This is a genomic window from Pseudomonas sp. FG1 (assembly GCF_034313875.1).
GTDB lineage: Bacteria > Pseudomonadota > Gammaproteobacteria > Pseudomonadales > Pseudomonadaceae > Aquipseudomonas > Aquipseudomonas veronii.
Genome location: NZ_JAVIWP010000001.1, coordinates 3363588 through 3419855 on the forward strand (window position 1 = coordinate 3363588; position 56268 = coordinate 3419855).

Consider the following 56268-nt stretch of genomic DNA (forward strand, 5'->3'; position numbering starts at 1 on the left):
TGGGTCTTGTTGTTTATTGGCGGTCTGGAAACTTGAAAATGGGGCCGGGTGAAGTCGCTAGGCTGATCCCTAGCTACGGTCAGTTCCGGCTGGGCGAAAGGTGCCAAGAGCAGGATGAGATAGCAGGTAAGGGATATTCGCTTCATGGTGGTGTGCCTTGTTCGAAGGAAACCAGCAACCGTTCGAGTTGCCGGGAAAAACCTGCGCGGTAACGCGCGGCAGGTATACCTCCCGCCGGGCGGTGATAGCGCCCGGCAGCCAATACCCAATCACCAGTGGCGGCGTGATGCTCCTGCAACAGCGCGGCGGTCACCGCGAGATTTCGGTAGGGGTCGAGGGCTTCACAAGGGCTGGAAAAACGTTGCCTGTGATAACCCAGGTTGGTTTGCCCGAGTCCGGCATCGACCCGCTTGGCGTTTTGTCGGGCTAGCGCCTGAAGCAAGGCGTGACAGGCGGCCTGGCGAGTGGCGAAGCGGTAGGGTATTCCGGCGATGTTCAGGGTCCACGGCCAGGGCAGCAGTCGACCCCGGACGCGGGTACCACTCTCCTGCAGGGCAATCGCGAACAGCACCGTCGAAGGGATGTCGGCGTCATGCGCCGCCAGTTGGTAGGCCGGAGGCGGCAGTTCGTCAGCCTGGACGGCGAGTATCGTTAGCAGGAGCGCAATACCGCTCAGTCGAGGCGTTGCCATTGTCCATTCACCTGTTGAAATGTGGCAGGCAATGGCTCCGGGGCACCCAGGCTGAACCAGCGACCACGGTCATGGTTCAGGGTGATCTGCCGGCGTTGCACTTTGGCCGGATCGATGTCCGCTTGCCGAGCCCAACTACGGACGCGCTCATCGTCGTCTTGGCTGCCCACCAGGTAGATATCGAATGCCGTGTCACTGCTTTGCAGACGCTGCGCTTCGGCGGTGCACGCCGGGCAGTGGTCCTCCACAAACAGGGCCAGGCGCGGCACGACCGATGAGTTGGCAGGGGATGCCATGCCCTGGATAGGCAGCAGCCCGGGAAATAGTTTGGCCCAGGCAGCGGTGTAAGCGTTTTGGTAGGCCAATTCGCGCTCGGCGCGTTTGGCTTCCAGCGCTACCTGTAATTCGGCATAGTGCTGGCGCTCTTGGTCGGCCTCGGCCTCGACCCCGAGTGTGGTCAACGGATCGAGGTTCGGGCTCCAGAAACCGCGTGGGCCGGCTTGGATCTGTTCGAAACGCGTCCACTCCTGCTCCGTCAAACCCCAGCTCGCAGCCTGTTCAGAGTGAGAGCGCCCCAGGGGTGCGGACTGCGTGTCCTGGATCCTTGACTGTGTCGTGGCGGGGTTACCCATCGCAGCGCCCGTGGCCAGTAGCGAAACGAGACAGACGACGGCGGGCAGTAGCGCTCTATTCATGATCGCTTCTCAAGGGAGTTGCACGGTCTGGTCTGGCTGAGCGGCTACCGCGAAGATGGCTGAGTTCGGCGCCAGCACTTTCAGGTGCCAGGCTCCGATCTGCTCGCCGCTATGCAGCAACCGAACATCGATAAGAGAGCGACTGTCATGAGGTGCGACCGCCAGAAAGCGCTCACCACCACGGGACTCGACACTCAACACTGAGAACGGTGGCGAGGGTGGCGAGAGCGGGACGGGCTTGGGGCGAGCGGTCTTTTTCGGTTTGGTAGCAGAAGGCGTCGGCGGTGGGAGGAATGGCTTTGTCCTGAGGTCCAGGAGCTGCTGCTCGACCTGCTCAAGGCGTGCGCGCAGCGCTGTCATGTCTGTCTCGGTGGCACGGTCTGCCAGACCATCGTGCAGTTCCTGTATCTCTTGCGCCCACTGATCCAGCTTCGGATCGAGGGTATTGGCCTGTTGCTCACTAGTATCGACCATCTGCTTCAGGTCTTTCAGCGCGTACTGCAGCTTCTCTTGTGCATCCTTGAGGGCGTTTGCATCACGTTGCAGGGTGTCCAGGGTTTGTTGGTATTGCGTGTTCGTGCTCTGCAGTTCGGCCACGCGTTGATACTGGTTATACAAACCACCGCTCAGGCTGGCGACCGCCAGGCAAAGCAGCCCCATGATGAGGGTTTGAAACGTTGAGGCCTTCATGGGCGTGCCTCCGGCTGATGGGGCGAGACGGGTGTGATCAGCGTGACGCTGGCATTAGTTTTCTGCTGTTCGAAGCAGACCGAACGGCCGACTTCATCGGTCGTGAGTTGCCAGGCGGGGCCAGCCAGCACTTGTAGCGCGCTGCGCAACGGGATTGGGCCAAGCCGGTAATGAGCTGCGGGTAGAGGCCGGGTAAACAGCATCTTCACCGACGCAGTAACGGGGCAGAGCGAATAGCCCGAGCGCTGCGAGACGTGCTGCAACGCCTCCTGCACCGAAGGGCTCAGGCTGGACGGGATGCTCACGTCAATGATTTGCGCCAGAAGATCGCGTTGTTCCGTGGTGGGTTCGGTGCTGACCAGCGTATAGCGGCCATAGCGGAGTTCTGCCGGATGATCCGTCGAGAACTGGGTCCGATTGGAGCTACTGTCGATTTCTGGATCGGTCGGCAATGTATTGGGGAATTGCGCGGTGCAGGCACTCAACAAACCCAGCAGGCAGACAGGCGTGAAAAAACGCTCCATGGAAATAACCTCATGTCAGATTCAGTGCAGAACCTGACATGAGGTGAAGGAGCGATTCAGTGAGAAAGGTGATTCAAGGTGGATCGTGTTAGAGCAGCACGCGTTGCTATTCATCGAAAATGGCGAGCCCACCCAAGACGGCAGCGTCGGGGTCGAAGATCAACAATCGCACATCCGCCAATGCCGCCAGATACAGTACGTTGATCAAGGCTTCCGGCGTACCGGCATCGAGTTGCTCTTGCCTCAGCGATGAGTTCAGCTGGGACCGCGCCCAGGTCGTGTTGCTGGTGACGCTGTTCGGTCTGGCGGTGGCGCTGAGCAGCCCGGTCAAAGGCTGGCTGATCGACCGCTGGGGGGCCAGGCGGTTGATGCTCGTAAGCACCGCGTTGCTGGCACCACTGCTGATGGGGTTGGCGATCATCGAAGAAGTCTGGCAGCTACGCGGTTTGTTTTTGCTGCTGGGTATCGTTGCACCGGGGAATATGCCCTACGGCAAGATTTTGGGCGGTTGGTTTGTGCAGCGACGTGGCATGGCCTATGGATTGTTGGGGCTGGGATTTGGCATCGGCGGTCCGTTCGGGTTGTGGGTGGGCCATGTGTGCATCGAGGCATGGGGGTGGCGTACCACTTACTTAGTGTATGGCGTTCTGGAGGGCGGGGTGGCGTTGCCATTGTTATGGTGGTTGTTTCGCGAGCGTGCAGTCCCCGCCGTCCAGCAAGCCGCGCCTGCGGTGGAGCCGGGCATGTCCGAGTTCGAAGCCTGGCGAACGCCAACGTTCTGGTTGCTGCTGATCAACCAAGTGCTGACGGTATTTGTGGTGTCGGGCGTGATGACGCACGGGGTACCAATGCTCATAGAACGTGAACTGACTCGGGGTCAGGCTGCTACGGTGCTGTCGGCGTTGTCGATCGGCATGGTGGTGTCCCAGCCACTGATGGGGGGCTTGATGGACCGCTTCCAGACGCCCAGGGTCGCGCTACCCTTTGCGTTGATCGCCGTACTCGGCATGCTGATATTCGAGTCTGCGAACGGCTTTGCCGGCTTGTGGCTCTCGATATTCTTGATCGGCCTGGGTGGCGGTGGCGAAAGTGGTACGACCAAATACTTCATCGCACGCTACTTCGGTTTGCGTCGTTTCAGTGTGATCTATGGGGCGGTGCAGCCGTTCACGTTTGCCCTTTCGATCAGCCTCGGTGCCTGGCTGATTGGCGCGCTGTATGACCAGACCGGCTCTTATGAGTTGGCTGAGTGGACGTTACTTGGTGCGTTTCTGCTAGCGACATTAATCCTGCTTGGATTCCGACCGTATCCATCGCCATACCTTACAGCCTGCGTGGTCTGAATAGCTCCAACGTGCTGGTGCTGGTCAATGGCAAACGCCGCCACAACAGTGCGGTGGTCAACCTCGACTCCACGGCAGCCTACCGCACCAACCCGGTCGATCTGGACATGATCTCGATCAGCGCCATCGACCATATCGAGGTGCTGCGAGACGGCGCCTCGGCGCAGTACGGTTCGGACTCCATCGCCGGGGTAATTAATATCATCCTCAAGCAGAACGACAATGGCGGCTCGGTCAGCACCTCCTTCGGCGAGTACACGAAAGGTGACGGTGGCACCATCCAGCAGACCCTGAACAAAGGCCTGGCGTTGCCCAACGACGGCTTCTTCAACTTCTCCCTGGATGCCAAGTCACAACAGACCGCCGTGCGCGCCCGCGATGCCACCGGCTCGTTCTACTACCGGCAACCCGACGGCTCCGCCGACCCGCGAGAGGCCACTGCCGACAAGTCCGTGCAGAAAAACGGCCTGCCGAAAATCAAGGCACTGGGGGTGGCCTACAACGCCGAATTGCCCCTGGATGATGTGACCCTCTACTCGTTCTCGACCTTGACCAAACGCGATGCGCGGGGCGGGCAGAATTTTCGTCGGCCCAATTCCACCAACATCATCCCCGAGATCTACCCGGACGGCACGGCGCCGTTCTACACCCTCGAGGAAACCGACTACCAGGTCGCTGGCGGCGCCAAGGGGTTGGTGGCCGACTGGAACTGGGACTTGAGTTCGACCTTTGGCCGCGACAAGGGACAGGCCGATGCCGACGAAACCCTCAATGCCTCCCTGGGGCCTTCGAGCCCGACACACGTCGACAGCTACACCAACTATTTTGACCAGTGGACCAACAACCTCGACCTGACCCGCGCGTTTGAAGTCGGACTGAGTAAACCGCTGCAAGTGTCCGCAGGTCTTGAGCATCGGCATGAACGCTACAAGACCGAGTCCGATGATCCGTTGTCGTTTATCAACGGCGGCTACATCTACCCCAGTGGTCCGTTGCGCGGCCAGCCCGCGGTGGTCGGCGCTCAGGGTGCCATCACACTTACGCCGGAAGATGCCGGCCAGGCCAGCCGCAACAGCTACGCGACGTATGTGGATGTCGGGCTCAACCCGACCGAGAAGTTCTATGTCTGCCTGGCCGGGCGCTTCGAGAGTTACGACGACAGCGCTGGCAACACCACCAGCGGCAAGTTGTCGCTGCGCTATGACTTCACGCCTGAGTTCGCCATTCGCGGTACCTTGAGCAACGGTTTCCGCGCACCGTCGTTGTCGCAATCGGTGTATGCCCAAACGGCCAACCAATACACTACCGTCAATAGCGTCCCGCAGTTCGTTGAAGCCAAATCAGTGCGTGTCGACTCACCGTTGGCCAAGGCACTGGGCGCTGAAGACCCGCGATTTAGGTCCCGGACGGCGCGCAGGCCACCGACCTCAGCTAGGCAATCAACCATCAGGACCGTCTTGAGCGTGCGCTGCGCCAGCAGATCGTGCGTTAGCGCCGTTCGCTGGAAACCGGGCTGGCGATCCTTGCCAGTATCGGCAGCACCTCGCCCTTCATCGGCCTGTTCGGCACGGTGTGGGGGATCATGTCGGCGTTGAGAGGCATCAGCGCGGCCGGTTCGGCCAGCCTGGAAATCGTGGCCGGGCCAATCGGTGCGGCGCTGGTCGCCACCGGCGTGGGCATCGCCGTCGCGGTGCCGGCGGTGCTGGTTTACATCTACTTCCTGCGACGCCTGAAACTGACCTCCGCCGACCTAGACGACTTCGCCCACTACTTCTACAGCCTGGCGCAGAAACATTCGTTCCGTGTGCTGCTGCACCCGGCGCAGAAAAAAATCCGGCGCCACCGCGACCGGGCAGAAAGTGAAGGAGGCGTCCTGAGATGGCCTTTTCCACACAAGACAGCGATGAAGTGCTGAGCGAGATCAACGTCACGCCACTGGTGGACGTGATGCTGGTGCTGCTGGTGGTGTTCATCGTCACCGCGCCACTGCTGACCAATGCGATCCCGATCAACCTGCCGAAGACCGAATCGGTGGCGCCGGTGGAGCAGAAAGATCCGCTGGTGGTGAGCATCGACGACAAGGGCAAGGTGTTCATCAACAAGGATGAAATTCAGGCGGACCTGCTCGAATTCAAGCTGCAGGCGGCCAGGGCGAAAAATCCTGATGTGCGCGTGCAACTGCAGGCCGACAACTGGGTGAATTATGGGGAAGTGGCGCGGGCGATGGCCTCTGTCGAGCGGGCAGGGATTACCAAGTTGTCGGTGATCACGGCGAAGTAAGAAGCTTTAGAGTCGTGCCCGACGGGGGGGCATTAAGATCAGAGGCGCAAGATAGTGTACATCGGCGGCGTCCTGAGGATGTTCTACTCAAGGGGGCGCTCGATTATTCGTGCGAGCCAAGGAGTGCCGATGTCCCTGGAAACCTCGGCGGTGTCGTTTCTCGCCCCTACAGTCTAGCGACAGGTTACCTGCTGACGGCCGCCACTTTGCTGGTCTCGAGGTTCGGAGTGGGCGGGACGTTGCTACAATTTCCGATCGGCTGGATGGCTGACAGGAGCTCCTACAAAGCCGGGCAGTTAGTGTGTTGCCTGGTGTTGCTGGTGGGCACAGTGGCCATTCCGTTGAGCCAACCTTTTCCATGGTTGGCCACGCTGATGGTCTTTCTCCGGGGCGGCGCGATTGGCGGAATGAACACACTGGCGGTGATTGAGGCCGGAGATCGGGTCACCACGCATCAGGTGTCCACGGCCATGACAGCCATTGCCATGTTTTACACTTTGGGTAGTGTGTTGGGACCGGTGGCTACGGGAGTGACCATCTCCTTTGTCAGTGCCCATGGCATGATGATTGCGTAGGAGGCGTAGGTACTCTCTTCATTGCGCTGTTGGTTCTGAGAAAAAATCAAAGCGATTGAATCGAGGTCCGGCATACACCTTCGCATATTTCTCAACCATGTCTACGACCTTGCTTCGCGTGCGTCTGGTGCGGAGCGGATCTTCTTCCTGTACTGCTTTTGGCGGCTCTGTCAGCTAGCGGCGCCTGCTGCTCATCCTCTCACCAGGCTGCGCTTGATCCATTCATAAAGGTTGATGCCCTCTGTCGAAAGTTCACTGTTGGAGCGACGGCACAGGTAGTACTGACGGCCGTCATCGACCTCCAGATCAAACAGTTTCACCAGCTCGCCATTGGCAACGTGGGGCGCCACCAAGGGTTCGCGCAGCAGTGAGCAACCGAGGCCGGTGAGCGTTGCGGTCAGCGCCAGTTGACCGTCTTCGAGTAACAAACCATTGAGCGCAGTGGCGTGCCGAACTTCGGCGGCCTGGAACCATTGGCCCCAGGTGCCGCGTTCTTCGTCGTGCAGCAGTGGTAGTTCTCTCAGTGCCTGGGGAGAGTCGATAGGGCCATGCTGTTGAAGAAAGGCTCGACCGCAATACGGCGTGACCGCCCCTGAGATCAATGGCTCGCTGTGATAACCCGGCCAGTGCCCGGTGCCGAAACGGATCGACAGGTCTGCGGCATCGCTGGGGTAACTGCGGTGGTTGGCGTACGTGACATTGATGTCCAGCTCCGGATGGTCGCGCAGAAACTCCGCCAGGCGTGGAATGAACAGGTTGATCCCGAACAGCGGAATCAGGCTGATGGTGACCTGGCGCGTCGCGCTTTTCTCTCGCACATGCTCGGTGGCACTGCGCAGCACGGCGAAGGCCGAACGGATGGCGCGGTAATACTCGCGGCCTTCTTCGGTGAGGATCAGGTTGCGCCCCTGACGCACGGTCAAGGGTTGCTGAAGGAAACTTTCCAGCAGGTGCAACTGATGGCTTACCGCGGAGGGCGAAACATCCAGCTCGCGGGCGGCGGCATTCACCCCGCCGTGGCGGGCAAAAGCTTCAAAGGTGCGCACGGCACGCAGGGGAGGGTCATTAGCTAACTGTTCTATATAATTCATGTGTTGAATTAAATACTAATGTTGTTGGCAAATAAAGAGCTATAAATGCCGTATTAATGGCGTGTATGGCACTTTGTTGGTTTCGAATATGCATATGAATTTCTGATATTTGATAAAAATAGAATAAAGCCATAGTGTGCCGCGTTCTTGCTTTCCGGTCGGCGCACAGTGCAGTCCGACCCCTTATGTATGGGGTTGATGGTTTTCATGGATGCTTTTATCCAGCAACTGCTCAATGGCTTGATGTCGGGCAGTCTCTACGCGCTAGTGGCCTTGGGTTACACCATGGTCTACGGCATTTTGCGGATCATCAATTTTGCCCATGGCGATGTATTGATGATCGGCGCCATGGTCGGCCTGTCGGTTATTCGTCTGTTGCAGGCGACCTGGCCAGCGCTGCCCGCGGTTCTGGTGCTGGTGTTGGCAACCTTGATCGCCATGGCTTTTTGCGCCTTGCTGGCGGTGTTGATCGAGCGTGTCGCCTATCGACGTCTGCGCCATGCACCGCGTCTTGCACCGCTGATCAGTGGCATTGGAGTATCGCTGCTGCTGCAAACCGCCGCGATGCTGGTATGGACGCGTAATCCGCAGATGTTCCCGCAACTCCTCCCGCTGGAGCCGATCGAGGTCCTTCCCGGTGATTCTGGCCACGCGGCAGTCACTCACGCTACCGCGTTGACCACCATTGCCGTAGCGCTGGTTGTGATGCTGGCGCTGCTGGTGTTGGTGGAGCGCACCCGCTTTGGCCGGGCCATGCGCGCCGTTGCCGAGAATCCCCAGGTGGCCAGCCTGATGGGTATCAATCCAAACCGCATCATCGTGCTGACCTTCGCCATTGGCGGGGGGCTCGCCGCGCTGGCCGGCATCATGATGGCCAGCAACTACGGCAGCGCACATTTCTACATGGGTTTTTTGCCAGGCATCAAAGCCTTTACGGCCGCAGTACTGGGGGGGATCGGTAACCTCAAGGGCGCCATGCTCGGAGGCCTGCTATTGGGGCTGATCGAGGCTCTGGGTACCGGCTACCTGGGCACGGCCACAGGTGGTGTCTTCGGCAGCAACTATCAGGACGTGTTCGCCTTTATCGTGTTGATTGCGGTGTTGGTGTTCCGTCCTTCGGGGATTCTGGGCGAACGACTGGCGATCCGCGCATGACGCTCTCTACTGCGGTTGCGACCCCCTCCAGCAAGCGTGCCCACTTTGGTCTGCTGCTGTTCACCCTGGCTCTGGTGCTGGCGCCGTGGATTGTCGGCCACGCGGGCGGCAACACCTGGGTCAGAACCCTGGATTTCGCTTTGCTGTACATCATGCTGGCCTTGGGGCTGAACATAGTCGTCGGGTATGCCGGCCTGTTGGACATGGGCTTTATCGCCTTCTATGCCGTGGGTGCTTACCTGGCGGCGTTGCTGTCCTCGCCGCATCTGTTGCTGCAGTTCCCGGCCCTGGCTGCGCTGCTGCCCGTAGGAATGCACACGTCCATCTGGATGATCCTGCCTTTGGCGGCACTGCTGGCGGCCGGCTGCGGCGTGGTGCTGGGAGCGCCGACCTTGCGCTTGCGCGGCGACTACCTTGCCATCGTCACCCTGGGCTTTGGCGAAATCATCCGCATCCTGCTGCGCAACCTCGACCGGCCGGTCAACCTCACCAACGGTCCTAAAGGCATTGCTCAGGTGGATCCGGTGCAAGTGCTGGGGGTCAACCTGGCCCGTACCCAGGAGTTGTTCGGGCTGCGGCTGCCCTCGGTCTATCTGTATTACTACCTGTTTGCGGCGTTGGTGTTGCTGATCCTGTTCGCCTGTATTCGCCTTGAGCGTTCGCGGATCGGTCGCGCCTGGATGGCAATTCGTGAAGACGAGGAGGCCGCCCAAGCCATGGGCCTCAATACCCGGCGTCTGAAGCTTCTGGCGTTTGCCATAGGTGCCGCGTTTGGTGGTGTGAGCGGCGCGTTGTTCGCCTCGTTCCAGGGCTTTGTCTCTCCGGAGTCCTTCTCGCTCAATGAGTCCATTGCCGTGCTGGCCATGGTAGTACTCGGTGGCATGGGCCATATCCCCGGAGTGATTCTTGGCTGTGTGCTGCTAGCGGCCCTGCCCGAAGCGTTGCGAGCCAGCATGGGCCCGTTGCAACAGGCGCTGTTCGGTCAGGTGCTGATAGACCCGGAAATCATCCGGCAGTTGTTTTACGGGCTGGCGCTGATCCTGGCGATGCTCTATCGACCCGCCGGCTTGTGGCCTGCGCAGTCCGGAGGTGCCCGATGAGCGGCCCTTTGTTGCAGATCAATCAAGTGAACAAACACTTTGGTGGTGTTGCCGCGCTGAGTGATGTCAGCCTGAGCATCCAGCCTGGCGAAATCTATGGGTTGATCGGCCCGAATGGCGCGGGCAAGACCACCTTTTTCAATGTTATGACCGGGTTCTACACGCCGGACTCCGGCCGCTTCCAGCTGGACGGCAAGACCTACCGGCCAACTTCGGTGTTCCAGGTAGCCCAGGCCGGCATCGCCCGGACCTTTCAGAACATTCGCCTGTTCAACACCATGAGCGCCTTGGAGAACGTGATGGTCGGGCGCCATGTGCGCACCCGAAACGGTCTTTGGGCGGCCTTGAGCCGTCATCGTCGGGCCCGCGAGGAAGAAGCGCAGACCCGTGAGTGGGCCTATCACCTGTTGGATTACGTGGGCATGGCCGGCTTCGCCGATTACCGCGCCGACTCCTTGTCCTACGGCCATCAACGACGCCTGGAAATTGCCCGGGCCCTGGCCACCGAGCCGCGTTTGTTGGCCCTCGACGAGCCGGCGGCGGGGATGAACGCCAGCGAGAAAGTTCAGTTGCGCAGTCTGCTGGAAAAAATTCGCGACGACGGCCACACCCTGTTGCTGATCGAGCATGACGTCAAACTGGTGATGGGCGTCTGCGACCGCATCAGCGTGCTGGATTACGGCCGGGTGATCGCCCAAGGCGCGCCGGACGAAGTGCGGCGTCACCCGGCGGTTATTCAAGCCTACCTGGGAGCCAGCGCGGATGTCTGAGCCACTGTTGAACATCGACGGTTTGAAGGTGCGTTACGGCGCCATCGAGGCGGTCAAGTCCGTGGACCTGCAGATCGCCGAGGGTGAGCGCGTGACGCTGATCGGCGCTAACGGCGCGGGCAAGACGTCCAGCCTCAAGGCCCTGACCGGGCTGTTGCCGGCCGCGGCGGGGCAGATCCACTTTGCCGGACGTTCGATCCTTGGCCTGGCGCCCAATGAACTTCTACGCCGGGGCATTGCGATGGTCCCGGAAGGGCGCGGCATCTTCGCCCGCATGAGTGTGCTGGAGAACCTTCAGGCGGGGGCCTTCCTGCGTCGTGATCAGCAGCAGGTGAACCGCGAGATCCGCCAGTTGTTCGAGCACTTTCCACGGTTGGAAGAACGCTTGCAGCAGTCCGCCGGATTGCTGTCCGGCGGCGAGCAGCAAATGCTCGCCCTGGCCCGCGCGTTGCTATCCCGGCCGCGCCTGCTGGTGCTGGACGAACCCTCCATGGGGCTGGCACCGATCATGGTGGAGAAACTGTTTCAGGTGATCGATGACGTCTGCCGCCAGGGTATGACCCTGCTGCTGGTGGAGCAGAACGCCCGACTGGCGCTGCAGGTCACCGACCGTGCCTACGTGATGGATACCGGACGCATCAGCCTGAGCGGTGCCTCGCGCGACTTGCTCGACGATCCTGAGGTGCGCGCCGCTTACCTCGGGGAATGAATTAACCACTGACGCTACCGGACGCCCGGCGTGTTCCGACAAGCCCGTTCAGGCCATTTAGGCCTGTGAGATACAGGAAATACCGATGAAAACTTCTGCCCCCTTCAAACGCGTCGTGCTGCTCGGCTTGGCGCTTGGCAGCCTGGCCAGTGCAGTGGCTCAGGCCGACCAACAAATCCTGATCGGCCTCGCTGGCCCCCTGACCGGCCCTTCGGCGCGGATCGGCAAGGACCTGGAAAACGGCGCGCAACTGGCCATCGACAAGGCCAACGCCCAGCACCCGAAAATCCATGGCGAAGCGGTGAGCTTCAAACTTGTCTCCGAAGACGATCAGTCCGATCCACGCACCGCGGTCTCGGTTGCCCAGCGTCTGGTGGATGCAGGCGTGGTCGGCGTCGTCGGTCACTGGAACACCGGCACCAGCATTCCGGCGGCGCGGGTCTACCACGACGCAGGGATTGCTCAGGTAGCACCGGTCGCCACTGGCCATGCCTACACTCAGCAGGGTTTTGACACCAGCTTCCGGATCATGGGGCACGACGATGACGGTGGTCAGGTTGCGGGCGACTACGCGCTGAAAACCCTCAAGGCCCGCCGCATCGCCGTGATCGATGACCGCACCGCATTCGGTCAGGGGCTGGCGGACCAGTTCGTCAAGTCCATCGAGGCCGGAGGTGCCAAGGTCGTGGCCCGTGAGTACGTGGACGACAAGACCATCGATTTCAGCGCGGTACTGACCAATATCCGCAGTCAGAATCCTGACCTGATTTTCTTCGGTGGCGTCGATTCTCAGGCCGCGCCTCTTGCCCGGCGGATCAAGCAGTTGGGGATCAAGGCACCGTTGATGGGCGCCGGCGGCTTTGTCAGCCAGACGTTTCTGCAACTGGCGCAGAACGAAGGTGAGGGCGTGATCGCTCTCGAACCAGGGCTGGCGGTGGCGCAGATGCCTGGCGGCAAGGCTTTCGACCAGGCCTACCAACAACGCTTCAAGGCACCGATCGAGCTGCATGCACCGTTTGCCTACGACGGCGTCGGCGTGTTGATCGCGGCCATCGAAAAGGCCGATTCGACCGACCCGCAAAAGTACCTGCCGGTACTGCGCACTATCAGTTACCCAGGGGTGACCGGAACCATTGCATTTGATGCCCAGGGTAACCTGCAAAACCCGACCTTCACCGTGTACCAGGTCAAGGCCAACCAGTGGCTGCCGGTGAGTGTGGCGGGCGGCGCTAAATAACCAGGCTAAATCTGCGGACGAACCGGTGGGTTCGTCCGCTTCCGTGGAGCTGATGGAGGCACACAATGAGCAAACTCGAAGGTGAACTGGGCATCCTCGCCCGGCGGCGGATTGAAGCCGAAATCATCAAGCCGATCTACGACATCCTGGTGCGCGAGCACGGCAAGCAACATGCCGCCGCGGTGATCGGCGAGGCGGTGGGCAATGCCGCGATCAAGGCTGGAAAACATTTCGCCGCCCTGGAAGAAAAGGGCGCAGACCTCGAAAGTTTCGTCGAGCTACAGATCCTCTGGGAGCAGGACGATGCGCTGAAAGTCGAGATCATCGCCAGTGACGCCGAACACTATGACTACGACGTCAAACGCTGCCGCTATGCCGAGATGTACCACGAGATGGGCCTCGGCGAGATCGGTCACCTGCTGTCGTGCAACCGCGACGAACTGTTTATCGTCGGCTACAACCCGGACATCGAACTGACCCGTACCCAGACCATCATGGGCGGAGCGCCACGCTGCGACTTCCGCTACCGGGCTAAGCCCCAGGACAAACCTCAGGAGCCACGTTCATGAGCGTCCTGGCGCGAGTCAATGGCGAGCGCCTCTGGGACTCGCTGATGGAGATGGCGCAGATCGGTGCCACCGCCAAGGGTGGTGTGTCGCGGCTGGCGCTGAGTGACGAGGACCGTCGTGGCCGAGACCTGTTCGTGGTCTGGGCCGAAGCGGCCGGTTGCAGCATACGGGTCGATGCCATGGGCAATATCTTTGCCCGACGCGCCGGACGCAATGACCAGTTAGCACCGGTGTTGACCGGCTCCCACGGCGACTCCCAACCGGCAGGCGGCAAGTTCGACGGCATCTACGGCGTACTGGCGGGACTGGAAGTGCTGCGCACTTTGAATGACCTTGGGATCGAGACCGAACGGCCCATCGAAGTTGTTAACTGGACCAATGAAGAAGGCTCGCGGTTTGCCCCGGCGATGATCGCTTCCGGTGTCTATGCCGGGGTGTTTGACTTGGAATACGGCCTGTCGCGGACCGATGCCGAGGGCATCAGCATCGGTCAGGCGCTGGAGCAGATTGGCTATGCTGGCGCGCATCCGGTGGGCGGCCAAGCGGTGCATGCGGCCTTTGAACTGCATATCGAACAGGGCCCGATTCTCGAAGCTCAGGACCTCACCATCGGTGTAGTCACCGGGGCTCAAGGCCAGCGCTGGTATGAAGTCGAACTGATCGGCCGAAGCGCCCACGCCGGTACTACGCCGATGGATCACCGACTGGATGCCTTGCTCGGTTTCGCCCGGGTGGTGGAGGCGGTCAATCAGTTGGGCCTGGAACAGGGGGCCGAGGGCCGTGCCACCGTGGGCATGGCGAACGTCTTTCCCAACTCACGCAACGTGGTGCCCGGACGGGTGTTCTTCAGCGTCGAGTTTCGTCACCCGGATGAGGCGGTGCTGGCTCGGCAGGATGTGCAGTTGCGCGAGGTGGTGGAGCGGATTGCAGGGCAGATGGGTTTGCAACACAACGTCAAACAGATCTTCCAGTACGCGCCGATTGCCTTCGACAGTGGCTGCGTAGAGGTCGTGCGTGCGTCCTGCGAAGCCCTGGGTTACAGCTATCGGCCGATGATTTCCGGCGCCGGGCATGATGCCTGCTACCTGAACCGTGTGGCCCCGACTGCGATGATCTTCGTGCCTTGCGTGGACGGCCTCAGCCATAACGAAGCCGAGGAGATTAATCCCCACTGGGCCACTGCCGGAGCCGATGTGCTGTTGATTTCGATGCTGGCCAAGGCTGGTGTCTGACCGTCAGCGGGGTAATTTCGTCCGTGCCGTGGTTGTCGAGGGCCCAGGTAGTGCTGCACCGAATTACGACTCTCGACCATACGGCATAAGTCAGCACGTTTGATTATTGGACAGGGACAGTTCGCCCGGTCGATGCTGGGAATCCTCTTGATTACGGAGTTCTTCATGAGTATTCGACGCCAACTCAAACTTGGCGCCTTCATGCGTCCGGTCAGCATCCACACCGGCGCTTGGCGTTATCCCGGCGCTTATGGTGACGCCAACTTCAACTTTGCTCATCTCAAGCGTTTTGCTCAAACACTGGAGCGTGCTCGCTTCGATGCGTTCTTCATGGCCGATCATCTGGCCTTGCTCAATATGCCCATCGAAGCGTTGAAGCGCAGCCATACCGCCACCTCGTTCGAACCCTTCACCTTGTTGTCTGCACTCAGTCAGGCGACCGACCACATCGGGCTGGTGGCGACGGCCTCGACCACCTACGACGAACCGTTTCATATCGCCCGGCGTTTTGCCTCGCTTGATCATCTGAGTAACGGTCGTGCAGGTTGGAATATTGTCACTACGGCTAACCCTGATGCGGCGTTGAACTTTGGCCTGGAGCAGGCATTTTCCCATGATGAGCGTTATGCGCGCGCGCGGGAGTTTTACGATGTGGTGACCGGGCTTTGGGACAGTTGGGCGGATGATGCATTTATTCGCGATGCCGACAGCGGCGTCTACTTCGACCCGGACAAGCTGCATACACTCGATCATCAAGGCCGATATCTGAACGTTCGCGGACCGTTGCATATTGCCCGTCCGGTGCAGGGCTGGCCGGTGATCGTTCAGGCCGGCTCTTCAGAGCCCGGGCGCCAGTTGGCCGCCAAAACAGCTGAAGTGATTTTCGTTGCTCCGGGCACGCTGGAGGAGGGCCGAGCGTTCTATGCAGACATCAAGCGCCGCATGCGGGAAATAGGTCGACACCCCGAACACTTGAAGATTCTTCCTGGCGCCTTTGTGGTGGTGGGCGATACGAAGGAGGACGCCCGGCGAATCCGCGCGCACCTCGACAGCCTTGTGCATTACCAGAGTGCGATAGCTTCTCTGTCCATTGCCCTGGGAACAGATGCCACGAAATTTGATCCCGACCAGTTTCTGCCGTCGATACCTGAAACCAACGGCAGCCAAAGCGCCCGTGAACGGGTGCTGGCGCTGGCTGATCGTGAGCAACTGACGGTACGTCAACTGGCTCAGCGCCTTGGTGGCTACGCTGGCCTTTCGTTCGTGGGGACGGCCCAGAGCATTGCCGATGAGATGCAACAATGGCTGGAGACTGAAGGCAGCGATGGCTCAACATCATGTTTTCGTGGCTGCCGGGAGGGCTCGATGATTTCGTGGCCAAGGTCGTTCCCGAGTTGCAACGACGTGGCATTTTTCGGCGCGAGTATGAAGGATCGACCTTGCGCGAAAACCTTGGATTACCTCGTCCGGCGAATCGGTTCTTTACCTAGACGTGATGATCTGTGTGTTTTCAGGCACATCGACGTTTCGCGTCAACTCGTTCGCCCTGTAATTTTTTGCCATTCTGACCCTTTCAAAGAAAATGAGAACTTCCATGCAACCGTTGTTCACCGCCGCTGATTCCGAGTTTGATAGTGTTCGTTTCGTCCTCACCGACATGGACGAGACCCTGACTTACCAAGGCCGCTTGGCGGCCGCTACGTACACTGCGCTTGAGCGTTTGCAAGCGTATGGCATCCGCGTTATTCCGGTCACGGCAGCACCCGCCGGGTGGTGCGATCAAATGGCTCGGATGTGGCCAGTTGACGGAGTGATCGGGGAAAATGGAGGGCTGTTTTTCCAGCGCGCAGTCGGTGGGCATGAGTTGCGGCGGCACTTCTGGCACTCCGAAACCGAGGAAGGCAGGGTATCGAGTCGCCTGCAGGCCATCGCTCGACAGGTTCAAGCCAGGGTGCCCGAAGCGACACTGGCCAGCGATCAGCCGTTCAGGTTAACGAGCGTGGCCTTTTCCCTGCCGGAGCACTCCGAGACTCGGCAGGCGATAGTGGAAACGTTGGAAGAAGCAGGAGCCGACGTCACTGTCAACAATTTGTGGGTCCTGGGTTGGCTTGGCGGCTATGACAAGCTGAGTATGTCGAGGCGTATTCTGGCTGAGGTTTATGACCTGGATATCAACGAGAATCGAGATGCGGTTCTGTATTCCGGCGACTCGACTAACGACGCACCTATGTTCGATTTCTTCCGTCACACAGTGGGTGTGAGTACCGTGCGCAAATACTTGTCACAGCTATCCACACCACCCGCCTGGATCACTCAAGGGCCAGGTGGGGTTGGGTTTGTCGAGCTCGTGGATAAACTGCTCGCGTCCCGCCACTAGTCCGTTTAGTGACCGAGTGTATTTTCCGCAGTACGTCGACTATTACTTCGGCCTTGACGCCCAGGCAAAGGCGCGGCTGGACAAGCAGACCATTCTGACGGCGTTGGTAAACAACCTGGGTACGCCCGCAGTCCAGGAGTCAGAGGAACATTCGATCGCTTGATAAGGACAGCAGCTCGGCCAGTGCGGGCTGCTTTTTTAGAATTAGGAGGATTCATGTTTACAGCGGCACTGATTTACCTCATGGCGGTCGTCAGCCCCGGCCCGAACTTCATTATTGTCAGCCGTTTTTCATCACTCAACTCGGTGACCGCCGGTTTCGGCGCTACATTGGGGATCTGCACTGTGGGGGTAATGTTTTCAACCCTGTCGCTGCTGGGACTTGCCGCGCTGCTGGCGCAATACCCCGGTTTTTCCGATGTCGCCACACTGTGCGGTTCCGCGTATTTGCTGTACATCGCCTATGTGATTATCAAGAGCGTGTTTCAGAAGGGCGCGGGCGGCAACAGCAGCGCTCCTCAGGTAATCGGGGGATTCTTCGAAGGTTACAAAGTGGGGGTAATCACCAATATCAGCAACATGAAAACCATTGCCTTCATGGTCAGTATCTATGCCGGTTTCCTGTCTTCGCCTCGTACCTCCACCGATAAGATTCTGGTGGTGCTATTGTGTTCGACGCTGGAGTTGATCTGGTATTCAACGGTGGCCTTGCTGTTCGGACAAGGTCGGGTCAAGGCGCTGTTTTTGAAATACACGCGCCAGATCGACATGGGGCTGGCTGTCTTCCTGGTGGGGTTTTCGTTGAACAATGCGATCCCCGTCTTCATCGGCAGCCGCTGAAGGTGGCCTTATGCAGTGGAAGGACATTGGCTATGACTGGCTTGTCAAGTCAGGTCGTCCCGGGATAACGGGTCTCCATCACGATCGACAGTGCGTCGGGGCGCCAGAATTCCTGGTCGAACTCCACGGCCTGGTCCTCTTCGCCGAAATTCAGGCGCTCCAGGTAGACGCTGGTCGAGCCTGGGGAAAGTTGCAGCAGTTCCGCCTGATCCTCGTTGACGGTGCCGATGTGCATCTCCAGCTCGCAGCGCGATTGCACTCTCGAAAAGCGCTCGCGCAGGACCCGAGTCAGGGAGGTGTTCAAGTCAGCGTCGAGCAGGCCCGGACACCAGCTCGCCAGCAGTGCGTTGAACTCCAGCAGCACCGGGCGCCGATCAATCCAGCGTCGACGTTGGAGGAAAAATACTGGCTCATCTTCCGAACTCAGGCTCATGCGCCTGGCCAGCCAGGCGCCGGCAGGGCGCAGTTCGGCCTGTAGGCATTCGGTGCGCGGTGTACGTCCCTGGCCACTGACGTAGTCCATGAAGCCGCTGATCCGCGTGGGGTCGTATCGGATGCGCTGTGGGCTGACGAACCAGCCCCGGCGATTTTCCCGATATACCAGGCCCTCGGCTTCCAGTTGCTGCAGGGCCTGGCGCAAGGTGACGCGGGTGCAGCCGAAGCGTTCGATCATGTCCCGCTCGGAGGGGAATTTCTCGTCGGCCTGGGGTACACCGGCGGCGATGTCATTGGCGATCTGTTCGCGGATACGCTGGTAGTGCGGGGAAATCGGGTCGAAAGGCATCCTGGGGTTCCGTGTGCGGGCATGACGTGGGGGTGACTCTACCGTTCCTGTTTGCGCAGGTCACCTAGTCCCACGCAGGCTTCAGGCAAAGCGGAACGAAGCGCCATGGGCCGAGCTTGGCAGGCGATCGATGCCATCAGCGCTGAGGCGCGAGCGCAGTGTGCCGCTTTGTGCGTTGGTGCGGTACAGCCCGCGTTTTTGCAGGGCCGGGATCACCAGTTCGACGAAGTCATTCAACGAACCTGGGCTGATCAGCGGGTTGAGCATGTAGCCGCTGGTACCGGAGATTCGTGCGTGCTCCTCGATCTTTTCTGCGATCTGCTCCGGGGTGCCTACCAGAATCAGATCGCTACCTCGGGTGACATTCGCAAAGCGTTGGCGCACCTCACCTGCGGTCAACGGTTTGCCGCTGCCATCGGGTCGCATCACGTAAGAGGTCATGCCTTCGGTGTGGGTCGACAGCGCTTCGTTGTCGGCGTAGCGGTTGATGTCGATGCCGGTGTCGCCGGCATAGCTCACCAACTGTGCTTGCAGGTGATAGTTGCTTTGCAGGGTGTCGTACTTTTTCTGTGCCTCGATGGCGGTGGGAGCGGTGACGATACGCAGCACGGTCAGCGACTTCACATCGGCGGCCTGACGTCCACGGGCTTCGGCCTGGCGCCAGATATCTTCAAGGCCCTGGCGGATATCCAGCGGGTTGGACTTGGCGATAAACACCAGTTCCGCGTGCTTGGCCGCGAACTCCCGGCCGCGTGCCGACCAGCCGGCCTGGATCAGCAACGGCGTGCGCTGTGGCGATGGCGAGCTGAGGTGCGGGCCGGCGACGCGGTAATGTTCACCCGCGTGCTGGATCGGGCGCACCCGCGCGCCATTGGCGTAGGTCTGCGAGAGTTTGTCGGCAACCACGGCGTCATCGGCCCAGCTGCCTTCCCAGAGCTTGTAGACCACCTCCAGGAACTCTTCGGCGCGCTCGTAGCGGTCATCGTGCTTGATCATCTGCTCCAGGCCGAAATTGCGCGCGGCGCTGGACAGGTACGAGGTGACGATGTTCCAGCCGATGCGCCCATCGGACAAATGATCCAGCGTACTGAAGCGTCGGGCGTGGGTGAACGGGTGCTCGTAGCTGGTGGTGACGGTGACGCCAAACGCGAGTTTTTCGGTGAGGGCCACCAGCGCCGGAATAATCGTCAGCGGGTCGTTGGCGGGGGCTTCGACGGCCCATTTCAATGCCATCGCTTCAGAGCCGCCAAATACGTCGTAAAAGCCCAGCACATCGCCGAAGAACATCAAGTCCAGGTTAGCTTCATCCGCTGTGCGGGCCAGGTTCGACCAATATTTGAGGGTGTTGATATTCAGCCGTTCATCGGCCGGGTGGGTCCACAGGCTGGGCGCGCCGCCGCAGCCGACACTGGCTTGTTCATAAAGGCCGAATAACAGCGGTGTTGGGTCGGACATGGTGCTTCCTGCGGGTAAAGAATCGGGTGATACGCGGGGCAGGTCTGCTGCATAAGAACAGCCAGGCGTTTGGTTATATTTAAACGCGATAAATGTTTTGCGTTTAATGATATTAAATGCTGTAAACCGACATTTTGGTTATATGCTCCTGCTGCTGGAGGTCACGTTGCCAGGCGCGCAAACCACAGGCCGCCAACACCTCGGCAACCCCCTGCGCGATTGCCATATGCGCATCATGACCGCGAGCGTGCATCACCCCGACGTCCTGGCCTCTGCTACAAAAGTCAGCGCCTTCGTCTTTGCTGCGCGCTGTAGAGACGTAGGGCAATCCGGTTTGCTCACGTGCTGGCCCATGCCGTCCCAGTCATCCAGAAGCGTAATGCCCACAGTGTCGGCGGGCAGCATGAGAATATCGACAGCTAAGGTTATGCTCGCGTTCTCCGACTTACGGGATCGGAAGGCGCGGCCTGTGAGCGGCAGGTTCAATGCCCTACCAATTCTTCCAGCAAGTGTTCCTTGTACCCCTGTAGCACCGACGACGTCCGGTCCCTCGGATGGGGCAGGTCTACCAGGATTTCATGCTTGATCCGACCCGGATGTGCGTCCATCACGATCACTCGGTCTCCCAGGTATAACGCCTCTTCAATGTCGTGAGTGACCATAATCACCGTGCAACGCTGCTGTACCCAAATGCGTTGCAACTCGCGTTGCAGGTGTACGCGGGTCAGGGCATCGAGGGCGCCTAGGGGTTCGTCCAGTAGCAACACTTTGGGTTTGTTGATCAGCGCTCTGGCGATTGCGGCACGCTGTGCCATGCCGCCTGAGAGCTGATGGGGGTAGGCATTTTCAAATCCTTCAAGGTTCACCAGCGTGATGTGTTCTGCTACCTGACGGTCTTTCTCCGCGTGGGGCAGCTTGTGGTTTTTTAGGGCCACGGCGATGTTCTGGCTAACGGTCATCCACGGGAACAGGCGGTGGTCCTGGAACACGATGCCGCGTTCCAGGCTGGTGGCGGCGATTCGTTTGCCGTCTAGCAGAATGTCACCTTCGTATTCGGCTTCCAGTCCGACAATCAGCCGCAGCAAGGTAGATTTGCCGCAGCCGCTGGCGCCGACAATGCTAACAAACTCGCCAGGACGCACGTCGAGGTGGATATCCTGCAACACTCGTAGTGAACGACCCTCGATCCGGTAAGCCTTGTTCAGTCCGCGAATCTGCAGCGCACCGGTTTGCACGTAAATAGGGGACGCGATTGCATTCATATCAGGGCCTTTCAACGAAGGTTGCGCCAGCGCAACAGGTGGCGGCTCATAAGAGTGAGCGACAGTGTCATCAGGTAGCCGAGCAAGCCGATGCACAGCACGCTGAGTAGGATTACCTCCATGCGCGAGCCGGCCTCGGCGTTCATCATCAGGTTGCCCAGCCCGGCCCCGGAGGACAGGAACAACTCGCTACCGATGGCAGTAACCCAGGCGAATGCCAGCGCGTGCAGCACGCCGGTGGCGATACTCGGCAACGCCGCCGGCAGCAGGACCTGCGTGAATTGCTGGACAGGGGTCAGTACCAGCACCTGGCCGACGTCACGATAGCGGCGCTCCACATGGCTGAAACCCTGGTAGGTGTTGAGCACCATCGGGTAGAACGCAGCAAGGGTGACGATTAATACTTTGGAAAACTCGCCATTGCCGAACCACATCGCAATCAGTGGAATCCAGCCCAGCATCGGTACCTGACGAATCGAATGGAACAGCGGCCCGAGCAAGCGGTTGGCGACGCTGGACAGTGCCATCAGCACCCCCAGCGTCACGCCAAACACGATGCCCAGTACCAAGCCACTGCAGGTACGAGTCAGACTCGCCAGCAGGTTGACCAATAGTTCACCGTTGCCGAGCATTTCCAGCAACGCCGAGCCGATCGCCGATAACGGCACGAAGGCATAGGCGCCGGCAGCGTCCTGGCGTGAGGCGTATTCCCAGGCAAGAACCAGCAGCAGTGGCAGCAGCAGTCCTCGAGATTTTTTCAGTAAGGGCAGCATGTGAGGCTCCTAGTGGGTCTGCCAGCGAAACAGGCGCTGTTCGATACGGCGAAAGGCATAGTCGAGGGCAAAGCCAATCACCCCGATGACCACTACACCGACCATCACCACATCGATGCGCAGCATCTGCCGGGCCATCTCGATCATCTGCCCCAGCCCACTGTCGGCCGCCAGCAACTCAGTGGCCACCAGGACAACCCAGGCACGGGTCAAGCTGATGCGAAAGCCGGTGATGATCGGCGGTGCGGCGGCGGGCAGGGCCACCAGGTGCACAAAGGTCGGCCAGCGCAAGCGGTACACGTCGGCCACTTCGAAGTAACTGCGCGGAATGCCGCGTACTCCTTCACCTGCCGCGAGTGCCACCGGGAAGAACGCGGTTTTGGCGACGATAATGATCTTGAATGTTTCATCAATGCCGAACAGCAGCACGAACATCGGGATCAAGGCGATGCTGGGGATCTGGCGCAGGGTGTGGAACAGCGGCCCGCAGTACACCTCTACGTTCTTGGACATGGCCATCAGCACGCCAAACGCCAGGCCACACAGTGAGCCGATGCCAAAGCCCAGGCCGAGCCGCGATAAGCTATTACACAGGTGTTTGAGCAATTCGCCGCTGGTCAGCAGCTCTTCGAAGGTGTGCAGCACTTGGGCCGGTGGTACCAGCAAGTTGCGCGGAAAAATCCCGAGGTGTGCTACCAGCGTCCAGAGGGCGAGCAGGGAGATGGGCGTGATAAGCCAAGTGAGGGAGACAAGTAACCGATGGTTGCGCATGGCAAGTCTTATTCAGCGAAGTACCAGGTTACTATCGCAAGACATGTGCCAGATCAAGCTAACCCTTGTAGGCGCACGGCTTGCCGGCGATAGCGCCCGTGAGACCAGCACATGGCCAAAAGGCGCCATCGCCGGCAAACCGGCTCCTACAGAGATTTTGGTTATACGGTGCTGCTGGAGCAGCACCCATTCAGCAGCCGCCTCAGAAGTCGTAGCTGACACTGGTGTAGTAGAACGCCCCCTGTGCGCCTTCCGGGCTGGTGATCGAATACTTCGGCACGCCATACAACTGCGCGCCATCGGCCTTGTCCGGGTGGGTGTCGAACAGGTTGATCGCGCCCACCGAGACCTTCACCCCCTTTTGGAAGGTGTAGGACAGGTCCAGGTCCGTCACCCATTGCGGGCTGTATGTTTGGTCGAGGTTGGGGTTGGTGGCGTTAAGGCTTTTCCATTCGCCGTAGCGACGTTGGGCGACCGTCAGCCCCCAGTTTTCATACAGCCAATTAGCGCTCAGGGTCAGCTTGGTTTGCGGCGTGCCGTCTTCGATCAGGCCTTGGGTCGCACGCCCGACAATCTGCGAGCCCTTGATATTGCCCACGTCGTGCAAGCCGGTGATGGTGGTGTTGTTCTGCGCAAAACCACTGCTCAGGTTCAAGCGACCCCATTGCTGCAAGTCCCACTGGTAATTGCCGGTCAACTCGACGCCGTCGGTGCGGGTGTCTGCAACGTTGGTGTAGAACGCAGCGCTCTGGATATTGGCGTAGGGCGTGCCGGCAAAGATCGGTGAGACCACGCTGGCGGGCAGTTGATCGGAGAGGGTGATGCGGTTATTGATGTTGATGCGGTAGGCATCCACGGTGACTGAGGCGTTTTCCAGCGGGCGCCAGACCAGGCCCAGGGAGTAGTTGGTCGACTCCTCAGGCTTGAGCGCTTTGCCGCCGAGCGCCTGGGCTTCCGGGCTGTTGGCGCGCAAGGTGCGTTGCTGCACCTCGACGTAGTTACCGCTGCCCGGCGGCTGTTCCACCACCTGCACACTGAAGGAGGACATGCCGCTCTGCACCAGCGACGGCGCGCGATAGCCAGTGCTGGCCGTGGCCCGTGCAGCGATCTGCGGGGTGAAGTCATAGCGCAGCGACAGCTTGCCGTTGGTGGTGTCGCCAAAGTCCGAATAGTGCTCGGTACGCACCGCCACGCCGGCCTGGAATTTCTCGGTGATTTGGCCTTCGACGTCGATATAGGCGCCCAGCACCTTGCGTTCCAGCGACGCCGCGTCCACCTGGGTGATGCCCGAGTAATAGCCGGGAATGCGTCGTCCGGTGATCGGGTCGACGGTATTGAACAGCGGGCCGTTCTGCCAGCCGGCAGCTTCGCCCGCGCTCAGTTGGTAGTTCTCCTTGCGCCAGGCCAGGCCTGCCGACAGGGTCAACGGCTTGAACAGCAGGGCGGTGGGGAAGTCGCGCACCCAATCCAGGGTCAGGTTCGTCTGGTCGTTTTCGCGCTTGCCAGTATAGATCGTCGACGGGCTGTCCACGCCGTAGCTGGGGTTGATCGCGTTGCGGTCTGCGGACTCGAGCGTGTTGTTGCCATGGTTCAAGGCCAGGTCGAACTTGCCCAACTGTTCGTTTTCGAAGCGCAGGCCGCCAGTGACCGCATAGTCTTCCAGGCTGTAACGGGTGATCGGCAGACGGCCGTCCGGGTAGCGCTGCAACGCGGTGCTGCCGTAGTTGTTGCGCAGAGTGGTGGGCGGGTCGAAGAAACCTTCGGCGTCGGTGTTCTTGTGCGCGTAGGTGGCAAAGCCATAGGCGGTCAGTCCCTCACCAACCCCGATCTCGCTGTTTGCGATGAAGTTGTACTGGTCCGACACATTGCCCGAGCCCCAGCGCCACGTGCGGTAGCGGTTGTTCTGCTCGCGCGCGGTGTTGACGCTGGTATCGCCGGGATAAAAGATCCGGTTGTCGGGGTTGGTGTCGCTGGCCGGGTCTTGGCTGCCGGCGTCGAAACTCAGGGTGAGGAAGCCATCGTTGGGCAGCGCGAAACCCTTCCAGCCGCTGAGTTTGCGCTGAATGCCGTCGCCTTTGTCATAGCCGCCGAAGCGGTAGCCCAGGTTGCCGCCGTCGTCGTTTTCCTTGAGCACGATATTGATGACTCCGGCGATGGCATCCGATCCGTATTGAGCGGCGGCGCCGTCGCGCAGGATCTCGACGCGCTGGATCGCACTCAACGGGATCAGGCTCAGGTCCACCGCTGCCGCGCCCCGACCATTGACCAGGCTCTGGCGCGTGATGTTGGCGCTGCTGTGACGGCGCTTGCCATTGACCAGCACCAGCACCTGGTCCGAGGCCAGGCCACGCAGCGAGGCACCCTGGGCGATGGAACCGGCGAAGGCGCCTTGCGGCGATTGAGGGAAGTTGAACGACGGCGACAAGGCGGTGAGGGCGCCGGACAGATCGGTGGCGCCGGTCTGCTGCAATTGCTCGCCGGACAGCACGTCCACCGGCGCCGCGCTTTGCAGGGCGGTCAGGTCGCTGCGGCGGGTGCCGAGTACCACGACGGTGTCCAGGTGATCGTTTTTTGCGCTGGGTTGGGTGTCATCTGCCGCCAGGACAGGCATGGCAAGGCTACCCATGACCAGCGCAATCGCGCCGGCCAACGGAGTACGTTGGAACATAGATGCGGTCCTTTCAAAAAACACCCGCTTTGGTAGGAGCCGGCTTGCCGGCGAAGGCAGTGGCACATCCAGCGGGGATGTTGCCTGATACACCGTCATCGCCGGCAAGCCGGCTCCTACAAGGGCGAGTGGTGGGGGGTTAGAAGCGGCTGGTCACGCTCAGGCCGACGGTGCGCGGGTCGCCGTAGGTGATCACGTATTGGCCCGCGCCACCGTTCGGCCGGCCATGTACTTGGTAGCGGCGGTCGGTGAGGTTGTTGACGAAACCGGTAACGCTGAGTTTTTCGTCGGGGCTGTACCAGGTCAGGCGGCTGTTGGCCAGGGTGTAGTGGGGTTGGCTGAGGTCTTTGTCGGCGCTGCTCTGGCGGTCGGCGAGGAAGTACTCCTTGTCGCGGAAGCTCACGTCGGCACCGGCCACCAGCTTGCCGCCGATTTCCAGCGGGATGGTGTAGTCGCCGCCCAGGGACACCACGTTGCGTGGCGAGCGCACGAAGCTGTTGCCGCTGTAGTCGCCGGTGACTGCGCCGGTGGTGGGGTTGGTGTTCTTGAAGTCGGTGTATTCGGTGTCGAGGAAGGACACCGCCGCGCGCAGGTGCAGGTAGTCGGTGGGCTGGCCTTCCAGCTCCAGCTCGGCGCCCTTGACCTTGCCCTTGGCGCCGTTGGTCAGGGCTGTGGTCAGCACACCGTTGTTGACGGTCAGCAGGTTCACCTGAATATCCGAGTAGTCGTAGTAGAAGATGTTCGCGTTGGCCGTGAGGCGATGGTTGAACCACTCGGACTTCACGCCGAACTCATAGGCGTCGAGTTGCTCCGGGTCCACCGTGGTCAACTGCGACAGGCTTGTGGACAGCCCGGTGTTGAAACCGCCGGAACGGAAGCCATGGGCGTAACGGAAGAACACGCGCACGTTGTCGTTGATGCGGTATTCCGGGGTCAGGTCGATTTGGTGTCCACCATCGCCCTAAGCGTTGGGATCAGGAAGGTGTATTGCCCGGACGGTTACGTTAAATCAGAGTTGCTACGCCGATCAACGCCATCGGGGCGAAGCGCCGGAATCTACGTCCTAGCAAGTCACGGCGATGCCCGACCTCGAGGAGTATCCAGAGACCATATTTACAGGTTTTCTTTCAAAAAGCGGCGGTCGTGATCGGCGGTCGGAAGATGGGTGGAGTCATACCTTCCGAAAAGCCGGTAACGATTCAGGGCGATTTTGTTGTACATCCAGTCTCGCATGGTTGCTGGGACAACCCTTGCAACTGTTAGCCAGCGCCACGGGGCGTCCAGGCGACCCAAAATCTCGAACATCGCCTCGGGTCGTATGGCTACCTTGTTGTTCGAGACAAGAACAATGGTATTGAAGTTGTCCTGAGGCAACCCGGCCCACCGCAACAACTCCTGGCCTTCCGGTGACTGTACCGCCGCTAGCTGGATCCTATGAGCATGGTCATATTGGATAATGAACCGTGCCCAGCCGTTACAGACCTTACAGGTGCCGTCGAAGAGCACCGCAGTGTCGCTTGGATTTAGTCGCGGGGCGGGAGATTTGATTTCCAAGGTAATAGAGGCGTAACCGTCCGGCCAAGTCATGTAGTGTAAGTAACATATCGAAATATCACCTGCTTACATTGTTGTCCCCAGAGCACCTAAAGGTGCTCCGAGAGCTTGACTATCAGGCCCAGCCCAACTGATTAGCTGCGTGACTGTCGTTCCAGACTTTGGTGAGTTCCGCGACCTTGCCGTCCTTCATGCGCATGACTAACACATAGTCCGACACCACAGCCCTGCCGGTCGCTGGCACCGGCTCATTGATGCCGGTATGGGTACCGCAGAATCGTGCGAATGCGATGACAGTCTGACGCTTTTCATCGGCAGCTACGCTGACTAGCTCAAAGTGTGCGTCCGGCATAATTTCCAGCAAGTGAGGCATCGAATTGCTATATGCCTCTACTGTTTTCAAGCTTTCCAGGGACTGGGCCTGGACGTTGAACGGAGCATCGTCGTGGCAGTAATAGCGGCATTCCTTCCACCCCTTGCCAGACTCGCAAACTTCGAAAAATGCCATCGCTGTTTCGGAGATAGTGCTCATATGATTGCCTTTACAGTGAATGGGATCAGACCAGCGAGTTCGCGTAGTCAGCCGAATTCTCGTTCGCTGTCGAGCTCAATGCGTTAAAGCCCGAGGAGCGTCGCTCTGTGCTGCCTTTCAGGTAGGCGAGCGGATCTTCGAAGTCGCGAACATAGCCCATAGCGAAGCAGCCACACTGATAGCCCATCAGCTTCAGCAGGTCATCAGGGAGGGTGCGCGCGACCTCTGGTGGGGTAGCCAGGTACTGATTCTCCTCTTGACGTAGCCAACCTACTGCGTAGGTGATATTCAACGCTTGACGAACCTTATCGGTCTTATTCTCACCGGCGCCGTGGTAAATCTTGCCGGTGTAGAGCAGCACTGAACCCTTTTTCATTTCTGCAGGGATACCAGCCTCTGGAGGGAATTTCTGGCCGGTGCCGGCGAACTGGCTATCAGGGACGAGACGAGTGGCACCATTCTCTGCGGTGTAGTCCGTCATGGCCCAAAGGGTGTTGCACTGAACTTCGTAGTCGTTCGGAAACTGGAAGAAGTCCCAGGCCAATTGATCCTGATGCAACACCTGAGCAGGTGAGCCAGGATGAACGGTGATCACTTGAGTGAGGTGCAGTTGAAACGTAGACGCTTTGCTCAGGTGGTTGGCGGCCACTCCTACGACGAGCGGGTTCATGATGAGTTCACGGGACGTTTCGGAACGCAGGATCATCGCGCCAGTACGCTTGGTGGAGAAACCGACGAATTTGTCCTCACCGAATGGAGTGGTCTCGATGTACGGGCCCATTTCAGCTGCGACTTTATCCATTACTTCAGTGCTTACGAGCTCATCGATCACTACGTAGCCATGCTCTTTCAACGAGGCGCTGACTTCTTCGATGGTGGCGGTATTTGAGAGGCGATTGATGATCATTTTAAGTTTCCTTTTTGTGTAGAACAAAGGGGATGCACTTACGCCAATTGGCGCAGAGCCTCGTAACGAATGGGATGACGGGTGCGAAAACGCTCGGCAATCCAGAAACCGAAGGCAAAGGTGGCCAGCAGGAACGAGACGACGAAGATCGAAACTGCCTTAGCGTTCTCACCGCCGATCAGATCTGGCAGGTTTGATACAGCAACCCACAGGCAGCCAAGGATGCCAAATAGACCAGCAGTGGGAGCGACGAAGGTTTGCCACAGTTGGCCAGTCGACTTCTCGCGGCGGAAAAAAACCACTACTGCTGCGCAAGTCAGGGAAAGGATTGCCATGTAGCCCAGCGTCCCGGCCATAGCGCCCCAGGCGTAGATTTGGCTAGCAGGGTCGGCGCCGATGGCGATCAGAAAAGCGAAGGCGATTACGCTGAAGAGCGACAGTACGACCGATGAAAAATGAGGCGAACCGTGTTCTGGATGGACGCTGGAAAAGCGGTCGTTCAAAACACCAAAGCGGCCAAGGGTGTATTTGTAGCGCACCACAATGTTGTGCAAGGACAGAGCACAGGCAAACAAGCTGGTGATCAGCAGCACGTGCATCACGTCCATGAAGATCACGCCGAAGTATTGCTGAGTAACGGCTAGGTACATATCAGCACCATGAGCCTCCGAAAACGCGGCAATGTTGTCCTTACCAATTGAACTGACGGCACACCACATCGAGATGACGTAGAACGCACCTACCAGCAACACCGCTGTGTAGGTCGCACGCGGAATGGTGCGCTCAGGGTCTTTGGCTTCTTCGCGATAGATGACGGTGGATTCGAAGCCGATGAAGCTGAAGATGGCGAAGAGAATTCCGAGGCCGGGGGAGCCGGATACAATATTTTCGAGGTGGAATGATGCACCTTCCAAGCCGTTAGGCCCTTTATCCATGAGCACGGCAATGTCGACCAGGATTACCACTGCTACCTCTAGTACCAAGGCGATGCCTAGAAATTTGGAGCTGAGCTCAATGTCTCGGTAACCCAGATAAGCAATGATCCCTACGGCCAAAAAAGAGTAGACCCACCAAGGCACCGCAAGGCCTAGAAATCCGTTTACCGCAGAGGCAGTCGTGTAGCCGATGTAGCCCTGCAGCGCGACGAGGATTAGAGCGTAGGAGACGACGGCGAGTGTTGCAGATCCGAGACCGATGGAGCGGCCCAGGCCCTTCTGAATGAAGGCGTAGAACGCGCCAGCATTGTTGATGTACTTGGACATCGCTACAAAGCCGACCGTGAAGAGAAACATGATGACGGTTGCGATGAGCGCATCGACTGGAGCGGCAACGCCGTTACCCATCGACACCATCAATGGCGTATTGGCGACCATTACGGTGAGTGGGGCAGCAGTCGCTACCACCATCATTACTATTGAGGTTACGCCAAGCGTCCCCCTCAATTTTGTTTTCTCAACCTCTCCCATGGGAGTCTCCTCAATCAATAGCTATCAGGTCATGAGTACATGGAGAGGCTGAATGCCTGCCACGACGCTGATGCCAGTATCGGGAAACGGGCTGTGACAAAACTTGTTTTGAAATGACAACTTCTTGTCATCAGCCCACATGTAAACGAACCGACTTGGCGCGCTAAGCGCGGAGTTGGTGCGTTTTATCCCGGGGAGGTATGGCGAGACGGCGTAACGACGAGGAAAATAGGGGGAGGTATAGGAGTTGCATGTGCCCAGTTGTCTGACTGTGCAACGATGGAGTTCTGAAATGCATCGATCCCCCCCTACTCAAGCTGCCCCGCAGCCCACGACCGTGATGGGTGCAGTGTTATCCGGGTTCGCCTCTTTCGTGCGCCTGCAGGGTGCAGAGCCTGAAGATATTTTCGAACGCTCGGAGATCAATTCAGATGTACTTGATGACCCAAACCAGCCCATATCGCTACCGGCTTTTTTGAAAGCTGTCGATACGGCAGCGTTGCTAACGAATAGCGATAATTTTGGACTTTGGCTGGGCAACCAGTACCGACCTGAGTGCCTTGGCTTATGGGGTTACATCGGTCTTTCGTCTGCCACTCTCTACGAAGCGCTGCTGAACATGAGCCGTTATTTTCCGGAGTTTCAGAGCCGCAGTTCGCTCAAGCTAAATTATCACCAAGGAAGAGTTCACCTAGAGTATGGGTTGCTTGATGGCAGCATCGTCAGTCGTCGGCATGATGCGGAGATGACTCTGGGTAACGTCTTCAACGTCATGCGTAGAGCGCTGGGGGAACGGTGGGCTCCACTAGAGGTTCACTTCAGTCATGGCCGGCCAGAGTGCTGGCACGACCATCAGAAAGCGTTTGGCACCGATGTTCGATTTGAACAGGGGGCGAATGCGCTGATCCTGAATGCGTCAGATCTTTCACGGCCTATGCCTGGCTTCGATCCTCAATTGCTACTGATCGCCAAGCAAAGCTTCAGCGTATTGCGTCTATCTAACTCGGTTCGTTTCACCTTGGCCGAGCGCGTGCGCTCTGAAATTATCGAGACGATCCACGCAGGTGTACCACGCGTAGACCAAGTCGCCGACCGGTTGAGACTGCCCGTATGGACATTGACGCGTCAACTTAAAGACGAGGGGCATACTTTCTCCAGCCTGTTCGATTCGGTACGCAGGGAGCTTGCGTGCTACTACTTGGAGAACACCCTAATGAGCATCTCCAAACTCGCTGAATTACTCGGCTACACGGAGACTTCAAGCTTTACCCACGCATTTAATCGTTGGTCTGGTGTCTCGCCCAAGCGCTGGAGAGATCGCTCACGCGGCTCGGAAGGATTCGACGAGCAATGACATGCTGGGTAACTTGGCTCACCTGAACCAACTCTCGCTCGACTGCGTATAAACTCGCCAGCCGTGGTGCCAGAAAGCATATGAGCATGCCAGAGTTAGCCGCGCTGAGATATCCACAAATTCGTCGAGCAATGGAGGTGGTGGCTCATGGCTGATGATCTGCTGCTCGTTCTGCGGGGGCGATATCCCGAGATTTTTTCCAGCGAGCATGTGCGTGAAATTGCGTGTTACCCAGGGTGGCTACACCTGCTCGATGAGCTTTGTCGAAGCCTCGCAAACCACCTCGATGAGAACCCCAATGTACCTCCGATACTGGCTCGGCAAGTGAAGGAAAAGTTTGGCGGGTTACGTTTCTACTACCAGGGTGGTGATGACTGGTGCCGCACTACGGTCGACGAAGCCCAGGCGGCATCATTGTCGATTTGCGAAGTCTGTGGGCGTCCAGGGCAATTGGTAGGGAAACGCTGGGTCAGCGTCCGCTGTAACGAGCATATAAAGGGGTGTATAGGTGAGTGATTACGAGACTGGCGCACAGCTTAGTAGGGTTCGATATCTTCAGAAAGACGAGTCGCCTCTGTGGACAGGACGTTGATAGATTGGCTGGCGATATCGGTTTCCTGGTTAATGCTACCTACCAGTTGACTGATTTTCTGGGTGGCACGTATGAGTGCTCTGGGCCAGTGCCCGTACTTCATCGGCCACCACGGCGAATCCACGTCCGGCTTCGCCGGCACGTGCAGCTTCAATCGCTGCGTTGAGAGTCAAGAGAACTTCGAGAGTTTTGCATCGTTGACGATGGGGCAATGCTTTACAAAAGGGCCATCAATATCCTTTTGAAAAACTTCATTAGCAATTTTTACCATCATCGCCTGCGAAATATAGATATGGCTGACCTCGATATCATTCATCCGTCTCACGTAGCGCTGGCTATCAGGAAGCTGTCTTACAATAGCAGTAGACGAAACTCTGCACCGTACCAAGTGGTGTGTGGTGCTCTTCTGTTTCATGGCCCAGCAATTCGAAAGGCGCTCCGAACTCCTCATGAAGCTCGCTTGAACTGTATCGTTTCACTGGTAATCCGCTGCATTGCGTCGGGCCGTCCTCGGCGAATGTTGCCACGATTACGATGCCACCTGGCCTAACCGCTTTTAGGACATTGGACACATAAGCCCTGCGCTCTTTATCTTCTGTAAGGAAGTGGAATACAGCCCTGTCATGCCACACATCGTAGGTATGCTGGGGAAAGGGCGTGGTTAAGATGTCCCCTACGATCCAGTTTATCGAGTCCGCGCGGTCACCTAGTCGACCTTTCGCAGCAGCCAATGCTGCGGCTGATAAATCTAAGACGGTGACATCACGGAATCCGACCAAAATCAAGTCGTCCGCGAGTGTAGACGCACCGCCCCCCACATCGATAATTCGTGAGGATTGAAGTGCGGCACCCTGAATCAAGCGAAGCGATGTGCTGGCATGTTCCTGATACCAGCTGACAGATTCTGTGGGTTTGGTGGAGTACACATTTTCCCAGTAGTCTTTGATTTCCATGAGATACCTTTAGGGCACAGTGACGCCCAATCCAATTGGGCACGGATACATGGCAATAGCTTGGCCCGTGGCGTCGAGCACCTCAGCGAAATAGTTAGGAAATTTCCGCTACAAGAACATCAAAAAAATCACACAGGTGTGACGTTGAGCGCATCATTGATGCCATGCCTTTTCGCAAGGTAGGCGAGTCCTGTCACAGTGACCCAAGTACGGCCTTTGGGGTCTTGCCAAGCAAGCAGCTTAAGCGGCAGATCAATGCCTATGACCGGGTTTTGCAGCATCAGTGGCGTCCCGCCTTTAGGGTGACCAAAGATGAGCAGGGTGCAGGGGGCATGGTCTCTGAGAGCGAATGCGCGCCCTTGGCGTGGTCGATTTTCGCGTAAACGTTTGCGCCACTCTTGAAGATGGCGCCTTCGAGAATAGTTAAGGTCGACTCGAACGAGTATCGACTTAGGTAACTCACCAATCCGTTGTCCTGGCCAATTGTCATAGCCATCTCCCGGTAATGTGCTCGACCGGTTTTCTAGCCAAGAAAAACGCCTTCGCAATTACTTGAGAAGGCGTTTGGCTAGGTAGGAATCAGTAGCTCTTATAGGGCAAGAACTTACCCGACAGGACTACATTCACCCGGTCGCCCTTAGGGTCGTTCTGTCGCTGGATATCCATGCTGAAATCAATGGCGCTCATGATTCCGTCGCCAAATTCCTCATGGATAAGTTCCTTGATTGTGGTGCCGTAGACGTTGACCATTTCGTACCAGCGATAGATCAAAGGATCTGTAGGTACTGCTGTGGGCAGCGACCCTTTGTACGGGGCGATCTGAAGCCAGGCTACAGCTTCATCAGGGAGACCAAAAAATTTGCCGACTGCTTCAGCCTGGGTCTTGTCGAAAGTCATCTGGCCCAGGCAACCTGCCGTAGTCCACTCTTTAGACAGGCCCATAGCTTCAGCAATCTGGCCCCACTTGAGGCCTTTGCTGACTTTGGCAGCAACAATCAGTTTCGTGACTTCTTCGCGAGACGAGATCATCAGGGTTTTCTCTGAAGTGAGTGAGGTTAGTCAGCCAGTGCGATGCTGAATGGAATTGGGTTGCGCATGGTGTTGGCGACTGGGGAGTAGAAGTTCGCATGTTTGACGATCTCGTCCAGCTCTTCGCGAGTGGCATCGCCTTCGATCAGGACTTTGACGCGAATGTCTTGGAACCCCATTTGTTCTGGCTGCATTTGGGCGCCGCCGGCGCCCCAAGCAGCTGGGTTACCAATATCGCCTTCCATGAAGATCTCCAGCTTGGTCAGCTTGATCTGCTTCCAGGTTGCTACAGCGGTGATACCAACAGCCAAGCAGCCGCCGAGGCCCGACAAGGCAATTTCACCTGGCGCTGGAGCAGTGTCTTCGCCAAAGAGGTGCAATGGTTCGTCGACGACAACAGCATCATGCTGGCCAACATAGCTCAGGCTGCGATACATACCTTGCATAACGGTATGGACTTTGTTTGTGCCGCGAGTCGCTGAGTTGTTGCGGCCTTTTTCGGCAAAAACCATGAGACCGTCGCGATCAATTGGGCTGAGGTAGGCTTTGACGGTGGTTGCTTTGGACATTGTTGACTCCTCGATGATAAGCACGCAGTGCGGAGCTGCTCGTTTGGACAGTTGGTCTTTTGCAAACGAGGTGCCAACTGTGGTTATTCATAATTTATTCAATTAAATCAATATGATAGGTTGTATTTGTATTGCAGGTTAAAAATTCAGAAACCTTCCAATTTGTAAACATTGTTAACAAAATGTCTGACTTTAGGGGTTGAGCGAACTTAGGTCAGAGGGCGATTTCTAGTTGATGCCCATTTGTCTGGTGATCCCCCAAGACCTATTTGCTTGATGTGGCAAACGGAGCATCTACGAATGATTGGTGGTGGGGCGTGGGAGGGGAAGGTGAAAACGAAATGAGTTGGTTTGGGCAGAGGTATGGTATGGCATGGCGTGAGTGCGGGAATATCCGCTGGGCCGTGCTTAATAAAGGGGGGCACGGTCTGAGGTGCGGAAGCGATTGGGGACTATTCCTCGTTGAGAGGAATGCGCAGGTAGCGTTTCCCGTTATTGGCTGGCTCGGGAAGCACGCCAGCTCGGATATTAACCTGGAGTGATGGAAGAAGGAGATTGGGCATAGCGAGGGTGGCGTCCCTCGACTCTCGCACTTTCACAAACGTGGCCATATCTACTCCGTGGCGGATGTGAATATTCTTACTGCGCTGGTCTAAGACGCTAACGACGCTCTGGCGCTCTCGGCCCTCAGGAGGATAGTCGTGGCATAGGTAGAGCTGGGTTTCCTCAGGTAGAGCCAAAATGCGCTGAGCCGACGCGTAGAGCTGTTTGGCATCACCACCTGGGAAATCGCACCGAGCGGTTCCCAAATCAGGAGCGAATAGGGTGTCTCCGACAAAGGCGGCTTCATTGTTGACGACATACGCAACATCTGCGGGAGTATGTCCAGGGACATATAGAGCAATCGCTGGCATGCCTGCGATTTCGAATTGCTCATCCTCTCTGAAAAAATAGTCGAACAAACCTTCCGCTTTGTAATACTCAGGCTCGAAGTTATAGATCTTTCCGAATACGGCTTGTACTGATTTTACCTTCTCACTCGCCGCAATTTTCCCACCGACCTTGCTGCGAAGATAGGCCGATGAGGATAAGTGATCTGCGTGCATATGTGTCTCAAGCAGCCATGTGACCTCAAGGCCGTGGCTTATGACGAAAGCCAAAATGTCATCGGCGCCTTTTGTGTCGGTTTTTCCCGATCTGAAGTCGTACCCCAAAACGGGGTCGATTACAGCGCACTCCCTTCGACCTTCGCTATATACGATGTAGCTGAAGGTGCCTGTCAGAGTATCGGTAAACGTTTTGACTAGTATTTTCATCCTGTGACCTCTCACTGAAGAAATGGCATCAACGTCTTTACTAGCAACATCACCGCTGCCACACACACCAGCAAAGAAAATACTATTTGTAGCAGACTGCCCGGAACTTTTGGTGCAAGGGTGCGCCCCACCAGCATCCCGGCCACTGCGGCTCCAATAAAGCGCCATGCGCTTGATTCGATAACGCCACCTGCCAGCAGGAATGCGGTTACCGTACCCACTGAAATGAACGCGATGACCGCCAGGGCTGTGGCAACAGTACCGTGCATGCTGAGGTTACTAAACTGCCGAACTCCTGGCACGATGATGAAGCCGCCACCAAGTCCGAGCATACCGCTGAATAATCCGGAGATACCTCCAATGGTTGACAGGCTTACAAAGCAACGGCTAGTCCACTGAAATCTCCCAGTAGACGGGTTAATGTTGGCGCTGATTGAAAACTGACCCACCCTGCCGATTGAAAATTGACCCAGGACGGATTGCTGATTTCTGTCCCAGCAATTGTGGATAAGCTTAGCAGCAGTGGGCCGATTCAAGACGCATCAACCCCCACCGCATGTAGGCATGCAGCAGGGTATTTATGGTGCGGATCAAAATGGCTCATCGTCCTCGACATCATCTCCGTCCTTGCGCTTTCGTTCCCGTGACTTGATCTTTGTCTGGGCGGCCAAGGTGCTGTGTTGTAGGCGGTAGGACTCGTTGCCCGTTTCGACGATGTGGCAGTGATGTGTCAGCCGATCCAACAACGCGGTGGTCATCTTGGCGTCGCCAAACACACTCGACCATTCCGAGAAGCTGAGGTTGGTGGTGATGACCACGCTGGTGTGTTCGTACAGTTTGGACAGCAGGTGAAATAACAGGGCACCGCCGCTTTGGCTAAAGGGCAAATATCCCAGCTCATCCAGTATCACCAGGTCTGTGCGAAGCAGTCCCTGGGCGATTCGCCCTGCCTTGCCATCGTACTTCTCACGCTCCAGCAGATTCACCAGATCCACCGTGGAAAAGAAGCGCACGCGTTTGTTGTGGGCCGTGATTCCGGATACAGCCAAGGCACTGGCCAGGTGTGTTTTCCCGGTTCCAGGGCCGCCAATGAACACGACATTCTGCGCCGTTTCAGTGAACGCTAAGCTGGATAGATCGCTGACCAGCCGGGCATCAGCGCTGGAAGCGCTGAAGTCAAAGCCAGCTAAGTCACGGTGCATGGGGAGTTTTGCCATGTTCATCTGATGATTCACCGAGCGCACCGCGCGATCCGCATGTTCCTGCTGAAGCAGATGTTCCAGCAGCCATTTCGATGAAGCCGTCGACGCTGTTCCTTGAGAGACCAGTTCTTCCCAAGCACTGGCCATGCCGTGCAGGCGAAGTTCTTTGAGTTCAGTCATTAGGTCACGCATTGCGATTCTCCTCATCGGTCGCACGGAGCCGGTCGTAGCGTGCTGTATTGGCAACAGGCGCGACCTTGAGTTGCAGGCTGGTTTCTACACTGGGAGGTAGTGCGGTGGAGGTCAGGCGGGCAAGGACATTGAGGATGTGATCGGCGCTCAGACTTCCCGATTCAAGTACCAGCTCCACCGCCACCAGCACAGGTTCGAGCCCCGCAATTGGCACAGCAGCCAGTACCTGCATCATGATTCGATCACCGTTGGTGTGACGCCTCAGTCCTCGTTTGAGAAGCCGTAACGGTTTTGGCAGATCAGCAAATGGCGCACCGTTGCGCAATGCACCAGGCTTGCGTTCGATGAGTGGGATGTAGTGCTGCCAGTCAAAACTGACCTGATCTCGATCAAAGAGGCGCTCGTGACTGGCGATCACCGTTTCGTCAGCAATGACCACGATCCGCGAAGGGTACAAACGGCTACTGACCCACTGGCCGACGCGCTCACATGGCACTGAATAGCGATTTCGCGCCACGCTGATCAGGCAGGTGCTGGAGACCCGCACGGTACGCTCGACGTAGCCATCAAATGCCGTCGGCATTGGCATCATTTCGACCTGCTCCAGCTCTAAGACCTCGGCCACCGTCAGCCCGTTGTACTGCGGATGCACCAGTTCGCTCCAGAGCGACCGACAACGTTGGCCGAGCCAGACATTCAGTTCCTCGAAGGTGTGAAACATACAGTTTTGAGCATCGAGCCAGATTCGCCTCCGGCTGTCCTGAACGTTCTTTTCGACGATGCCTTTTTCCCAGCCAGAGGCCACGTTGCAGAAGTCCGGATCGAACAGATAGTGCGCGCACATCACGGAAAACCGGGCGTTGACCGTGCGCCCTTTGCCTTTGTTGACCTTGTCGACAGCCGTTTTCATGTTGTCGTAGATGCCGCGACGCGGCACACCACCCAACGCTCCAAACGAACGGGTGTGGGCATCAAACAGCATCTCGTGGCCTTGGCTGGGGTACGCAACTAACCAGAATGCGCGGCTGGCACACAGCTTCATGTGGGAGACCTGGATACGTCGAAAAAGACCACCGATCAGCAGACCTTCTTCGCTCCAGTCAAATTGAAAGGCCTCACCGAGCGCAAACGTCAGCGGTACAAAAGCGCGTAAAGACTTGCCTTGCTCGCCTCGCCAAGAGCGCACAAACGCCGTGAGCTGGCTGTAACCGCCGTCATAACCCTCGGCTTTGATCTGCTCAAAAAGTGCTTTGGCGCTCCTGCGGTTGTGTTTTGGCCGGAACGAATCGGCCTTGAGCGCCTGCTCCAGGGTCTCGTGAAAAGGGCTGAGCTTATTGAAGGTTGCGCACCGTTGGTACGCTGGCTGAATGGCTTCGGGCGCTCTGACCCATTTTCGGATGGTGTTTCTCGACAGCCCGGTACGCTTGGCTATCTGATGCAGCGAGAGCTTGTCGCGGAAGTACATCCGCCGGATTTTTCCCAACATTTCCATGCTGATCACCCTGTGTTCTCCTGCTCGAAAAGTGAGCAGAAGCAGTTGAACACCTGGGTCAGTTTTCAGTCGGCAGAAGAGCCTCTACTGGGTCAGTTTTCGGTCAGCGGCAACACTTGATGTGCATTTACCGGCATGTTCAATCCTGAGGAAGGGAAGTACGCGAATGGTGTGCTGGTGGAGCTACTTTAGGGTATTGGAAAGCACTGCCCGCATTCGCTTTACAGTCTACTCAGCTGACATCTCCATCTCTGGGCTGAGGGTGCCTATCCTTGGATCACTCGGGTGCTGCCTTCGATTGGTAGTGCCGCTGCGCTTTTGCTCTGTTCCCGCTCGTAGCCATCGCGCACCAACGTCTCCGGTGATTCTTGGACGTATCGATAAACAACCAAGTACACCCCTCACATTGCTTGATTTTTGCAACCAAATCGCTTGCAAGCAGCTCATGCAAGCCCAGTGTGCGCATTCCACGCCATCCGGCCACCCAGCCCACCAACATCCGGCCACCTATTCCACGCTCATCCGGCCGGGCAGTCGGAGCGCAGCGACGCAGGCTTGCATTGTTAGTCTGAAGTCTCTGTCGCCGTCAATTTCGTTGCGCGTCTGCGCATCGATTCGCCCTTCAGTTCGATCCGATAAGCGTTATGTACCAGCCGGTCGAGGATCGCATCGCCCAGGGTCGGATCGCCGATCAGTGCGTGCCATTTGTCCACCGGCATCTGGCTGGTTACCAGCGTCGAGCGGTTGCCGTAGCGGTCGTCCAGCAGTTCAAGCATGTCGCGCCGCTGAGCAGCGGTAAACGGCGCCAAGCCCCAGTCATCCAGGATCAGCAGGTCGGTCTTGGCGTAGCCGGCCATTAGCTTGGCGAAGCGGCCGTCGCCGTGTGCCAGGCCCAGTTCTTCCATCAAGCGCGGCAGGCGCAGATAGCGCACGCTGTAACCGTCGCGGCAAGCTTTATGAGCCAGCGCGCAGGCGAGCCAGGTTTTGCCTACGCCCGTCGGCCCGCCGATGATCAGGTTCAGGCCATCGCGCAGCCACTGGCCGCTACCCAGTTGCAGGATCAGCGCCTTGTCCAGGCCACGAGGGCTGCGGTAATCGATGTCTTCCAGGCAGGCGTTATGGCGCAGTCGTGCGGCTTTGAGGCGAGTCGTCAGGCGGGCGTCTTCGCGCTCGGTCAGCTCGCGGTCGACCATCAGGCCGAGGCGTTCGTCGAAGCTGAGATCGTTGATGTCGGGCGTTGCGTGTTGTTCGCCAAGCGCCTTGATCATGCCGTGCAGGCGTAGGATTTGCAGCTTGTCGAGGGTCGGGTTAGGCAGCATGTTCGTGCTCCTTTTTCAGTCAGTGGTAGTAGCCAGGGCCGCGCAGATTGATATGTTCATCGGGCAGTAACGGCAGGTTTTGCTGGGCAAGAGGTAGCCGTTCCAGGCCTTGGCGCAGGATCGATTCGAGGCTCTTGTAACTGCATGCGCCTAGGGCCAGCGCACGTTGGCAAGCGGCTTCCAGCCGCTCTTCGCCGTGCTGTTTGCTCAAGCGCAGGATGCCCAGACAGGCGCGGAAGCCATGCTGCGGATGGATTCGGCGTTCGAGGATGTAGGCGATGACACCGGCCGTATTCGGGCCCGTCTGCTCAGCCCAGCGGATCAGCCGCTGGGGCGTCCACTCGGCGTGTTCGCGGTGACTTTTGGGCATGTGCTCGGTGTGGGTAGTGTGGCGGCCTTTGTGCGGCGAGCGCAGATGGCTGGCCACGCGCTGGTTGGCGTGGAAGCACTCGACGGTCTGCGCGGTCAGGCGTACTTCGAGTTGGTGTTTCACCAGTTGGTACGGCACGGAGTAAAAATGGCCGTCGACTTCGACGTGGTAGTCGATGTGGACTCGCACCTTTTTCCATTCGGCGTAGACATACGGATGTTCTGGTAGCGGTTGCAGCGCGGGTTGGTCGATGGTCTCGAAGGCCGAGCGGCGTGAGCCGGGCAGTTTCTTGAAGGGCTTCTGATTGAGGCGATCCAGCAGCAGTCCGATGGCGGTGTTGAGTTCACCCAGCGAAAAGAACTGCCGATTGCGCAGCACCGCCAGGATCCAGCGCTCGACCACTTGAACACCGACTTCGACCTTGGCTTTGTCCTTGGGTTTTCGTGAGCGAGCGGGCAATACGGCGACGCCGTAGTGCTCGGCCAGATCGCGGTAGCTGGGGTTGATATCGGGCTCGTAACGGTGCGCCTTGGTCACGCCACTGCGCAGATTGTCGGGCACCAGGATCTGTGCGGTGCCGCCGAAAAAGCAAAACAGCGGGCATGCGAGCCCAGCCAGTCGGGCAGTTTCTGCGACCAGGTCGCCTCGGCGAAGGTGTAGCTGGAGGCGCCGAGGACGGCGACGAAGATCTGGGCCTGGCGGATCTCTCCGGTTCGCCGGTCGATGATCGGCACGGTCTGACCCGCGTAATCGACGAACAGCTTTTCGCCGGCGCGATGTTCCTGGCGCATGACCACGTCGACCTTGGCGGCCCAGAGCCGGTAGTGCTCGCAGAACCAGCTGTATTGGAAGCCTTGCGGATGGGCGAGTCGATATTCTTGCCAAAGCAGGGCCAGGGTTACGCCGGGGCGGCGCAACTCTGCGTGGACATGAGTCCAGTCCGGCATCGGACGTTGATCGCTGGGGACGTCGGGTGGTGGCGGAAAAAGACGCTGCTGCAACTGCGCCTCGCTCGCCGCACACGGCCAAGTCAGCCCGCTGGCAGCAAAGCGATTGAGGTACTCACCGATAGTTGCGCGACCCACCTGCAAGCTGACAGCGATCTGGCGAGCAGATAGGCCGACCTCAAACTTGAGACGTAGCACTTCCTTAATTTTACGCATGGATAACCGCTCCACGACGACCTCTCTGCTTCGATAAAAGAGGTCGATGGTAGTGAATTAATCCTGCGTTGCTGCCTGCCTTGTGGGTGGCCGGATGGCCGTGGAACGGGTGGCCGGATCATCGTGGAATCAGTGGCCGGATGTTCATGGAATGGGTGGCCGGATGCCCGTGGAATCCGCAGCCAGATGGGTGGTGTGGTCGAGTGAATGGTGGAGCGATGATGGGAAGTTGATCCAACATCAGAAGACTCCTTGCCAAACGCTGTTGGCTATAAGGTCGAGCAAACACAATGATTGGGCGAGAAGTGCCGGCATGGTGAATGGTGTCATTTAACCTCCGTGCACCTGCCCACCCTAGAAATCGCTTCGCGCCATTCCGGAAACAACTCGATGGCCAGCGCTTGCATGGTTTCCATCGCGGATGGCGAGCGTCGTTCCCGTGACTGGCGTGTCTCGACTCGGTGGACCGGTAGGCCAAGGGAGGCGGCGTTGAGGTACGCCACTCGCTCCGGAATTGCGGTGTCTAGAACCGAGATGTTGTTAGCTCCTGCGAAGGTCTCGCGCAGGCCACGGATGATCATCCGGGTGTCCACTCGAATGGCATTCACCTGGTTCAGGAGCAGTCGTAAGGGTGGGGGTGGAATGCCCAGGTGGCGGAAAGGTTCGAGTTCGCTGAGTAGCTTCAAGGTGCCACGCTGCAGTTCGCGGGCGGCGAGCATTTCCGGGGTGATGGGAGAGAGGGCAAGGTCGGAGGCCAGGATGGCCATCTCCAGCAGCACGCTACGCGCACCTTGGGTGTCGATCAAAAGCAGGTCGTAACGGGCGCGGAAGTTGTCGAGCAGATTGCGTAGGCGTAATCGCCCGTCAGGGGCGTGCAGCAGCAAGGTACTCAGTCGACCTTGATCGTCGTTGGAGACGATCAGGTCGAGCCCTGCAATCACTGTCCTGGAAATAATCTGGGCAGGCATAGCTAGGTTGAGTGCGATGAACTCGTACGCACCGGCATCAGCCTTCTGGCTCAAGGCGTAATAGCTGGAGAGGGTGGGTTGGCTATCCAGATCCAGTAGCAGGACGCGTAGGCCTGCGTCAGCCAGTAGGCCGCCGAGATTGGCGGCTACTGTGGTTTTGCCCACCCCGCCTTTGGTGGAAACCACCGATACCACACGCATGGCATCAGGCCTGTTTGCCTAAGCGTTCAACGACCCACTGCTCGATTTCTAGCGAGTCCCAGCCGACTGCCCGCAATCCAATGCGTTTAGCCTGAGGGAATTTACCTTCCTTCATCAGGTTGTAGATGTGCGCGCGTTTGAAGCCGGTTTTTCGCTCCACCTCGTCACGTCGCATGATGTGGCGTTCTACCTGCAGTTGAGGTGCTTCAACGATGGGTAAGGATTGGCTGGACATGCTGGTCACTCCTGGCGCCGATTGGCGCGTGGTGGGAAGTGACCTGAATTGAATAGCAGAATTGGGGGAGAGTCATTGCACTGCAATCAGAGCCTGAATTCATAGAATAAGTGCAACGTTTGAAACGATAGGCAGAGAGTCAGCCACCGGTAGAATCCAGGCTCTCACACCGAAGGATTCAAGCGCAGATGACTACGCATTACCGGCAGCTGACTCAGGGCCAACGTTACCAGATTGAGGCCGGTCTGAGCGCCGGAAAAAGCCAGGCAAGCATCGCGAAACAGGTTGGCGTACATCCCTCGACGATCAGTCGTGAGGTTCGCCGCAACAGCTCCCAGAAGACCTACAAAGCGGTTGCTGCGACCCATGAAAGTGATGCCCGTCGAGCGCAGGCGCGCAAGCACTGCAAGCCATTAACGTGGTTCAGCCATTATCTGCCGCTCTGGCTAAAACACGGTATGAGCCCGGAGCAGATTGCTCAGCGCCTGAAGCAAGAGCAGCCGGAGCGCGCGGTCAGTCACGAGTGGATTTATCGGTTTATCGCCACCGACAAACACGCAGGTGGCGAGTTATACAAGTATTTGCGGCACCGCAGGAAGCTGTACCGAAAACGCTACGGAAGCCACGACCGGCGCGGACAGTTGCGTAATCGCGTATCGATAACCGAGCGCCCTGCTGAGGTCGAAGCCCGCGAGCGTCTAGGTGATTGGGAGGGTGACACGGTGCATGGCGTAGGCGGCAATCTGGTCACGCTGGTTGATCGTAAAAGCGGCTACCTGAGCGCCTATCCGGTCAAGCGCAGGACGCGCCGGCAGGTAACGCGGGCGATCAATCTGTTGCTCAAGGGGCATGCTGTTCACACGCTGACGCTGGATAACGGGAAGGAGTTTGCCGGGCATGAACGCATTGCGCATCGGAGCCAGTGCCAAGTCTTTTTTGCAGAACCCTATTCATCCTGGCAGCGAGGCACTAATGAAAATACCAACGGCCTGCTCCGGCAGTATTTTCCCAAGGGCGGCGACTTCAGCAAGCTGACCGTCGAGGCGGTCAGTCGCGTGGTAACGAAGATCAATTTACGCCCGCGAAAACGCCTGGGCTGGAAGACGCCGTACGAAGTTTATGCAGGGGTGAGCGTTGCACTTATGTGTTGAATTCAGGGAGGTATTGCAGTGCAATTGCTCCACTCAGATATCTTTTTTGAGTATGCGATTGGCTGCGGCGAACTTTGCATCCAGCGTGCGTTTGCTCAGGCCAGGATCGTCTTTGCGATGAGCTGAGATGGAATTGACGATGGAGGATTGACTATCAAATACTGAGTGCGGTTTACCTGATGGCGAGTGTCCTAAGATTAGTTCAAGCAACGCCCCTATGACTTTCAGGTAGCCGATTTCACTGCGGTCACTGAGTTTACTGTTGGACTTTAGTAACTGATGGATATTTTCTCTTTCCAACCCCATTGCCTCAAGCTCATCGAGTAGTTGTTGATAAGACGCTTCTATATTTTTTATCCGCAATTGCATTGCATCTCGGTCGGCTTGTAAGGCCAGATAGGTGCCAGGGCTGATAGCTCCTTGTTGGTTGAAGGACTGTTCGAAAAGAAAGCTTGGTCTTTGGTCAGGGTAGTAGCGCGCCATCCAAACTCTGAGGTCAGTATGGCGGATAGTTATCTGACTGCAATCGATGGGCGTGCCAATCGTGACCGACACGCCGAAGCAGCCATAGGCCAGGTCGCCATGGCGAATGGCATCTATAATTTTTTCGGTATTTGCCTGTAGGCACGGCCATTGGGGGAAGTATTTTGACAGGAGCGCAGGACAGTCCCAAGCCGATTCTAGTATTTGGGTTTCATGAGCCATGAGATTGCACCAGCGTATAGCTGCGTCAATGGGCCGATAAAAAATTTTTGCAAAAACGTTGTAGCTGTCGGGTTCATACATAGGAGCAGCCTCATATTCGAGGGAGCAGATCCGCTAACTACGTTTTTATGGCCTTTACTAGCTGGGCTTCCGTGCGGCAACTGTCCCTTGATTCGGTTTTATTTGTTGGTAAATCGATATCCTTTTTTTCGTGAGAGATCCGAGCATTAAGCACCTAATGCACTCTGGTTATCGAGTTCTTACGCTTGTTTCAATTGACGATTTAGACGCACAGCACCACGGTGCTTCTCCCAATAACCTATGCATCGCTAGACTTTGAAAGAGCTTATTCTGTGGTGCAGCAACTGACTTTGCTTATTCAGGAGTCGTGCTCCATCAGCTAGGTCATTGACATAGTGGGAGACTCCATCACTCAGTCGGTGAATGATGATGATATTTTCGTTCACCGTTTCCGCGACAGTACTCTGCTCCTGAGCAGCCAAAGCAATGTGTTGGTTCATTTCATTGATGCCCTGAATGTTTTCGCTGATTCGCGTCAGGAACTCACCGACTTGCCGTGAGGTGCCCACCGCATCCTGCAGCGCATTCTGGCAACCCTCCATGGCTTCTCGTGCCTGATGCGCTGCGCCCTGTAACTGGGTGACAATATTTTCAATGACTTCGGTCGACTGGCGGGTCTTTAGCGCCAGGGCACGGACTTCGTCAGCGACCACGGCAAATCCTCGTCCTTGCTCACCGGCTCGTGCGGCTTCGATGGCGGCGTTCAGGGCGAGGAGGTTGGTCTGCTCGGCGATCCCGCGAATAGTGACCACCATCGCACCGATCCCCTCGCTGTCTCGCATCAAGTCACCCAGTTTCAGAGCGGTATGGGCTATCTGTGTCCCCAGGCGTTCGACCATTTGCTGGCTGGCGTCCATCATGGCGTTCCCTTCGCAGACATGGGCTGCCGACTCGCGTGTTTGTGCGCTAGTGCTCGAGGCGTGTCTGGCAACCTGGATGGCGGATCGAGCGAGTTGCTGCACGGAAGCGGCTACGGATTCGACCTGCTGGACCTGCTGGGCGGTAGCGTGCGAGGTGTGACCAGTTGTTATGTCCATTTCACCGGCATGCTGATCGAGAGCGCTAGAGACGAGCCCGACATCCGCAATCAGGTTCGATAGCCGTTCAAGCACTAGGTTGAAGTTGCCAGCCAACTCACCAATTTCATCAGGGCAACTGGCATCTAGGCGTTTACTCAAGTCAGCTTCACCTCGTGCTATCTGCGCCAGGCAAAGGCTGACCTCTTTGACTGGTCGCAGAATGTGACGCCGGGTCAATAGCCACACAGTCCCCAAGGTAGCGAGCAACAAAACTGCGGTGACTGCCAAGTTTTGCAGTAATACAGTTTTCAGGGTCGTTCTCAGCGCCTGGTTGTTGAACTCAATATCCAGCATAGCCAGCGCCTGACCATGATGCATTACCTGTGTGTTGATCCGGAAGGAGACATTAGCCGCGTTTTTCTGACTGACAGAAGTTGAACGTTGCGTACGGGAATCGCGCACCGTTAGTCCATTAACATCGGGGGCGCGCAACAGTTCATTCAGCAAATTTTCGATCTGAGCCTGATTACCACTCGCGAGCGGTTCGCTTAGGGATTGTGCCGCAAGCTCAAGTAACGTAGTGGCTTGCCTGAGTTGCTGTCTGCTCAACTCCCGAGACGTGAATTGATAGTTGAGCGTCGCGACAGCGAGTGAAACGCAAAGCATGACCAGTGTGAGCGTCATCATCATTTTGCCTGCGAGCGAATATTGCATCATGGATCTCGTTTTATTGGCGTGGTCTTTCAGCAGAAACGATGCAGGGTTAATTTCATCCTGATGCGACTCGCGGCATTGCGGAGTAGGCGAGATAATCGGCGAAACGCGGATCTGAAATTTGTGTAGAATTAAGAATTACTGAGGTAGCACAAGTCATAGGCGATCTCGGTGTGAACGACGGATATGTTCTCGGTAGCGCTAATCTTCAGTGCAGCCGGACAAACGCAAAAGACACACGAACGGCTATTGTGCTCGGTAGGAGTTACCTGCAGATTGCCGTTCAGCTCGTTGAGGCCCACCTTCCATTTGTCGACCCACTTCCATATCCAATATTTATTTCGACGAACGGTTAACTTGGAAGCCAACGCGTCCGTGGCGGGGAAGAGTTGAGCGCCACCTCGACGTATCGCTACATCGAGGATAATGCTCTTGACCTCAAAAGGTGTGCGCGTAACGTACCTGCACGACGTAGTCGTTGCGTGCGCGGTTCTCTACTTCGGTCTCACGATAAGTGTTGAACCAGACACCATCACCATCGCCTACTTTCCAGAACACCCCAGGGCCAATCCCAAGCACTTTTTCGCGAGAGTCGGCGAGGCGGTGACCATTGACCTCATCATCACTTATTTGTTTGAAGTAATACCCATTGAGGCCAACTGAGACGTTGGGTATCACTTCATAGGAGGCAGTAAAGTTAATCCATGCCGCTTTGCCTGCCTGGGTATCACGCACAGGCTGACCTTCGAACAGTTGCACTGAACTGCTGGCTGGGTCCTTGTTTTTAAAGTTTTGCAGATAGTGCAAGCGCCAGCTCACTTCCCAGCGGGGTGCGGGCATCCAGGTCGCCGCCCAGTAAGGATTGATCGAGTAGAAGTTAGATCCTTGGTTGAGGTCCTTGTGTTCATCGTATTTACCGACGGGTAACAACACATCCAGTGCCAGGCGCTGGACGAAAATAGGTCGTCCATGCTCATCGACAATAGGATCGAACTGCACCAGCGGGCCGGTGGTGACGTCGCCAACTCCAGTGGCGTTGTCCTTGAGTTGTGGACCGTTGCTACCAAAGTCACCGTCGAGTGAAACGATCGGCACAATGATGTTCCAGCCCAGGTGTGCGCCCGCGCCAATAGTGTTGGGCGAGTAATAGCTGAGTTGGTTGATCAGGCTGGTGACATTGATCTTCGGGTTATCAAAGTCTTTGATTTCCTTACCCGAGTTATTTCGAATCGAACTGGCGCTGGTGTACCTCAAGTATTGCTGGAACGAAAAGCCGGGCAGGCCGGCAAATCCATCGTAAAAACTGGTGCCTCCCAGATTGATCCCGTTCGGCTCCCCAACGCTAGGCGGTGGAGGGCCGTTGGCGGCTACAGTTTCTAGGGACGAGAGAGTGGCGAGGACTAGCAAGGCTGGACAAATTTTTTTTATTGTGTTCATCGTTGTTGGCTCTATTGTTATTTTTTTTGGCGCTATTTGGTAATTCCCAGAGTGCTTTTGCATCAAGCAATCTGGTACCAATGTGCTTTTGGCACATTATTTTTTTGCTTGCGTGGTACCTGGGCTCGCGGCATCAGACGCTGAGGGCTTTGCTCTGAATCGATGGAAAGGGCAACCCGCGACTTTCGCCTGCTCGCTCTGCTGATCTGGTGTTTTAGATGCACCCGCAGCGCGCTTGGCGGCATGCGCCACTTGCCGGCGTTCCGTGAAGGTGTCCTTCGGATCAGGGATCACCTTTTCCCCCATCCACAGAAAACCGGCAGTAAACAAACGCAATGCTTTCCTGGCCAACGGTGAGGGTCGTTTGAGTTCGTAGGCGCGGATCAGATGATCGGGATAAAGACTGATCACCCAGGCAAATACCAGAGAGTGTGAGAACTTTGGAAAATAACGATCGGCGAACTGTTGGATTATTGCTCGCGCCGCCGGTGGGCCCATGTCGTGTTTGGGAACATCCTCACTTTCCCAGCGATCCATGAAGGCCATGATTCCATCAAAGGAATCAGGGAAGCCTGTAATCGCTTCGCCCGTCCCGGCGTTGCGAAAAATGGTTGACATCTGGTGCCAGTATTTAACAGCGGCGAGCTTCTCTTTTTCGCTCATGCCCGCCATACCTACGCGTTGCATCAGGCGATGCATGCCGGCTGCTTCATAGCAAAGCGTGTAGACGTAGGTGTCGTTGCGGCTGAAGCTCTCGCCAAATCGCTGAGCGTAGTGGGAGTGTATTTTGTTTATCGACTCAACGTTTTCGCGGGTCTTGTCGTGGTGTGAACCGTAATGCCACCAAACCTGCATCTTCCAGGATGTGTCATCGGAGCGTCTGAATGAGTTTTTTAGAATTTTCCCGTCACCGTTGTCAATGAGAGGCAACGCGTCCAATTCCCTTACGAAGAAGTGAGGGAAAGTGACGGCGTACACAAGATTCATGATGAAGTCGGTTGGCCGATAAGCCGCAGAGAGTTTCCAGATCTCGTCATAGTCGGTAGCAGGGTCGAGCTGATCAATACGCGCGGCGATCCATTTGCGGGTCATCGGGTTTTCCTCTTATTTTTGTTGTCATCTCACTGGGCGCATGGTCATTGCGCTTCCTGCGGATGGCTTACAAGTTAGAAGAAGTACCGAGCGCAGTCATTAGGCCGGAAAACCAAAATAATGATTGGTTTTGGTATTGCAGTACGGCGGCCCTCGAGCGCTTGAAACGTGCGTTGATGGTCTATCGACTGGGATACATCAATCTCACTGTTTACCTGTTTCTATTCCCTTTCATGCTTGAGGACACGGCCCTCGTACTGGGTGATCAGGTGCAAGGCGCAGCGTATTTCGAGCTCTCGTTGCTTGATAGGACAACCCAGCAGTAGTTCTATCTGTTGCAGTCTATACACTAGCGTGTTGCGGTGAATACCTAGCGCTTCAGCACCGTGGAGCAAGCTGTTGCCTGACTGCAAGTAAGCGCTGAGTGTTTGGCGGTAGCCGCCGGCTTTCTCTGATTTGTTTGCCAGAGGTCCGAGCACGGAGTCGACATACCACGCGGCCTTTTCAAGATCCTGACCGACCAGGATCGTCAGGACATGGTCAGCCCAGCGCATGACGCCTTTGATTGGGGAAAGGATTGCAACGCTACTGACATCTCTGGCTTGAAGATGAGTACGCCTGAACCCAGCAGGGCCCTTCGCTGGTTCACCCAGTGCACATTGAGTTCCACTTAATTGCCCCAGTGTTTCTTCAAGTCGTTTCAGTTGTGTCGGAGTAGGGGCGCGCGGTGTACTGACCCAAGCCCATGTCAAATGCTGAGTGAAGGAAACTACCAGCGGTGTATCGCCGATGATTGCATCTTGTAAATTGCGTTGTAACTCACCCAAGTCTGAGCTGAGCTTGGTGTTGAGATCAGAAATAATGATACCGACATGGAAATGCTCAAGATCCAGGCCATGATCTTTTTTGATTTGCTTTAGCTCGAATGGTTGAAGCGCGCCCGCATTGCCGATCAACTTTTCCACAAGGGCGCGGCGTCTCGCGATTTGACTTTCCATCAGCACCTGACGCTCGTCCAGGTAGCACAGCACAAAGTGCTCGATGATTTCATCCACCACGCCTGCACCGTTGGTGACTAACCGTTGAACCGTTGAGGGTGCAAAAGTCCTGGACGCCGACGCGGTGAAAAAATGATTGACCCAGATAGTCTGGTTGGCTCGCATGTTTTTGACGATGCTGCTGAACGGTACTTCGCGACGTGCAGCTTGTCGCGCCATTGAAGGGATCAATTTCAGCGTAAAGTGCGCACTTTTTCTCGATAACGAACTCATGAATATATCGAGGATGAGCGTTTCAAGGTTGAGGCGTATCTCTGGCGTCGGCAAGTCAGGCACCGTTTGAAATTCGTCCTGCAAGCGCTTGAGGGAACTGGCGGCCTCCTCAAGCGCCCAGGCCACCGCACCTTCACCCATCTTCAACACAGCATTGGTCAGATGATGCTGACCAATCACCGCCTTGGAAAAAGCGTCCTCGACCGAGCCTTTTGGCTGCAGGTGAGAATAGAGATCAGTAGTCAAACGGTACTCCCTGTGAGTCGTAATGATTATTTATGTACGCATCACGCAGCCGCCCGTGGGGATCCAGCGCACTGTGATTGCAGTATAGCGTCGCGGTGATACTGCAATACCAAAAACGCCGTCGAGCTTGGATGGACAGACCGGAGACTGGCCCGGGGCGAGGCCCTATCGTAAGTGGTGGTGTTTTTAAATCGAGAGCACCCAGACGTTGCGCCATGAGCGCTTCTGTCTGACGACTGAAGGCCGCTGATCAGAGGCCTCTATTTTCGTATTCACTATGTGCACTCAAGCGAAGAGAGGATCTACATGTCTGCCCCTAAAAAGTGGATTCAAGCCAAAATCCAAAGCCTCGACCCAAGCAAGGATTACATTGAAATCTGGCGTTTATCGAACAGCTACGGGCTGAACGACTTCATGCAGAACTTCATCTACGCGTTGACCTTCCCTAATTTTGTCGTCACCGATTGGGGCTCCAGAGCGGTCTGGCGTGAAGACGGTGGCAAAGTCGTTTCACGGTCCACCTCGCGTGTAGAGCAGACCGGCAGCGCCAATGCGCTGTGGTGGTTCTACGGTCCTGAAGACAGCCGCACCATCAAGTCGGTTGAAGGTATTAATAATCTTCATGCGCATTGGGCCAAGCAGTATCCCGGTGCCTTTTCTTATAATGACGATTACGTGTACGTCTGTGCATTCACCGCCATCACAATGCACCGTCTGAAGTTGAAGATGGGCGCCCCGGGCCTCTCCGAGAACGAGAAGATTGCCGCGCACTTGTTCTGGGGTGACATGTGCAAACTCTTCCGTGCTGAAAACGATCAGCCGATCACTGGTTACCCGGATAGTTTCGACGCGCTCGTGGAATTTTGCGAAGCCTTCGAAAATGCTCCAAAACCCAAGCTTGAACGTGGCAATCTCATTATCACGGCGATTCATGAGCAGTTTGTCTTCCGCTTCTTCCCCAAGGAGTTGCATTGGTTTGGCCATCAGTTACTGCGCGCCATGTCATTGACCACCACGCTCGACACCATGCAGGTCGACCGCCCTGACCCCGCCGCGGCCCAGCTTTTGCCGCAACTGGCCGGCTACATGATGGGCATGATGGAAATGAATGCCGACGATCCGACTGAAGCCTATATCGAAGAGCGGATGAACATGTCCAGTGAAGATAAAGCCGAAGTGCGAAAGGGCATCCAGGCGCTGGACAAGCAATTCCCCGAGCATTACGTCGAAACGTACAAGAACGATCCTAAATTTGTCGGTTGCCCTTTTCATGCCGCTTTGGGCGATGGCGTTACACCGCAAAATGCAGCCGACAAACAAAGCATCAAGTCCATAGAGGCTCAGGTAGCGGCTTTGGGCGGCGACGAGTAACGCCAACTCACCTTGTTGCCCTGCATGACAATCAGCCCCGACAGGGGCTGACTGCGTGGTGCATTAAAAAGGGTAGTGGTGACCACCTGGCTGCCAGGTCACCCAGTGTGCGCGAGTGAATTCATCGACGGCATAATGACCGTTGAAACGCCCGAGCCCGGAGTTCTTTTCACCTCCGAAGGGCGCGTTTGGCTGGTCATCGACGGTGATGTCGTTGATGTGCGTCATGCCGGCGACGATGCCACGAGCGAACTGCAACCCGCGCGCCATGTCTTGGGTGAATACCGCACTGGACAACCCATACTCGCTGGCATTCGCAAGTCGCAGGGCGTGCGCTTCATCGTCGGCTATGAGCATTGGTAACAGTGGGCCAAATGTTTCATCTACCGCCAGGGCGTCATCGGCTTTTACGTTGCCGAAAACATGCGGTGGGAGCAACAGACCGTTGGCTGAAGCGCCGAACAGTTTAGTCAGGCCAGCGCTGTGTGCCTGATCAATCTTGCGTAACAGGCCATTCAATTGCGATTGATTGACGACAGGCCCAATCACGGTGTCCGCATCATTAGGGTTACCCACTTTCAGCTTGCTGACCCTCTCCACCACAAGTTCTGCAAACGCCGGGTATAAGGTGCGATCAACAATCACTCGGTTGACGCTCATGCATATCTGCCCTTGATGCAGGAAACGGCCGACCACGGCTGCGTGAGCTGCCACTTCAACGTCGGCATCATTCAGCACCACCAGTGGCGCGTTACCACCGAGTTCAAGAGCAACGCGTTTGATGTGCTTGCCACCCGTGGCGATGCGCCCGACATTGCGCCCCACGTCCGTAGAACCGGTGAACGAGATCAGCCTGGGTACTCGATGTTCCACGAAGGCGTCACCGATTTCCGATCCGGCGCCCACAACAACGTTGATGGTGCCCGCAGGGAAGCCCGCCGCCTCCAGTAGGTAGGCGATCAACAATCCGCCGCTGACAGCGGTATCACTCGCAGGTTTCAGCACTACGGTATTACCTAATGCCAAGGCCGGAATAACGGAGCGCATGCTTAGATAAAGAGGAAAATTCCATGGGCTGATCACCCCTACAACGCCAAGTGGATCACGGAACACAAAGCTCTGTTCGCCGGGCTTGTAGCTGGTCAAGATCCGACCCTCTACTTGCATCGGCATGCTCGCGCATTCTCGGACCAGGTTCAGCGTGCTTTGCCACTCGATGCCAGCCTTGATTCGAGTGCTGCCCGACTCTTTGATGAGCCAGTCGATAATTTCTTCACTGCGCTGCGCAACGATAACGGCAAGCTTTTCAAGCAACATAACCCGTTGGCCGGCGTGTAGCGCAGCCCACTCCAGCTGTGCCTTTTCGGCGGCCAGATAAGCTTCATCCAGATCGGCGACCGAGGCGAGCGGCATGTCCAACAGCAACTCGTTGTTGAAGGGGTTGCGGTTGTCCAGGCGTTTGGTTGAGCGACCTGGCTGCCAGCGGCCGTTAATGTATTGATGACCTTGAATGGCAAATGGAGCGGGTGCGTTCTGGTTGTTCATTTAGGCGACTCGATCAATTTAATGGATTGACTTCCCTGCAAAATCAGGTGCGCATCCAGGCGCGGCCCCATGAGTTAAGAGTGTGCTCACTCTGCGGCCATACGCCGGCTTCACGGTCTGCTGGCGCCAGTTCAAGTTCGGCCGAGAATTCCAGTCGGTTCCGATCGGCATCGACCACCATGAAAAACAGATTGTTGCCCGGACCATGACGGCCAGGGCCGAAGAAAATGCTGATGCGCTCCTTGGCAAACCGGTCGCCCCAATCACGAATGTCATTCCACTCATTGGTTTCGTAACAATGGTGGTCCCATTCATTCTTCGACCCACGGAAAAAGGCGAGGGAGTGATGCTCGTCGTCGGAGCGCAGGAAACACACCATGAGCTGGCCGGTTTCCTGGTCGACCACGTTGTCGGAAATGGTGAAGCCAACGGTGTTGACGTAAAAGTCGATAATCGTCTCAAGCTCGGTGGTTTGGAACACAACGTGCTGCAACCTCGACGGCATGCCTTGCAGTTCAGCACTTGTATCGGGAAGTACTACGCCGAATATTGTCTGGCGACCCTGTGGATCCCGAATGGCAAACGCGCCTGGCTCAAGTAAAGGCGAGGTCACCGGATCCATCTTGCATTCACGCTCAATCAGGTTCTGACGCAGCGCTTCCAGTTTGGCGTTGGAGTGGAGGTTGAAGGCAGCGGCCAGCAGGCCGCTATGGTCGGCTGGCGAAATGATTGCCGCTCGTTTCGGCCCCCGCATCACCTGGCTGCCATCTGCTTGTGGCGATGCGCGCATGTCCATCATTCGCGTATAAAAATCTACCTGGCGTTGAGGTTCTTTGCTTGCCAGGTGCAGGTAGCACAGTTGAGCAGGGGTCGAAGTCTGGAGGGTCGTCATGGAAAACTCCGCGATCAAAGAGTAACTGGGGAATGGGCGGTATTGGCAGCCGCGACGGCGACTGTCGTAGCCTGTGCAATGCCCAACAAGGACTGAAGAGCCAGAGCTGTTTCTGACTCCTGAGCCTGGTCAAATATGGCGGCGACATAGCGGTCGGGACGTAGCAGCAGGAAGGTGCTGGCCTCGGCAAACAGTGCGCATAACTCACCGTTGCGATCATGTACGATCGTGAGTCCCGCCAAAGGGGGCGGAAGCGGAGCGTCTTGTGGAATGATCACGATGCGCTTGGCATCCAGGTGGGTCCAGAGCGGGTGCTGCAGTTGATCCATGCGTTGGCTGCGCAGATCGCCATATTGAATCAAGGCAAAGCCCGGGCCGATGTGCTCATCCAACAGTTGCGCGCAGCCGTGAGAGTCGAAAAGAGTCGGCTGCGGCAGCATGGTCCCGGCGCGCAGGTTGCCGGCCTTACCTTGGGATAACACCAGGCCCTGGGTAAAACGAGGCTTTGGTTTAAACTTCATTTGCAGAAAGTAATCGCGCAGAGGCGGGATCAGCCCGATCACGCGGAAGGTGCTGGTAATGAGTTTGGCGCGCAAGGCTGAAGCCGGCGCCATGACCACCCCGAGATTCAGCGCCAGCTTGATCAGCGCCCAGGCATGATCGCGGCGTTCGCTTTCATAGGTCTCGAGGGCGCTTTTCGCCATTTGTCCCCTGAGTACCGCCACAAGTTTCCAGGCGATGTTATGCGCATCACGCACACCACTGTTCATGCCTTGGCCCGCATAGGGTGGGGTCAGGTGCGCAGCGTCACCGGCGAGAAAAACACGACCTTCCTGCCAGCGAGAGGCAACCCTGGCGTGGAAGGTGTAGACCACTTTGCGCACCAGCGAATAAGCTTTTTCACCCCGGAACGGCCGCAGCAAGTTGCCAAGGCTAGCGTCGCTGAGCATTTGCTCATCAGTCTCGTCGTCTTTGAGCATGAACTCGAAGCGACGTGTCTGATGAGGGCCGGGCACTTCTACGACAGGTCGCTGCGCGTCGCAATACACACGAGTCTGCCAGAACGGGTCATCGTCCTGATCCAGATCCACGACCAACCATCGGGACTTGAAGCTGGAACCCACCATATCGATACCCAGTTGTTTTCGAACCGGGCTTCTGCCGCCATCACAGGCAACCATGTACTGGGCGTGCACCTCAACCGTGTCACCGGCCGCATTTTGTATTCGAGCGAGAACGCCTGAGGCGTTCTGTGTGAAGTCGATCAGTTCATGGCAGAAAAGCGGAGTCAGGCTAGGGAAACGCTCCATACCTTGCATCAGCGTGCGTTCGAACAGGGGTTGCCTGAACGCATTGCGTTTGGGGTAGCCGTATTGCTTGCCGACAGGTTCGACCTTGCCAAAGCAACGTCCCCCTGGCTTGTCGAAGTAGTGAACGCCGTAGCCTTTGACGACGTCAGCCAACACGGCTTCATCCAGCCCGGCTGCCTGCATGGTTCGCAGCGACTCATCGTCGATCGAAACGGCACGCGGTTCAGTCACGGTGCCGGCTTTACGATCAAGAATGGTCGTACGCACGCCGGCCTGTCCGAGGAGGTTGGCCAACGTGAGTCCTGTCGGGCCGGCACCGATAATCAGTACGTCAGTATTCACGGGTGTAAAGGTTGTCATTTTTATTCCCTCGGTGACCGCCGGGCTGGTCAGTCCAGTACTTCTGGTCTGTGCGCCAGCGCGGTCATG

The 56268-nt window shown here is 57.3% G+C and carries 54 protein-coding genes and 8 pseudogenes (2 of these 62 running past the window's edge); 19 read left to right on the forward strand and 43 right to left on the reverse strand.

The genetic code is table 11. The annotated features are described in order from the left end of the window. The 6 genes and pseudogenes from RGV59_RS15645 to RGV59_RS15670 all read right to left on the reverse strand — a co-directional run. On the reverse strand, nucleotides 1-146 hold the beginning of the coding sequence (locus tag RGV59_RS15645; RefSeq protein ID WP_126586992.1) for an integrating conjugative element protein. Its footprint begins 370 nt before the window's first position; 146 of the gene's 516 nt are visible here — the first part of the coding sequence; the start codon lies at nucleotides 144-146; the stop codon falls past the left edge of the window. Next, a complete protein-coding gene (locus tag RGV59_RS15650; protein ID WP_126586994.1) occupies nucleotides 143-691 on the reverse strand; it encodes a lytic transglycosylase in 549 nt (182 codons plus the stop codon). Before RGV59_RS15650 ends, RGV59_RS15645 begins: the two co-directional genes overlap by 4 nt. Further along, nucleotides 673-1386 carry a TIGR03759 family integrating conjugative element protein gene (locus tag RGV59_RS15655; protein ID WP_126586996.1) on the reverse strand — a complete coding sequence of 238 codons (714 nt, stop codon included), beginning with the start codon at nucleotides 1384-1386 and terminating at the stop codon, nucleotides 673-675. Before RGV59_RS15655 ends, RGV59_RS15650 begins: the two co-directional genes overlap by 19 nt. Nucleotides 1387-1395: 9 nt before the next feature. Continuing rightward, the gene (locus tag RGV59_RS15660) at nucleotides 1396-2076 is read right to left on the reverse strand and encodes a chemotaxis protein (RefSeq protein ID WP_126586998.1); all 681 of its coding nucleotides are present in this window, start codon (nucleotides 2074-2076) and stop codon (nucleotides 1396-1398) included. Next, entirely contained in the window at nucleotides 2073-2600 is a 528-nt protein-coding gene (locus RGV59_RS15665) for a PilL N-terminal domain-containing protein (RefSeq protein ID WP_126587000.1), read from the reverse strand. Before RGV59_RS15665 ends, RGV59_RS15660 begins: the two co-directional genes overlap by 4 nt. Nucleotides 2601-2706: 106 nt before the next feature. Further along, nucleotides 2707-2853 (reverse strand): annotated as a pseudogene (locus RGV59_RS15670) (ABC transporter substrate-binding protein); the annotation flags it as partial. On the opposite strand from RGV59_RS15670, the gene RGV59_RS15675 reads away from it, so the two are divergent. From RGV59_RS15675 to RGV59_RS15695, 5 genes and pseudogenes are all read left to right on the forward strand, one after another. Further along, nucleotides 2801-3943, forward strand: a complete 1143-nt coding sequence (locus tag RGV59_RS15675; RefSeq protein ID WP_260473903.1) for an MFS transporter — start codon at nucleotides 2801-2803, stop codon at nucleotides 3941-3943. The pseudogene RGV59_RS15670 and the gene RGV59_RS15675 sit on opposite strands and share 53 nt — an antisense overlap. 17 nt (nucleotides 3944-3960) lie before the next feature. Beyond that, nucleotides 3961-5232: pseudogene (locus tag RGV59_RS15680) on the forward strand (TonB-dependent receptor plug domain-containing protein); the annotation flags it as partial. A 146-nt stretch (nucleotides 5233-5378) separates the two neighbouring features. Continuing rightward, nucleotides 5379-5820, forward strand: a pseudogene (locus tag RGV59_RS15685) (MotA/TolQ/ExbB proton channel family protein); the annotation flags it as partial. Between the two features lies 1 nt (nucleotide 5821). Beyond that, a complete protein-coding gene (locus RGV59_RS15690) occupies nucleotides 5822-6223 on the forward strand; it encodes an ExbD/TolR family protein (RefSeq protein ID WP_126587004.1) in 402 nt (133 codons plus the stop codon). A 227-nt stretch (nucleotides 6224-6450) separates the two neighbouring features. Beyond that, nucleotides 6451-6798, forward strand: a complete 348-nt coding sequence (locus RGV59_RS15695) for an MFS transporter (protein ID WP_260473904.1) — start codon at nucleotides 6451-6453, stop codon at nucleotides 6796-6798. A gap of 191 nt (nucleotides 6799-6989) precedes the next feature. On the opposite strand, the gene RGV59_RS15700 is transcribed toward RGV59_RS15695, so the two are convergent. Then, complete coding sequence (locus RGV59_RS15700) at nucleotides 6990-7889, reverse strand: LysR substrate-binding domain-containing protein (RefSeq protein WP_126587006.1); 900 nt, start codon at nucleotides 7887-7889, stop codon at nucleotides 6990-6992. A 207-nt stretch (nucleotides 7890-8096) separates the two neighbouring features. Between RGV59_RS15700 and RGV59_RS15705 the strand changes: the two genes are divergently transcribed. The 10 genes and pseudogenes from RGV59_RS15705 to RGV59_RS15750 all read left to right on the forward strand — a co-directional run bounded on the left by RGV59_RS15705 (nucleotide 8097) and on the right by RGV59_RS15750 (nucleotide 17878). Continuing rightward, nucleotides 8097-9044 (forward strand): branched-chain amino acid ABC transporter permease, encoded by a 948-nt coding sequence (locus tag RGV59_RS15705; RefSeq protein ID WP_126587008.1) that lies wholly within the window; start codon nucleotides 8097-8099, stop codon nucleotides 9042-9044. Continuing rightward, nucleotides 9041-10144 carry an ABC transporter permease subunit gene (locus tag RGV59_RS15710; RefSeq protein WP_126587011.1) on the forward strand — a complete coding sequence of 368 codons (1104 nt, stop codon included), beginning with the start codon at nucleotides 9041-9043 and terminating at the stop codon, nucleotides 10142-10144. The genes RGV59_RS15705 and RGV59_RS15710 overlap by 4 nt, the downstream gene beginning before the upstream one ends. Continuing rightward, complete coding sequence (locus RGV59_RS15715) at nucleotides 10141-10914, forward strand: ABC transporter ATP-binding protein (RefSeq protein WP_126587013.1); 774 nt, start codon at nucleotides 10141-10143, stop codon at nucleotides 10912-10914. Before RGV59_RS15710 ends, RGV59_RS15715 begins: the two co-directional genes overlap by 4 nt. Next, nucleotides 10907-11623 (forward strand): ABC transporter ATP-binding protein, encoded by a 717-nt coding sequence (locus tag RGV59_RS15720; protein WP_126587015.1) that lies wholly within the window; start codon nucleotides 10907-10909, stop codon nucleotides 11621-11623. The genes RGV59_RS15715 and RGV59_RS15720 overlap by 8 nt, the downstream gene beginning before the upstream one ends. An 85-nt stretch (nucleotides 11624-11708) precedes the next feature. Next, entirely contained in the window at nucleotides 11709-12860 is a 1152-nt protein-coding gene (locus RGV59_RS15725; RefSeq protein WP_126587017.1) for a branched-chain amino acid ABC transporter substrate-binding protein, read from the forward strand. Between the two features lie 65 nt (nucleotides 12861-12925). Beyond that, nucleotides 12926-13429: an L-2-amino-thiazoline-4-carboxylic acid hydrolase gene (locus RGV59_RS15730; RefSeq protein ID WP_126587019.1), complete on the forward strand. Its 504-nt coding sequence runs from the start codon at nucleotides 12926-12928 to the stop codon at nucleotides 13427-13429. Further along, nucleotides 13426-14661: a Zn-dependent hydrolase gene (locus RGV59_RS15735; RefSeq protein ID WP_126587021.1), complete on the forward strand. Its 1236-nt coding sequence runs from the start codon at nucleotides 13426-13428 to the stop codon at nucleotides 14659-14661. Before RGV59_RS15730 ends, RGV59_RS15735 begins: the two co-directional genes overlap by 4 nt. Nucleotides 14662-14826: 165 nt before the next feature. Next, nucleotides 14827-16151 (forward strand): annotated as a pseudogene (locus RGV59_RS15740) (LLM class flavin-dependent oxidoreductase). 104 nt (nucleotides 16152-16255) lie between these two features. Next, nucleotides 16256-17038, forward strand: coding sequence for an HAD-IIB family hydrolase (locus tag RGV59_RS15745; protein ID WP_126587023.1), 783 nt, complete (start codon nucleotides 16256-16258; stop codon nucleotides 17036-17038). A gap of 216 nt (nucleotides 17039-17254) precedes the next feature. After that, on the forward strand, nucleotides 17255-17878 hold the full coding sequence (locus tag RGV59_RS15750; protein WP_126587025.1) for a LysE family translocator: 624 nt from the start codon (nucleotides 17255-17257) through the stop codon (nucleotides 17876-17878). Nucleotides 17879-17927: 49 nt separating this feature from the next. Here RGV59_RS15750 and RGV59_RS15755 read toward each other — a convergent pair whose 3' ends face one another. The 11 genes and pseudogenes from RGV59_RS15755 to RGV59_RS15805 form a co-directional block, all read right to left on the reverse strand. Continuing rightward, entirely contained in the window at nucleotides 17928-18662 is a 735-nt protein-coding gene (locus tag RGV59_RS15755; protein ID WP_126587027.1) for a UTRA domain-containing protein, read from the reverse strand. Nucleotides 18663-18743: 81 nt separating this feature from the next. Next, nucleotides 18744-20117: an LLM class flavin-dependent oxidoreductase gene (locus tag RGV59_RS15760; RefSeq protein WP_126587028.1), complete on the reverse strand. Its 1374-nt coding sequence runs from the start codon at nucleotides 20115-20117 to the stop codon at nucleotides 18744-18746. A 482-nt stretch (nucleotides 20118-20599) separates the two neighbouring features. Then, a complete protein-coding gene (locus RGV59_RS15765; RefSeq protein WP_126587030.1) occupies nucleotides 20600-21379 on the reverse strand; it encodes an ABC transporter ATP-binding protein in 780 nt (259 codons plus the stop codon). A gap of 11 nt (nucleotides 21380-21390) precedes the next feature. Continuing rightward, on the reverse strand, nucleotides 21391-22152 hold the full coding sequence (locus tag RGV59_RS15770) for an ABC transporter permease (protein ID WP_126587032.1): 762 nt from the start codon (nucleotides 22150-22152) through the stop codon (nucleotides 21391-21393). A 9-nt stretch (nucleotides 22153-22161) separates the two neighbouring features. Further along, nucleotides 22162-22923, reverse strand: coding sequence for an ABC transporter permease (locus RGV59_RS15775; RefSeq protein WP_126587034.1), 762 nt, complete (start codon nucleotides 22921-22923; stop codon nucleotides 22162-22164). A 202-nt stretch (nucleotides 22924-23125) separates the two neighbouring features. Beyond that, complete coding sequence (locus RGV59_RS15780) at nucleotides 23126-25591, reverse strand: TonB-dependent receptor plug domain-containing protein (RefSeq protein WP_126587036.1); 2466 nt, start codon at nucleotides 25589-25591, stop codon at nucleotides 23126-23128. Between the two features lie 139 nt (nucleotides 25592-25730). Next, nucleotides 25731-26531, reverse strand: a pseudogene (locus tag RGV59_RS15785) (TonB-dependent receptor); the annotation flags it as partial. Between the two features lie 173 nt (nucleotides 26532-26704). Beyond that, nucleotides 26705-27178: a thiol-disulfide oxidoreductase DCC family protein gene (locus tag RGV59_RS15790; RefSeq protein ID WP_185833608.1), complete on the reverse strand. Its 474-nt coding sequence runs from the start codon at nucleotides 27176-27178 to the stop codon at nucleotides 26705-26707. Between the two features lie 82 nt (nucleotides 27179-27260). After that, entirely contained in the window at nucleotides 27261-27677 is a 417-nt protein-coding gene (locus tag RGV59_RS15795; protein WP_126587038.1) for an ester cyclase, read from the reverse strand. 25 nt (nucleotides 27678-27702) lie between these two features. Beyond that, on the reverse strand, nucleotides 27703-28584 hold the full coding sequence (locus RGV59_RS15800; RefSeq protein WP_126587040.1) for a phytanoyl-CoA dioxygenase family protein: 882 nt from the start codon (nucleotides 28582-28584) through the stop codon (nucleotides 27703-27705). A 38-nt stretch (nucleotides 28585-28622) separates the two neighbouring features. Next, nucleotides 28623-30050: an APC family permease gene (locus RGV59_RS15805; RefSeq protein ID WP_126587042.1), complete on the reverse strand. Its 1428-nt coding sequence runs from the start codon at nucleotides 30048-30050 to the stop codon at nucleotides 28623-28625. 292 nt (nucleotides 30051-30342) lie between these two features. Here RGV59_RS15805 and RGV59_RS15810 point away from each other — a divergent pair, with 292 nt between their 5' ends. Both RGV59_RS15810 and RGV59_RS15815 read left to right on the forward strand, forming a co-directional pair. Then, a complete protein-coding gene (locus tag RGV59_RS15810) occupies nucleotides 30343-31404 on the forward strand; it encodes an AraC family transcriptional regulator (protein WP_126587044.1) in 1062 nt (353 codons plus the stop codon). 147 nt (nucleotides 31405-31551) lie between these two features. Beyond that, complete coding sequence (locus tag RGV59_RS15815) at nucleotides 31552-31920, forward strand: hypothetical protein (protein ID WP_126587046.1); 369 nt, start codon at nucleotides 31552-31554, stop codon at nucleotides 31918-31920. Between the two features lie 149 nt (nucleotides 31921-32069). Here RGV59_RS15815 and RGV59_RS15820 read toward each other — a convergent pair. The 15 genes and pseudogenes from RGV59_RS15820 to RGV59_RS15890 all read right to left on the reverse strand — a co-directional run. Further along, nucleotides 32070-32172, reverse strand: a pseudogene (locus tag RGV59_RS15820) (methyl-accepting chemotaxis protein); the annotation flags it as partial. After that, nucleotides 32166-32312: a hypothetical protein gene (locus tag RGV59_RS15825; RefSeq protein ID WP_185833609.1), complete on the reverse strand. Its 147-nt coding sequence runs from the start codon at nucleotides 32310-32312 to the stop codon at nucleotides 32166-32168. The pseudogene RGV59_RS15820 and the gene RGV59_RS15825, both read right to left, overlap by 7 nt. A gap of 22 nt (nucleotides 32313-32334) precedes the next feature. Next, complete coding sequence (locus tag RGV59_RS15830) at nucleotides 32335-32949, reverse strand: class I SAM-dependent methyltransferase (protein ID WP_126587050.1); 615 nt, start codon at nucleotides 32947-32949, stop codon at nucleotides 32335-32337. A gap of 128 nt (nucleotides 32950-33077) precedes the next feature. Further along, nucleotides 33078-33497 carry a DUF302 domain-containing protein gene (locus RGV59_RS15835; protein ID WP_126587053.1) on the reverse strand — a complete coding sequence of 140 codons (420 nt, stop codon included), beginning with the start codon at nucleotides 33495-33497 and terminating at the stop codon, nucleotides 33078-33080. 31 nt (nucleotides 33498-33528) lie between these two features. Continuing rightward, nucleotides 33529-33978, reverse strand: a complete 450-nt coding sequence (cynS, locus tag RGV59_RS15840; RefSeq protein ID WP_126587056.1) for a cyanase — start codon at nucleotides 33976-33978, stop codon at nucleotides 33529-33531. 26 nt (nucleotides 33979-34004) lie between these two features. Beyond that, complete coding sequence (locus tag RGV59_RS15845; RefSeq protein WP_126587058.1) at nucleotides 34005-34547, reverse strand: OsmC family protein; 543 nt, start codon at nucleotides 34545-34547, stop codon at nucleotides 34005-34007. A gap of 452 nt (nucleotides 34548-34999) precedes the next feature. Beyond that, nucleotides 35000-35863 carry an MBL fold metallo-hydrolase gene (locus RGV59_RS15850; RefSeq protein ID WP_126587060.1) on the reverse strand — a complete coding sequence of 288 codons (864 nt, stop codon included), beginning with the start codon at nucleotides 35861-35863 and terminating at the stop codon, nucleotides 35000-35002. An 11-nt stretch (nucleotides 35864-35874) separates the two neighbouring features. Then, complete coding sequence (locus RGV59_RS15855; protein ID WP_322247145.1) at nucleotides 35875-36312, reverse strand: sulfite exporter TauE/SafE family protein; 438 nt, start codon at nucleotides 36310-36312, stop codon at nucleotides 35875-35877. Between the two features lie 141 nt (nucleotides 36313-36453). Then, the gene (gene istB / locus RGV59_RS15860; RefSeq protein WP_029241171.1) at nucleotides 36454-37257 is read right to left on the reverse strand and encodes an IS21-like element ISPsy20 family helper ATPase IstB; all 804 of its coding nucleotides are present in this window, start codon (nucleotides 37255-37257) and stop codon (nucleotides 36454-36456) included. Beyond that, nucleotides 37250-38749: an IS21 family transposase gene (gene istA / locus RGV59_RS15865; RefSeq protein ID WP_102619021.1), complete on the reverse strand. Its 1500-nt coding sequence runs from the start codon at nucleotides 38747-38749 to the stop codon at nucleotides 37250-37252. The genes istB (RGV59_RS15860) and istA (RGV59_RS15865) overlap by 8 nt, the downstream gene beginning before the upstream one ends. Before the next feature lie 277 nt (nucleotides 38750-39026). Continuing rightward, nucleotides 39027-39248, reverse strand: a complete 222-nt coding sequence (locus tag RGV59_RS15870) for a CGNR zinc finger domain-containing protein (RefSeq protein WP_322247009.1) — start codon at nucleotides 39246-39248, stop codon at nucleotides 39027-39029. Between the two features lie 64 nt (nucleotides 39249-39312). Further along, nucleotides 39313-40068 (reverse strand): IS21-like element ISPsy14 family helper ATPase IstB, encoded by a 756-nt coding sequence (istB, locus tag RGV59_RS15875; protein WP_057711072.1) that lies wholly within the window; start codon nucleotides 40066-40068, stop codon nucleotides 39313-39315. Nucleotides 40069-40087: 19 nt separating this feature from the next. Beyond that, a pseudogene (gene istA, locus RGV59_RS15880) lies at nucleotides 40088-41601 on the reverse strand (IS21 family transposase). Nucleotides 41602-41927: 326 nt separating this feature from the next. Beyond that, nucleotides 41928-42770 (reverse strand): ParA family protein, encoded by an 843-nt coding sequence (locus RGV59_RS15885; protein WP_126587411.1) that lies wholly within the window; start codon nucleotides 42768-42770, stop codon nucleotides 41928-41930. A 4-nt stretch (nucleotides 42771-42774) separates the two neighbouring features. Further along, nucleotides 42775-43005: an AlpA family transcriptional regulator gene (locus RGV59_RS15890; RefSeq protein ID WP_020300882.1), complete on the reverse strand. Its 231-nt coding sequence runs from the start codon at nucleotides 43003-43005 to the stop codon at nucleotides 42775-42777. A 188-nt stretch (nucleotides 43006-43193) separates the two neighbouring features. On the opposite strand from RGV59_RS15890, the gene RGV59_RS15895 reads away from it, so the two are divergent. Then, nucleotides 43194-44156 carry an IS30-like element ISPsme1 family transposase gene (locus tag RGV59_RS15895; protein ID WP_017846754.1) on the forward strand — a complete coding sequence of 321 codons (963 nt, stop codon included), beginning with the start codon at nucleotides 43194-43196 and terminating at the stop codon, nucleotides 44154-44156. Between the two features lie 33 nt (nucleotides 44157-44189). Here RGV59_RS15895 and RGV59_RS15900 read toward each other — a convergent pair whose 3' ends face one another. The 6 genes and pseudogenes from RGV59_RS15900 to RGV59_RS15920 form a co-directional block, all read right to left on the reverse strand. Then, nucleotides 44190-44942 carry a hypothetical protein gene (locus tag RGV59_RS15900; protein ID WP_069551383.1) on the reverse strand — a complete coding sequence of 251 codons (753 nt, stop codon included), beginning with the start codon at nucleotides 44940-44942 and terminating at the stop codon, nucleotides 44190-44192. 248 nt (nucleotides 44943-45190) lie between these two features. Then, entirely contained in the window at nucleotides 45191-45979 is a 789-nt protein-coding gene (locus RGV59_RS31720; protein WP_416152047.1) for a methyl-accepting chemotaxis protein, read from the reverse strand. A 69-nt stretch (nucleotides 45980-46048) separates the two neighbouring features. After that, nucleotides 46049-46678 (reverse strand): annotated as a pseudogene (locus RGV59_RS31725) (HAMP domain-containing protein); the annotation flags it as partial. 435 nt (nucleotides 46679-47113) lie between these two features. Beyond that, nucleotides 47114-48112 (reverse strand): SphA family protein, encoded by a 999-nt coding sequence (locus tag RGV59_RS15910; protein WP_126587404.1) that lies wholly within the window; start codon nucleotides 48110-48112, stop codon nucleotides 47114-47116. A 96-nt stretch (nucleotides 48113-48208) separates the two neighbouring features. After that, nucleotides 48209-49204, reverse strand: coding sequence for a hypothetical protein (locus RGV59_RS15915; RefSeq protein ID WP_090406428.1), 996 nt, complete (start codon nucleotides 49202-49204; stop codon nucleotides 48209-48211). 221 nt (nucleotides 49205-49425) lie between these two features. Continuing rightward, nucleotides 49426-50721, reverse strand: a complete 1296-nt coding sequence (locus RGV59_RS15920; protein ID WP_150786958.1) for a PucR family transcriptional regulator — start codon at nucleotides 50719-50721, stop codon at nucleotides 49426-49428. Nucleotides 50722-51027: 306 nt separating this feature from the next. On the opposite strand from RGV59_RS15920, the gene RGV59_RS15925 reads away from it, so the two are divergent. Further along, nucleotides 51028-52092 (forward strand): hypothetical protein, encoded by a 1065-nt coding sequence (locus RGV59_RS15925; protein WP_126587354.1) that lies wholly within the window; start codon nucleotides 51028-51030, stop codon nucleotides 52090-52092. Nucleotides 52093-52155: 63 nt separating this feature from the next. Here RGV59_RS15925 and RGV59_RS15930 read toward each other — a convergent pair whose 3' ends face one another. The 4 genes in view from RGV59_RS15930 to RGV59_RS15945 are tightly spaced (at most 43 nt apart) and all read right to left on the reverse strand, a layout consistent with a single transcriptional unit that may run on beyond the window. Next, the gene (locus RGV59_RS15930) at nucleotides 52156-53637 is read right to left on the reverse strand and encodes an aldehyde dehydrogenase family protein (RefSeq protein ID WP_047531102.1); all 1482 of its coding nucleotides are present in this window, start codon (nucleotides 53635-53637) and stop codon (nucleotides 52156-52158) included. Nucleotides 53638-53680: 43 nt separating this feature from the next. Continuing rightward, nucleotides 53681-54529, reverse strand: coding sequence for a VOC family protein (locus tag RGV59_RS15935; protein ID WP_126587353.1), 849 nt, complete (start codon nucleotides 54527-54529; stop codon nucleotides 53681-53683). Between the two features lie 14 nt (nucleotides 54530-54543). Then, on the reverse strand, nucleotides 54544-56199 hold the full coding sequence (locus tag RGV59_RS15940) for a bifunctional 3-(3-hydroxy-phenyl)propionate/3-hydroxycinnamic acid hydroxylase (protein ID WP_185833620.1): 1656 nt from the start codon (nucleotides 56197-56199) through the stop codon (nucleotides 54544-54546). Nucleotides 56200-56228: 29 nt separating this feature from the next. Beyond that, nucleotides 56229-56268: the 3' portion of an IclR family transcriptional regulator gene (locus RGV59_RS15945; RefSeq protein ID WP_126587352.1), read on the reverse strand. 782 nt of this gene lie beyond the right edge of the window; only the last 40 of its 822 coding nucleotides appear in the window; the start codon falls outside the window, past its right edge; it ends in the stop codon at nucleotides 56229-56231.

Coding starts and splice junctions, on each gene's coding strand:
- RGV59_RS15650 (WP_126586994.1), bottom strand. CDS start 691: ATGGCAACGCCTCGACTGAGCGGTATTGCGCTCCTGCTAACGATACTC.
- RGV59_RS15655 (WP_126586996.1), bottom strand. CDS start 1,386: ATGAATAGAGCGCTACTGCCCGCCGTCGTCTGTCTCGTTTCGCTACTG.
- RGV59_RS15660 (WP_126586998.1), bottom strand. CDS start 2,076: ATGAAGGCCTCAACGTTTCAAACCCTCATCATGGGGCTGCTTTGCCTG.
- RGV59_RS15665 (WP_126587000.1), bottom strand. CDS start 2,600: ATGGAGCGTTTTTTCACGCCTGTCTGCCTGCTGGGTTTGTTGAGTGCC.
- RGV59_RS15690 (WP_126587004.1), top strand. CDS start 5,822: ATGGCCTTTTCCACACAAGACAGCGATGAAGTGCTGAGCGAGATCAAC.
- RGV59_RS15700 (WP_126587006.1), bottom strand. CDS start 7,889: ATGAATTATATAGAACAGTTAGCTAATGACCCTCCCCTGCGTGCCGTG.
- RGV59_RS15705 (WP_126587008.1), top strand. CDS start 8,097: ATGGATGCTTTTATCCAGCAACTGCTCAATGGCTTGATGTCGGGCAGT.
- RGV59_RS15710 (WP_126587011.1), top strand. CDS start 9,041: ATGACGCTCTCTACTGCGGTTGCGACCCCCTCCAGCAAGCGTGCCCAC.
- RGV59_RS15715 (WP_126587013.1), top strand. CDS start 10,141: ATGAGCGGCCCTTTGTTGCAGATCAATCAAGTGAACAAACACTTTGGT.
- RGV59_RS15720 (WP_126587015.1), top strand. CDS start 10,907: ATGTCTGAGCCACTGTTGAACATCGACGGTTTGAAGGTGCGTTACGGC.
- RGV59_RS15725 (WP_126587017.1), top strand. CDS start 11,709: ATGAAAACTTCTGCCCCCTTCAAACGCGTCGTGCTGCTCGGCTTGGCG.
- RGV59_RS15730 (WP_126587019.1), top strand. CDS start 12,926: ATGAGCAAACTCGAAGGTGAACTGGGCATCCTCGCCCGGCGGCGGATT.
- RGV59_RS15735 (WP_126587021.1), top strand. CDS start 13,426: ATGAGCGTCCTGGCGCGAGTCAATGGCGAGCGCCTCTGGGACTCGCTG.
- RGV59_RS15745 (WP_126587023.1), top strand. CDS start 16,256: ATGCAACCGTTGTTCACCGCCGCTGATTCCGAGTTTGATAGTGTTCGT.
- RGV59_RS15750 (WP_126587025.1), top strand. CDS start 17,255: ATGTTTACAGCGGCACTGATTTACCTCATGGCGGTCGTCAGCCCCGGC.
- RGV59_RS15755 (WP_126587027.1), bottom strand. CDS start 18,662: ATGCCTTTCGACCCGATTTCCCCGCACTACCAGCGTATCCGCGAACAG.
- RGV59_RS15760 (WP_126587028.1), bottom strand. CDS start 20,117: ATGTCCGACCCAACACCGCTGTTATTCGGCCTTTATGAACAAGCCAGT.
- RGV59_RS15765 (WP_126587030.1), bottom strand. CDS start 21,379: ATGAATGCAATCGCGTCCCCTATTTACGTGCAAACCGGTGCGCTGCAG.
- RGV59_RS15770 (WP_126587032.1), bottom strand. CDS start 22,152: ATGCTGCCCTTACTGAAAAAATCTCGAGGACTGCTGCTGCCACTGCTG.
- RGV59_RS15775 (WP_126587034.1), bottom strand. CDS start 22,923: ATGCGCAACCATCGGTTACTTGTCTCCCTCACTTGGCTTATCACGCCC.
- RGV59_RS15780 (WP_126587036.1), bottom strand. CDS start 25,591: ATGTTCCAACGTACTCCGTTGGCCGGCGCGATTGCGCTGGTCATGGGT.
- RGV59_RS15790 (WP_185833608.1), bottom strand. CDS start 27,178: ATGACTTGGCCGGACGGTTACGCCTCTATTACCTTGGAAATCAAATCT.
- RGV59_RS15795 (WP_126587038.1), bottom strand. CDS start 27,677: ATGAGCACTATCTCCGAAACAGCGATGGCATTTTTCGAAGTTTGCGAG.
- RGV59_RS15800 (WP_126587040.1), bottom strand. CDS start 28,584: ATGATCATCAATCGCCTCTCAAATACCGCCACCATCGAAGAAGTCAGC.
- RGV59_RS15805 (WP_126587042.1), bottom strand. CDS start 30,050: ATGGGAGAGGTTGAGAAAACAAAATTGAGGGGGACGCTTGGCGTAACC.
- RGV59_RS15810 (WP_126587044.1), top strand. CDS start 30,343: ATGCATCGATCCCCCCCTACTCAAGCTGCCCCGCAGCCCACGACCGTG.
- RGV59_RS15815 (WP_126587046.1), top strand. CDS start 31,552: ATGGCTGATGATCTGCTGCTCGTTCTGCGGGGGCGATATCCCGAGATT.
- RGV59_RS15825 (WP_185833609.1), bottom strand. CDS start 32,312: ATGAATGATATCGAGGTCAGCCATATCTATATTTCGCAGGCGATGATG.
- RGV59_RS15830 (WP_126587050.1), bottom strand. CDS start 32,949: ATGGAAATCAAAGACTACTGGGAAAATGTGTACTCCACCAAACCCACA.
- cynS (WP_126587056.1), bottom strand. CDS start 33,978: ATGATCTCGTCTCGCGAAGAAGTCACGAAACTGATTGTTGCTGCCAAA.
- RGV59_RS15845 (WP_126587058.1), bottom strand. CDS start 34,547: ATGTCCAAAGCAACCACCGTCAAAGCCTACCTCAGCCCAATTGATCGC.
- RGV59_RS15850 (WP_126587060.1), bottom strand. CDS start 35,863: ATGAAAATACTAGTCAAAACGTTTACCGATACTCTGACAGGCACCTTC.
- istB (WP_029241171.1), bottom strand. CDS start 37,257: ATGCGTGACCTAATGACTGAACTCAAAGAACTTCGCCTGCACGGCATG.
- istA (WP_102619021.1), bottom strand. CDS start 38,749: ATGGAAATGTTGGGAAAAATCCGGCGGATGTACTTCCGCGACAAGCTC.
- RGV59_RS15870 (WP_322247009.1), bottom strand. CDS start 39,248: ATGTTGGTGGGCTGGGTGGCCGGATGGCGTGGAATGCGCACACTGGGC.
- istB (WP_057711072.1), bottom strand. CDS start 40,068: ATGCTGCCTAACCCGACCCTCGACAAGCTGCAAATCCTACGCCTGCAC.
- RGV59_RS15885 (WP_126587411.1), bottom strand. CDS start 42,770: ATGCGTGTGGTATCGGTGGTTTCCACCAAAGGCGGGGTGGGCAAAACC.
- RGV59_RS15890 (WP_020300882.1), bottom strand. CDS start 43,005: ATGTCCAGCCAATCCTTACCCATCGTTGAAGCACCTCAACTGCAGGTA.
- RGV59_RS15895 (WP_017846754.1), top strand. CDS start 43,194: ATGACTACGCATTACCGGCAGCTGACTCAGGGCCAACGTTACCAGATT.
- RGV59_RS15900 (WP_069551383.1), bottom strand. CDS start 44,942: ATGTATGAACCCGACAGCTACAACGTTTTTGCAAAAATTTTTTATCGG.
- RGV59_RS31720 (WP_416152047.1), bottom strand. CDS start 45,979: ATGGACATAACAACTGGTCACACCTCGCACGCTACCGCCCAGCAGGTC.
- RGV59_RS15910 (WP_126587404.1), bottom strand. CDS start 48,112: ATGAACACAATAAAAAAAATTTGTCCAGCCTTGCTAGTCCTCGCCACT.
- RGV59_RS15915 (WP_090406428.1), bottom strand. CDS start 49,204: ATGACCCGCAAATGGATCGCCGCGCGTATTGATCAGCTCGACCCTGCT.
- RGV59_RS15925 (WP_126587354.1), top strand. CDS start 51,028: ATGTCTGCCCCTAAAAAGTGGATTCAAGCCAAAATCCAAAGCCTCGAC.
- RGV59_RS15930 (WP_047531102.1), bottom strand. CDS start 53,637: ATGAACAACCAGAACGCACCCGCTCCATTTGCCATTCAAGGTCATCAA.
- RGV59_RS15935 (WP_126587353.1), bottom strand. CDS start 54,529: ATGACGACCCTCCAGACTTCGACCCCTGCTCAACTGTGCTACCTGCAC.
- RGV59_RS15940 (WP_185833620.1), bottom strand. CDS start 56,199: ATGACAACCTTTACACCCGTGAATACTGACGTACTGATTATCGGTGCC.